At 56.5% G+C, this 56104-nt stretch carries 61 protein-coding genes and 2 pseudogenes (1 of these 63 running past the window's edge); 29 read left to right on the plus strand and 34 right to left on the minus strand.

The features are described from left to right. From EL26_RS00280 to EL26_RS00295, 4 genes are all read left to right on the plus strand, one after another. On the plus strand, positions 1 to 819 hold the 3' portion of the coding sequence (locus tag EL26_RS00280) for a sensor histidine kinase (protein ID WP_038083198.1). It extends 3 nt beyond the left edge of the window; 819 of the gene's 822 nt are visible here — the last part of the coding sequence; the start codon falls outside the window, past its left edge; it ends in the stop codon at positions 817 to 819. Beyond that, positions 816 to 1469 carry a response regulator gene (locus tag EL26_RS00285; RefSeq protein ID WP_038083200.1) on the plus strand — a complete coding sequence of 218 codons (654 nt, stop codon included), beginning with the start codon at positions 816 to 818 and terminating at the stop codon, positions 1467 to 1469. Before EL26_RS00280 ends, EL26_RS00285 begins: the two co-directional genes overlap by 4 nt. A gap of 174 nt (positions 1470 to 1643) precedes the next feature. Further along, a complete protein-coding gene (locus tag EL26_RS00290) occupies positions 1644 to 3239 on the plus strand; it encodes a copper resistance CopC/CopD family protein (protein WP_052035804.1) in 1596 nt (531 codons plus the stop codon). Next, positions 3236 to 3877, plus strand: a complete 642-nt coding sequence (locus tag EL26_RS00295) for a YcnI family protein (protein ID WP_038083202.1) — start codon at positions 3236 to 3238, stop codon at positions 3875 to 3877. Before EL26_RS00290 ends, EL26_RS00295 begins: the two co-directional genes overlap by 4 nt. 68 nt (positions 3878 to 3945) lie before the next feature. Here the strand turns inward: EL26_RS00295 and EL26_RS00300 are convergent, their stop codons facing one another. Together EL26_RS00300 and hisC are read right to left on the minus strand one after the other, a co-directional pair. Beyond that, positions 3946 to 5034 carry a bifunctional 3-deoxy-7-phosphoheptulonate synthase/chorismate mutase gene (locus EL26_RS00300; protein WP_038083204.1) on the minus strand — a complete coding sequence of 363 codons (1089 nt, stop codon included), beginning with the start codon at positions 5032 to 5034 and terminating at the stop codon, positions 3946 to 3948. Positions 5035 to 5101: 67 nt separating this feature from the next. Next, the gene (gene hisC, locus EL26_RS00305) at positions 5102 to 6223 is read right to left on the minus strand and encodes a histidinol-phosphate transaminase (RefSeq protein WP_038083207.1); all 1122 of its coding nucleotides are present in this window, start codon (positions 6221 to 6223) and stop codon (positions 5102 to 5104) included. A 183-nt stretch (positions 6224 to 6406) separates the two neighbouring features. On the opposite strand from hisC, the gene ilvA reads away from it, so the two are divergent. Further along, on the plus strand, positions 6407 to 7612 hold the full coding sequence (gene ilvA, locus EL26_RS00310) for a threonine ammonia-lyase (RefSeq protein WP_052035857.1): 1206 nt from the start codon (positions 6407 to 6409) through the stop codon (positions 7610 to 7612). A 12-nt stretch (positions 7613 to 7624) separates the two neighbouring features. After that, positions 7625 to 9808, plus strand: a complete 2184-nt coding sequence (locus tag EL26_RS00315; RefSeq protein ID WP_081856870.1) for a cell division protein FtsA — start codon at positions 7625 to 7627, stop codon at positions 9806 to 9808. A gap of 44 nt (positions 9809 to 9852) precedes the next feature. Here the strand turns inward: EL26_RS00315 and EL26_RS25185 are convergent, their stop codons facing one another. The 5 genes from EL26_RS25185 to EL26_RS00340 form a co-directional block, all read right to left on the minus strand. Next, positions 9853 to 10008, minus strand: coding sequence for a hypothetical protein (locus EL26_RS25185; protein WP_161780627.1), 156 nt, complete (start codon positions 10006 to 10008; stop codon positions 9853 to 9855). Positions 10009 to 10161: 153 nt separating this feature from the next. Beyond that, positions 10162 to 10593, minus strand: a complete 432-nt coding sequence (locus EL26_RS00325; RefSeq protein ID WP_038083212.1) for a Fur family transcriptional regulator — start codon at positions 10591 to 10593, stop codon at positions 10162 to 10164. Between the two features lie 124 nt (positions 10594 to 10717). Continuing rightward, complete coding sequence (locus EL26_RS00330; RefSeq protein WP_081856871.1) at positions 10718 to 11176, minus strand: Fur family transcriptional regulator; 459 nt, start codon at positions 11174 to 11176, stop codon at positions 10718 to 10720. Between the two features lie 70 nt (positions 11177 to 11246). Continuing rightward, on the minus strand, positions 11247 to 12710 hold the full coding sequence (locus EL26_RS00335; protein WP_038083213.1) for a Na+/H+ antiporter NhaC family protein: 1464 nt from the start codon (positions 12708 to 12710) through the stop codon (positions 11247 to 11249). Next, positions 12707 to 13285 (minus strand): DUF502 domain-containing protein, encoded by a 579-nt coding sequence (locus tag EL26_RS00340; protein ID WP_038083215.1) that lies wholly within the window; start codon positions 13283 to 13285, stop codon positions 12707 to 12709. The genes EL26_RS00335 and EL26_RS00340 overlap by 4 nt, the downstream gene beginning before the upstream one ends. An 85-nt stretch (positions 13286 to 13370) precedes the next feature. Here EL26_RS00340 and EL26_RS26365 point away from each other — a divergent pair, with 85 nt between their 5' ends. Then, a complete protein-coding gene (locus EL26_RS26365; protein ID WP_038083218.1) occupies positions 13371 to 14042 on the plus strand; it encodes a lytic transglycosylase domain-containing protein in 672 nt (223 codons plus the stop codon). A 198-nt stretch (positions 14043 to 14240) separates the two neighbouring features. Then, positions 14241 to 14387 carry a hypothetical protein gene (locus EL26_RS25775; protein ID WP_162835152.1) on the plus strand — a complete coding sequence of 49 codons (147 nt, stop codon included), beginning with the start codon at positions 14241 to 14243 and terminating at the stop codon, positions 14385 to 14387. An 82-nt stretch (positions 14388 to 14469) separates the two neighbouring features. Here EL26_RS25775 and cax read toward each other — a convergent pair whose 3' ends face one another. After that, positions 14470 to 15513, minus strand: a complete 1044-nt coding sequence (gene cax, locus EL26_RS00350; protein WP_038083220.1) for a calcium/proton exchanger — start codon at positions 15511 to 15513, stop codon at positions 14470 to 14472. 171 nt (positions 15514 to 15684) lie between these two features. Between cax and EL26_RS00355 the strand changes: the two genes are divergently transcribed. Beyond that, entirely contained in the window at positions 15685 to 16326 is a 642-nt protein-coding gene (locus EL26_RS00355) for a helix-turn-helix transcriptional regulator (RefSeq protein ID WP_038083223.1), read from the plus strand. 106 nt (positions 16327 to 16432) lie between these two features. On the opposite strand, the gene EL26_RS00360 is transcribed toward EL26_RS00355, so the two are convergent. Continuing rightward, positions 16433 to 16705: a GIY-YIG nuclease family protein gene (locus EL26_RS00360; RefSeq protein WP_038083224.1), complete on the minus strand. Its 273-nt coding sequence runs from the start codon at positions 16703 to 16705 to the stop codon at positions 16433 to 16435. Positions 16706 to 16772: 67 nt separating this feature from the next. Here EL26_RS00360 and EL26_RS00365 point away from each other — a divergent pair, with 67 nt between their 5' ends. The 6 genes from EL26_RS00365 to EL26_RS00385 all read left to right on the plus strand — a co-directional run bounded on the left by EL26_RS00365 (position 16773) and on the right by EL26_RS00385 (position 23991). Next, on the plus strand, positions 16773 to 18533 hold the full coding sequence (locus EL26_RS00365) for an ABC transporter ATP-binding protein (protein WP_038083227.1): 1761 nt from the start codon (positions 16773 to 16775) through the stop codon (positions 18531 to 18533). Between the two features lie 13 nt (positions 18534 to 18546). Beyond that, entirely contained in the window at positions 18547 to 20580 is a 2034-nt protein-coding gene (locus tag EL26_RS00370; RefSeq protein WP_038083229.1) for an ABC transporter ATP-binding protein, read from the plus strand. A 219-nt stretch (positions 20581 to 20799) separates the two neighbouring features. Further along, positions 20800 to 21531 (plus strand): hypothetical protein, encoded by a 732-nt coding sequence (locus tag EL26_RS00375; protein ID WP_038083231.1) that lies wholly within the window; start codon positions 20800 to 20802, stop codon positions 21529 to 21531. A 172-nt stretch (positions 21532 to 21703) separates the two neighbouring features. Further along, positions 21704 to 21874 (plus strand): hypothetical protein, encoded by a 171-nt coding sequence (locus tag EL26_RS25190; protein WP_161780628.1) that lies wholly within the window; start codon positions 21704 to 21706, stop codon positions 21872 to 21874. A 6-nt stretch (positions 21875 to 21880) separates the two neighbouring features. Next, on the plus strand, positions 21881 to 23212 hold the full coding sequence (locus EL26_RS00380; protein ID WP_038083234.1) for an alpha/beta hydrolase: 1332 nt from the start codon (positions 21881 to 21883) through the stop codon (positions 23210 to 23212). Positions 23213 to 23259: 47 nt separating this feature from the next. Next, positions 23260 to 23991 (plus strand): hypothetical protein, encoded by a 732-nt coding sequence (locus EL26_RS00385; protein WP_038083236.1) that lies wholly within the window; start codon positions 23260 to 23262, stop codon positions 23989 to 23991. A 176-nt stretch (positions 23992 to 24167) separates the two neighbouring features. Here EL26_RS00385 and EL26_RS00390 read toward each other — a convergent pair whose 3' ends face one another. Beyond that, positions 24168 to 24794: a DUF2238 domain-containing protein gene (locus tag EL26_RS00390; RefSeq protein WP_038083238.1), complete on the minus strand. Its 627-nt coding sequence runs from the start codon at positions 24792 to 24794 to the stop codon at positions 24168 to 24170. A gap of 56 nt (positions 24795 to 24850) precedes the next feature. Between EL26_RS00390 and EL26_RS24285 the strand changes: the two are divergent. From EL26_RS24285 to EL26_RS00400, 3 genes and pseudogenes are all read left to right on the plus strand, one after another. Further along, positions 24851 to 24982, plus strand: a pseudogene (locus tag EL26_RS24285) (ferritin-like domain-containing protein); the annotation flags it as partial. Between the two features lie 97 nt (positions 24983 to 25079). After that, positions 25080 to 26027, plus strand: coding sequence for a phosphatase PAP2 family protein (locus EL26_RS23210; RefSeq protein WP_052035805.1), 948 nt, complete (start codon positions 25080 to 25082; stop codon positions 26025 to 26027). An 82-nt stretch (positions 26028 to 26109) separates the two neighbouring features. Further along, positions 26110 to 27132, plus strand: coding sequence for an NADH:flavin oxidoreductase/NADH oxidase (locus tag EL26_RS00400; protein WP_038083240.1), 1023 nt, complete (start codon positions 26110 to 26112; stop codon positions 27130 to 27132). Positions 27133 to 27292: 160 nt separating this feature from the next. Here the strand turns inward: EL26_RS00400 and EL26_RS00405 are convergent, their stop codons facing one another. From EL26_RS00405 to EL26_RS00425, 5 genes and pseudogenes are all read right to left on the minus strand, one after another. Then, positions 27293 to 27820: a hypothetical protein gene (locus tag EL26_RS00405; protein ID WP_193789818.1), complete on the minus strand. Its 528-nt coding sequence runs from the start codon at positions 27818 to 27820 to the stop codon at positions 27293 to 27295. A gap of 20 nt (positions 27821 to 27840) precedes the next feature. Continuing rightward, entirely contained in the window at positions 27841 to 29091 is a 1251-nt protein-coding gene (locus EL26_RS00410; RefSeq protein ID WP_038083244.1) for an AAA family ATPase, read from the minus strand. Positions 29092 to 29298: 207 nt separating this feature from the next. Next, positions 29299 to 29805: pseudogene (locus EL26_RS00415) on the minus strand (solute symporter family protein); the annotation flags it as partial. A gap of 110 nt (positions 29806 to 29915) precedes the next feature. Further along, a complete protein-coding gene (locus EL26_RS00420) occupies positions 29916 to 30263 on the minus strand; it encodes a 2Fe-2S iron-sulfur cluster-binding protein (RefSeq protein WP_038083246.1) in 348 nt (115 codons plus the stop codon). Continuing rightward, positions 30260 to 30694 (minus strand): DUF309 domain-containing protein, encoded by a 435-nt coding sequence (locus tag EL26_RS00425; RefSeq protein ID WP_038083248.1) that lies wholly within the window; start codon positions 30692 to 30694, stop codon positions 30260 to 30262. Before EL26_RS00425 ends, EL26_RS00420 begins: the two co-directional genes overlap by 4 nt. A gap of 183 nt (positions 30695 to 30877) precedes the next feature. Here EL26_RS00425 and amyS point away from each other — a divergent pair, with 183 nt between their 5' ends. Then, a complete protein-coding gene (gene amyS, locus EL26_RS00430) occupies positions 30878 to 32410 on the plus strand; it encodes an alpha-amylase (protein WP_038083677.1) in 1533 nt (510 codons plus the stop codon). Positions 32411 to 32646: 236 nt separating this feature from the next. Here amyS and EL26_RS00435 read toward each other — a convergent pair whose 3' ends face one another. From EL26_RS00435 to EL26_RS25195, 3 genes are all read right to left on the minus strand, one after another. Continuing rightward, complete coding sequence (locus EL26_RS00435) at positions 32647 to 33135, minus strand: methylated-DNA--[protein]-cysteine S-methyltransferase (RefSeq protein ID WP_038083250.1); 489 nt, start codon at positions 33133 to 33135, stop codon at positions 32647 to 32649. Position 33136: 1 nt separating this feature from the next. Next, the gene (locus EL26_RS00440) at positions 33137 to 33682 is read right to left on the minus strand and encodes a bifunctional transcriptional activator/DNA repair enzyme AdaA (RefSeq protein WP_038083253.1); all 546 of its coding nucleotides are present in this window, start codon (positions 33680 to 33682) and stop codon (positions 33137 to 33139) included. Between the two features lie 183 nt (positions 33683 to 33865). Next, positions 33866 to 34042: a hypothetical protein gene (locus EL26_RS25195; protein WP_161780629.1), complete on the minus strand. Its 177-nt coding sequence runs from the start codon at positions 34040 to 34042 to the stop codon at positions 33866 to 33868. Between the two features lie 181 nt (positions 34043 to 34223). On the opposite strand from EL26_RS25195, the gene EL26_RS25200 reads away from it, so the two are divergent. The 3 genes from EL26_RS25200 to EL26_RS26370 all read left to right on the plus strand — a co-directional run bounded on the left by EL26_RS25200 (position 34224) and on the right by EL26_RS26370 (position 35428). Continuing rightward, the gene (locus tag EL26_RS25200) at positions 34224 to 34490 is read left to right on the plus strand and encodes a hypothetical protein (RefSeq protein ID WP_038083256.1); all 267 of its coding nucleotides are present in this window, start codon (positions 34224 to 34226) and stop codon (positions 34488 to 34490) included. 2 nt (positions 34491 to 34492) lie between these two features. Continuing rightward, positions 34493 to 35188, plus strand: coding sequence for an SGNH/GDSL hydrolase family protein (locus EL26_RS25205; protein ID WP_038083258.1), 696 nt, complete (start codon positions 34493 to 34495; stop codon positions 35186 to 35188). 141 nt (positions 35189 to 35329) lie between these two features. Then, positions 35330 to 35428 carry a twin-arginine translocase TatA/TatE family subunit gene (locus EL26_RS26370; protein ID WP_161780638.1) on the plus strand — a complete coding sequence of 33 codons (99 nt, stop codon included), beginning with the start codon at positions 35330 to 35332 and terminating at the stop codon, positions 35426 to 35428. Positions 35429 to 35544: 116 nt separating this feature from the next. Here EL26_RS26370 and EL26_RS25855 read toward each other — a convergent pair whose 3' ends face one another. Continuing rightward, positions 35545 to 36177: a hypothetical protein gene (locus EL26_RS25855; protein ID WP_038083260.1), complete on the minus strand. Its 633-nt coding sequence runs from the start codon at positions 36175 to 36177 to the stop codon at positions 35545 to 35547. A 74-nt stretch (positions 36178 to 36251) separates the two neighbouring features. Then, complete coding sequence (locus EL26_RS26375) at positions 36252 to 36386, minus strand: hypothetical protein (RefSeq protein WP_274518860.1); 135 nt, start codon at positions 36384 to 36386, stop codon at positions 36252 to 36254. Between the two features lie 136 nt (positions 36387 to 36522). Here EL26_RS26375 and EL26_RS00460 point away from each other — a divergent pair, with 136 nt between their 5' ends. Further along, positions 36523 to 36708, plus strand: coding sequence for a 2-hydroxymuconate tautomerase (locus EL26_RS00460; RefSeq protein WP_038083262.1), 186 nt, complete (start codon positions 36523 to 36525; stop codon positions 36706 to 36708). 61 nt (positions 36709 to 36769) lie between these two features. Here EL26_RS00460 and corA (EL26_RS00465) read toward each other — a convergent pair whose 3' ends face one another. The 5 genes from corA (EL26_RS00465) to EL26_RS00485 form a co-directional block, all read right to left on the minus strand. Then, the gene (gene corA / locus EL26_RS00465; protein ID WP_038083264.1) at positions 36770 to 37741 is read right to left on the minus strand and encodes a magnesium/cobalt transporter CorA; all 972 of its coding nucleotides are present in this window, start codon (positions 37739 to 37741) and stop codon (positions 36770 to 36772) included. Between the two features lie 92 nt (positions 37742 to 37833). Continuing rightward, positions 37834 to 38952 (minus strand): Ger(x)C family spore germination protein, encoded by a 1119-nt coding sequence (locus tag EL26_RS00470; RefSeq protein WP_038083267.1) that lies wholly within the window; start codon positions 38950 to 38952, stop codon positions 37834 to 37836. Beyond that, on the minus strand, positions 38949 to 40055 hold the full coding sequence (locus EL26_RS00475; RefSeq protein ID WP_038083270.1) for a GerAB/ArcD/ProY family transporter: 1107 nt from the start codon (positions 40053 to 40055) through the stop codon (positions 38949 to 38951). The genes EL26_RS00470 and EL26_RS00475 overlap by 4 nt, the downstream gene beginning before the upstream one ends. Positions 40056 to 40067: 12 nt before the next feature. Continuing rightward, entirely contained in the window at positions 40068 to 41621 is a 1554-nt protein-coding gene (locus EL26_RS00480; protein WP_052035807.1) for a spore germination protein, read from the minus strand. A 117-nt stretch (positions 41622 to 41738) separates the two neighbouring features. Beyond that, positions 41739 to 43082, minus strand: coding sequence for a hemolysin family protein (locus EL26_RS00485; RefSeq protein ID WP_038083273.1), 1344 nt, complete (start codon positions 43080 to 43082; stop codon positions 41739 to 41741). Positions 43083 to 43335: 253 nt separating this feature from the next. Here EL26_RS00485 and EL26_RS00490 point away from each other — a divergent pair, with 253 nt between their 5' ends. Next, complete coding sequence (locus EL26_RS00490) at positions 43336 to 43821, plus strand: inorganic diphosphatase (RefSeq protein ID WP_173424602.1); 486 nt, start codon at positions 43336 to 43338, stop codon at positions 43819 to 43821. Between the two features lie 68 nt (positions 43822 to 43889). Here the strand turns inward: EL26_RS00490 and EL26_RS25730 are convergent, their stop codons facing one another. Further along, positions 43890 to 44144 carry a hypothetical protein gene (locus tag EL26_RS25730; RefSeq protein ID WP_038083684.1) on the minus strand — a complete coding sequence of 85 codons (255 nt, stop codon included), beginning with the start codon at positions 44142 to 44144 and terminating at the stop codon, positions 43890 to 43892. Between the two features lie 103 nt (positions 44145 to 44247). Here EL26_RS25730 and EL26_RS00500 point away from each other — a divergent pair, with 103 nt between their 5' ends. Both EL26_RS00500 and EL26_RS00505 read left to right on the plus strand, forming a co-directional pair. Next, complete coding sequence (locus tag EL26_RS00500) at positions 44248 to 45036, plus strand: ABC transporter substrate-binding protein (protein WP_038083276.1); 789 nt, start codon at positions 44248 to 44250, stop codon at positions 45034 to 45036. A 14-nt stretch (positions 45037 to 45050) separates the two neighbouring features. Continuing rightward, positions 45051 to 45533 (plus strand): NUDIX domain-containing protein, encoded by a 483-nt coding sequence (locus tag EL26_RS00505; protein ID WP_052035809.1) that lies wholly within the window; start codon positions 45051 to 45053, stop codon positions 45531 to 45533. A 116-nt stretch (positions 45534 to 45649) separates the two neighbouring features. On the opposite strand, the gene EL26_RS00510 is transcribed toward EL26_RS00505, so the two are convergent. Both EL26_RS00510 and EL26_RS00515 read right to left on the minus strand, forming a co-directional pair. Continuing rightward, positions 45650 to 47164, minus strand: coding sequence for a long-chain-fatty-acid--CoA ligase (locus EL26_RS00510; RefSeq protein ID WP_038083279.1), 1515 nt, complete (start codon positions 47162 to 47164; stop codon positions 45650 to 45652). An 88-nt stretch (positions 47165 to 47252) separates the two neighbouring features. After that, positions 47253 to 48035 (minus strand): enoyl-CoA hydratase/isomerase family protein, encoded by a 783-nt coding sequence (locus tag EL26_RS00515; protein ID WP_038083281.1) that lies wholly within the window; start codon positions 48033 to 48035, stop codon positions 47253 to 47255. 431 nt (positions 48036 to 48466) lie between these two features. Here EL26_RS00515 and EL26_RS00520 point away from each other — a divergent pair, with 431 nt between their 5' ends. Together EL26_RS00520 and corA (EL26_RS00525) are read left to right on the plus strand one after the other, a co-directional pair. Further along, entirely contained in the window at positions 48467 to 50050 is a 1584-nt protein-coding gene (locus EL26_RS00520) for a nitrite/sulfite reductase (RefSeq protein ID WP_238546024.1), read from the plus strand. A 109-nt stretch (positions 50051 to 50159) separates the two neighbouring features. Continuing rightward, positions 50160 to 51116 (plus strand): magnesium/cobalt transporter CorA, encoded by a 957-nt coding sequence (gene corA, locus EL26_RS00525; protein WP_038083695.1) that lies wholly within the window; start codon positions 50160 to 50162, stop codon positions 51114 to 51116. A gap of 120 nt (positions 51117 to 51236) precedes the next feature. Here corA (EL26_RS00525) and EL26_RS00530 read toward each other — a convergent pair whose 3' ends face one another. The 6 genes from EL26_RS00530 to EL26_RS00555 all read right to left on the minus strand — a co-directional run bounded on the left by EL26_RS00530 (position 51237) and on the right by EL26_RS00555 (position 55451). After that, positions 51237 to 51611: a hypothetical protein gene (locus tag EL26_RS00530; RefSeq protein WP_038083286.1), complete on the minus strand. Its 375-nt coding sequence runs from the start codon at positions 51609 to 51611 to the stop codon at positions 51237 to 51239. A 78-nt stretch (positions 51612 to 51689) separates the two neighbouring features. Continuing rightward, positions 51690 to 52112 carry a Fe-S cluster assembly scaffold protein NifU gene (gene nifU / locus EL26_RS00535; protein WP_038083290.1) on the minus strand — a complete coding sequence of 141 codons (423 nt, stop codon included), beginning with the start codon at positions 52110 to 52112 and terminating at the stop codon, positions 51690 to 51692. A gap of 42 nt (positions 52113 to 52154) precedes the next feature. Then, positions 52155 to 53339 (minus strand): cysteine desulfurase NifS, encoded by a 1185-nt coding sequence (gene nifS, locus EL26_RS00540; protein WP_038083292.1) that lies wholly within the window; start codon positions 53337 to 53339, stop codon positions 52155 to 52157. A 50-nt stretch (positions 53340 to 53389) separates the two neighbouring features. After that, complete coding sequence (locus tag EL26_RS00545) at positions 53390 to 53836, minus strand: RrF2 family transcriptional regulator (RefSeq protein WP_038083295.1); 447 nt, start codon at positions 53834 to 53836, stop codon at positions 53390 to 53392. Positions 53837 to 54078: 242 nt separating this feature from the next. Further along, entirely contained in the window at positions 54079 to 54369 is a 291-nt protein-coding gene (locus EL26_RS00550; RefSeq protein WP_152559128.1) for a hypothetical protein, read from the minus strand. A gap of 353 nt (positions 54370 to 54722) precedes the next feature. Continuing rightward, entirely contained in the window at positions 54723 to 55451 is a 729-nt protein-coding gene (locus tag EL26_RS00555; protein ID WP_238546029.1) for a DUF2225 domain-containing protein, read from the minus strand. 210 nt (positions 55452 to 55661) lie between these two features. On the opposite strand from EL26_RS00555, the gene EL26_RS00560 reads away from it, so the two are divergent. Continuing rightward, complete coding sequence (locus tag EL26_RS00560) at positions 55662 to 55976, plus strand: YolD-like family protein (protein WP_052035812.1); 315 nt, start codon at positions 55662 to 55664, stop codon at positions 55974 to 55976. Positions 55977 to 56104: the final 128 nt, after the last annotated feature.

Genomic DNA, 56104 nt, shown 5'->3' on the forward strand with positions numbered 1-56104 from the left:
ACCTACTCGCGACTGCAATGGTTCTCTGTGCTGTTTCCCACGCTGTTGGTCGGCGGCATGGAATACATACGCCATGCCTACTTGCTGCCGTACTTGTCGATGGCAGAAGGCAATTTGCTGATTACCTGCTTGGTATTGGTGCTTTCGTTTTTCTATGCGACATGGGTGTTTCGCACGATGCGGCGAATCAACGCGCGGCTCGCGGAGGAGGAAGCACGGCGCGCTGTCTATGAAGAGCGTGAGCGGATGGCCCGTGAACTGCATGACGGGATCGCGCAAACGCTTTTTTTCTTGAACGTGAAACTGCGGCAAGGCCGGGTCGAGGAAGCCAGAAGCGCCGTCGCCGCCATCGACAACCACGTGCGGCAGGCGATCTTCAACTTGCGCGACCTGCCGGAAGAGGGCGACACCCTGACATGCCGGTTGGAAAAGTGGCTCGGTCAATGGAGCACGTTGACCGGTATCGACGTGCAGCATGACTTTCAGGCGCCGCCGGAGGGTTTTTTTGAAGCGGCGGCGGAGGTGCAGATCTTTGGCATCGTGCAAGAGGCGTTTCACAACATCCGCAAGCACGCGGGGGCAACGCAGGCGTTCTGTTCGTTTCGCTGGCAGCCCGACGGCGAGTGGCGGCTGCGCATCGCCGACAACGGCTCCGGGATCGACGAAGAGAGCGTGCGCCGACTCGACCCGCAGAAGTACGGCTTGCGGATGATGACCGAGCGCGCGAAAAAACTGCACGCGGACTTCACGATTCGAAACGCCGTCGACGGCGGAACAGAACTGATTCTTCAGGCAGGCAAGAAAGGAGTGCGGACATGAATCGATACAGAGTGTTAATCGCCGACGACCATCCGCTCGCCCGAGAAGCGATCCGCTCGCTCTTGGAGGGCGACGAGGCGTTTGAGATCGTGGCGGAAGCGGAGAACGGACGGGAAGCGATTCAATTGTGCGACGAAGTACGGCCCGACCTCGTGCTGATGGACATCAACATGCCACAGCTCAACGGGTTGGAGGCGACCCGGCAGATCAAGAAGTCGCACCCGGAGGTCAAACTGGTGATCCTCAGCGTCTCCGATCATGTCGCCGACCTGTTCACGGCGATTCAGTTCGGCGCACAGGGGTATCTGCTGAAAAACTTGGAGCCGGATGACTGGCTCACATACCTGCATGCGCTGCTCGACGAAGACGCCGATATTCCCCGCGAGATGGCGGGGCGGATACTCACCCGCTTCCACAACGGCAGCGACGTCTCCGGCGATATCTCACCCGACGTGTTGACCCCGCGCGAACGGGAGCTCCTCGCGCACGTCGCCGTCGGCGCGACCAACAAGCAGATCGCCGAGAAGCTGGTCATCGCCGAAAACACCGTCAAAAACCACATCAAGAACGTTCTCGTCAAACTCTGTTTACAAAACCGCGTCCAGCTTGCCGCCTATGCGGTGCGGCACGGAATGCAAGCGGAATCGTGAGTTCCTTCTAACTAGGAAACCGGACATCTACCCCATCGCGGGCAGATGTCTTTTTTTGTACATAAATTTGTCCATACTGGTGAAAAGATAGCCCGCCTGAGCCATACAACGAATCGAGCCGTACAGGTATGATGATATCGTTTGATCGACCTCGGACCTCAAAGGAAGTGACCTATGAAAAAACTGCATGTTGCGGCCCTAGCCTTTTTGTTGCTCGTCTTGTCCGCTTGTTGGACAAGCCCGGTGTTCGCCCATGCGAACCTCCTCAAAACCTATCCGTTCAACGGAGGCTACATCGCGACAACTCCCGAGCGCCTCACCCTGGAGTTCAGTGAACCGTTGGAGCCGGATTTGATCGGGATGAAGCTCTATGACTGGAACGGGCGGCAACTCGACCTCGGGAAACCGAGCGTCACGCCGGGCAAGCCGCAAGAGATGCAAGCGACCGTTCCCTCCTCTCTACAAGAAGGGACGTACACCGTGGCGTGGAGCGTGATTTCGGAGGACGGGCATCCGGTCAACGGGTCGTACTCGTTCTCCGTGGGCCAGTCGTCGGAAAGCATCGTCGCGCCCTCGAAAGCATCGGAGCTGTTCCAACACGGAACCGAGATCGCCCTGATCGTGCTGCGTTATGCGGCGGAAGGAATTCTGCTGCTGGCGGCGGGGCTGTACGGTCTCGCGTTTGCCGCCCGCCGCTTCCATCTGCCTACCGTCGACTCTCTGCTGGAGAAAAAAACACGCGTCACCCTCTGGGCTCTGCTCTTGGCGCTCACTGTCGCGGAATGGTTCGTCTACTCGGCCGGACTGCCCGGCGGCGGGATGAACGGGGCGCTGTTCTCCGGGCATTGGAACGTGATGCTGGAGAGCCCGTTTGCCATGATGTTGTTGATTCAGGCGGTGCTGTTACTTCTGCTCGCGGTGCCCGGCATGCAGGAAATCTGGGTTCCGCTGCTGGCGTCGTTGCTTGTCGCCAACTTCGCGTTCGGAGGACATGCCCGGGGCATCGAACCGGAATGGTTGGCGATCGCGCTTCGGATCTTGCATCTGCTCGTCATCGCGCTGTGGCTGGGCGGGTTGAGCTACCTCGCATTGACGTTGCGCCATGAACAACGAACGGAAGAGCAACTCGACCGGACGCGGTTTCGTCCGTTTTTTGTCCGCACGATGGCGGTGGCGGCGACGCTTACGGCGTTGACCGGCATCGCGATGACCGAAGTGCAGACCGACTGGCTGTCCGTCCTGCTGTTTCAAGGCGGGATGTGGGGCAACCTGCTGTGGCTGAAAGTGTCGTTTCTCGTCCTGATGCTCGTGCTGGCGACGTTTCAAACCCTGCGCTGGCGGGACAAAACCAAACTGAACTACGACCTGTTGCGCACGGAATGGCTGGTCGGCATCTTAATCGTTCAAGTGGCGATCTTCATGAGCCAGATGCCCTACCCGGCACCCGTGCACTCGTACAGCCACACGTTGCAAGCCCAGCAGTCGCAAGCGGACGTGCGAATTCCGAAGTTGGTGCTCGGCGAACAGACGATGACCGTCACCTTGCCGCAAGCGCCGCAGGAGCTGAAAGCGACGCTTACGATGCTGGATATGGAGATGGGCGAGCTCGATTTGAAACCGGTGAAGAAAGACGAGACGCACTATGACATCCCGATTCCGTTTACGATGAGCGGTCATTGGAAATTCACGTTGACCGCTGTGTATGGAGACGACAAACAAATCACCTGGAGCGACCAAGTGTTTATTCCACAAGGAGGACAATCTTCATGAAAAAACTCCCCGCAGCACTCTTGATCACCGCAGCACTGACATGGACGACCGCCGCTTCTGCGCACGTCAACGTGTATCCGAAGCAAACGACGACGGGCGCGTACGAGAAGTACACCGTCCGCGTTCCGGTGGAGAAGGACGTGAACACAACCAAAGTCCGCGTGGAGTTCCCGGCGGGCGTGAAAGTCTCGACGGTTGAAGCGAAAGCGGGCTGGGACTACGCGTACGAAACCAACCCGGACGGCACAAACAAAGCGATCACGTGGACGGCGACCGCCGGCGGGATCAAACCGGGCGAGTTTGCCGAGTTCAACTTGATCGGCGCCAACCCGAAGGAAGCCGGCAGCGGCAAACTGACGTGGAAAGCGTACCAAACCTACGCGGACAACTCCGTCGTGGAGTGGACCGGCGAGGAAGGCTCCAAAACCCCGGCGTCCGTGACGACGATCGCGGCGGCCGGCGCAGCTTCTGCCGACCATCATGACGATCAAAAAACTCCGGCGACCGCCCCGGCTGCCGACAACAACCAAACCGGGACGAGCACGTCGAGCACGGGCACGAGCAACACCGTCCCGTATATCCTCTCCGGCGCCGCGCTCTTGCTCTCCCTGATCTCCCTGTTCCGCAAACGCGGCTAATGAAAAAAGCCCTCTCCGCTTCGTCTCCGAAGTTGAGAGGGCTTTTCGCGCTGCAAAGTGACGGCTTATTACGCTTTCACAGCGTCCTTCAGATACCCGCTCTCACGCAGTTGGTTGAGTAGGGTGCTGAATTGGTTCAAGTCGAGTTGCTGCTTCGCGTCGGAAAGCGCAACCGCCGGTTCGTTGTGCGTTTCGATGATCAAGCCGTCCGCGCCGACAGCCAAAGCGGCTTTGGCGATCGGGAACATGATGTCCTTGCGGCCCGTGGAGTGCGAAATGTCCACGACGACCGGCAGATGGGACTCTTGCTTGAGGATCGGCACCGCCGAGATGTCCAGCGTGTTGCGGGTCGCTTTCTCGTACGTGCGGATGCCGCGTTCGCAGAGGATGATCTGCGAGTTGCCGCGCGACGCGATGTACTCCGCCGCGTAGAGCAGCTCTTCAATGGTAGCGGAGAGACCGCGCTTGAGCAGAATCGGTTTCTTGACGGAACCCGCTTCCTTCAACAGTTCGAAGTTTTGCATGTTGCGTGCGCCGATCTGGATCACGTCGAGGTATTCGCAAGACATTTCCACGTCTTCCGGGCGTACGATCTCCGAAACGCAGGTCATGCCGTACTTCTTCGCCGTCTCGCTCAGGATCTTCAGACCCTCGACGCCGAGACCTTGGAAGTCGTACGGAGACGTGCGGGGCTTGTAAGCACCGCCGCGCAGCAGGAGAACGCCTTCTTGGCTCAAGTGCGACGCGACCGCGTTCATCTGATCGACCGTCTCGACCGAGCAGGGGCCGCCGATGATCGCCGGCGCGTTGCCGCCGCCGATCTTGAGGTTGCCCACTTGCACGACCGTGTCGGCCGCTTGGTTTTTGCGGGAGATGAGGAGCGATTTCTTCTCCTCTTCTTGCAGACCCAAGGAAGCTTGGAAGATCTGTTTGAACAGATGGCGAATCGTATCGTTCGGGAACGGCCCTTCGTTTGCGGCGACGAGCTTATCCAGCATTTCCTTCTCGCGGATCGGGTCGAAACGTTCCGTCCCTTTGCCCGACTTCAGTTGACCGATCTCTTGCACCAGTTCGGCCCGGCGGTTCAGTACCTCCAAGATGTCCTGGTTCACCGCATCCAATTGGCGGCGCAGCTCTTCAAATCTCTCTTTGCTCATGCTCATCTCTCCTCTCCTCAATAAAAACAGAAATCAACAAACAAAAAGCAATAGTTATCCTTCGATCTTACACCTTTTGCCGAAGTTGCGAAACCACCAATTCCAAAGCGGTGAGGAATCGCTGGTTCTCTTCCTTCGTGCCGATCGTCACGCGCAGATACCCCGGCGCGCCGAGCGCCGTGCCGCTGCGGGTGATGACCCCTTGCTCCAACAGGAGTTGGAACAGCTCTTTGTCGTTCAACTTGGTGTCAAACAGCAAAAAGTTCGCCTGCGTCGGGATGTACGAGAAGCCGAGAGCGGTCAATCCCGCCGTCACCTGCTCATACCCGGCTTGGTTCATCGCGCGGTTTTTTTCCACGTGCTCCGCGTCTCCAAGCGCCGCGACCGCCGCCACTTGCGCCAACGTGTTGACGTTGAACGGTTCGCGCACGCGGTTGATCTCGTGGACCACGTCCTCGCGGCACAACACGTAGCCGATGCGCAGCGCGGCCAACGCGTACATTTTGGAAAATGTCCGCATGACAAGCACATTGTACCCCTCGCGCAGGAAATCAATTCCGTTCGCGGCATCTTCTGCACAGACGTATTCGGCGTACGCTTCGTCGAGGATGACGAGAACGTGCGACGGTACTTTGTCGAGGAAGTTTCGCAACTCCGCTTTGCGCAAGTACGTGCCGGTCGGATTGTTCGGCGTGCAGAGGTAGAGCAGTTTCGTCCGCTCCGTCACAGCCGTTAGCATGGCGTCAAGGTCATATTCAAAACCGTCTGCAAGCGGTACCTGCACCAAAGTCCCGTCCATCACTTGAGTGCCGAACCAGTACTGCGAGAAGGAAGGAACCGGCACCACCACTTCGTCACCGGGGTTCAAGAACGTCTCGGAGACCATCTTGATGCACTCGTCCGACCCGTTGCCGACCAAAATCTGTCCCGTCGGGATGTGATACGTTGCCGCCAGAGCCGCTTTCAGATCCACTGCGCCGCCGTCCGGATAGCGGTGCAAACTCCAAAGCGCCGCCGCGATGGCCTCTTGCGCTTTCGGAGACGGACCTGCCGGGTTTTCGTTGGAAGCCAACTTGATCACGTCTTCCAAACCGTACTCGCGCTTTACATCGGAGATCGGTTTCCCGGGCGCATACGGAGTGATCGCCTGCAAGTTCTTGCGGACGTTGTTTAAAATTTCTTGGGACATAACGGACAACTCCTCCCGAACACCTGTTAGTCATGGTAGAATACAGATATATGCCTATCACTATCCTACTTTACAGCGGTAAAGAAAGGCAAGACCTTTTCTGCTGAAAACTTTTTGCGATTAAAAGGAATGGTAACACAATTTAAAATGATTGACAACAGGAGTAAAGGAAGTGTGACCTCTTTGCTGACCATACAAGACTTTCTGGAAGCCCGACACAATCTTCAACAAGTCATCCACTGCACGCCGCTCGATTATTCGAAGACGTTCAGCGCCCTGTCCCAAAACGAGATCTATCTGAAGCTTGAAAACCTGCAAAAAACAGGCTCGTTCAAAATTCGGGGAGCGTTCCACAAAATCGCGTCGCTCTCCGACGATGAGAAGAAGCGCGGCGTCATCGCGGCGTCGGCGGGCAACCACGCCCAAGGCGTAGCGATGGGTGCGGCGCACGCGGGCATCCCGTGCATCATCGTCATGCCGGAAGCGGCTCCGCTTACCAAAGTCGAAGCGACGACCGGCTACGGCGCGCAAGTGATCCTCTACGGCAAAAACTATGACGAGTCATACGCCAAAGCGCTGGAGATTCAAAAGGAACGCGGGATGACGTTCGTGCACGCGTTCAACGACCGGGAAGTCATGGCGGGTCAAGGCACGATCGCGCTGGAAATCCTCGAACAGCTGCCCGACTGCGACGTGATCGTCACGCCGATCGGCGGCGGCGGGCTCGCGGCCGGCGTCGCGATGGCGGCGAAATTGATGAAGCCGGAAATTCAGATCGTCGGCGTGGAAGCAAGCGGCGCCGCCTGCATGAAAGTGTCGATGGAGCAGAAGAAGATCATCACGCTCGACCAAGCGGTCACGATTGCCGACGGCATCTGCGTGCGGACGCCTGGCGACCTGACGTTCCAAGTGGCGTCCGATTACGTCGACCATCTCGTCACCGTCGAGGAAGAAGAGATCGCCCGCGCCATGCTGATGGCGCTTGAGCGCAACAAGATGGTGGTCGAAGGCGCGGGGGCAACCGGCCTCGCTGCCGTTCTCTACGACAAACTGCCCGTCAAGAACAAGAAAGTCTGCGTCCTGCTCTCCGGCGGGAACGTCGACGTCAACTTCCTCTCGCGCATCATCGAGCGCGGTCTGGTCGAATCCGGCCGCTACCTGCGCATCAACACCACCGTTCCGGATAAACCCGGCGTGTTGCAGGAGATCTTGAAGATCTTCGGCGACGAGCGGGCCAACATCATCGGCATCCAACACCATCGCATGGGCTCCCGCGTCATGCTCGGCGAAGCGGAAATCGAAGTGGACGTGGAGACGCGCGATCACGCGCATCAAGAGCGAATTCTGGAGCGCCTGCAAGCAGCGGGCTTCACTGTTGTCACCAGATAGGAGTTGGTTCTGTTGAGTCAGCCGCAAGACTTGATTTTCGCCCTCGACATCGGCACGCGCTCCGTCGTGGGGCTGGTGGCGGATCACCTGCAGGACGGAAAATTGCAAGTGGTCGCGACCGAAGTGCAAGAACACACCACGCGCGCGATGCTCGACGGGCAGATTCACGACGTCGTGGAAGTCGCCGAGATCATCCGCCGCGTCAAGGAACGCTTGGAAGAGAAAGTCGGCCCGCTGCGAAAAGTCGCCGTCGCCGCCGCGGGTCGTGCGCTGAAAACCGTCCGCACCCGCGTCGACCGGGAACTTGTCAACAACCAGCGCTTGACCAAGGAAGACGTGATGGCGCTGGAGCTGACCGCCGTCCAACAAGCGGAAAAACAACTCCAAGACGTCACGCCGGACGCCGCGCGCTACCATTGTGTCGGCTACACCGTGATTCATTACTTGCTCGACGACTCGCAAATCGGTTCGCTGGTCGACCAATGGGGTTTGCAAGCGTCTGTGGAGATCATCGCGACGTTCTTGCCGCGCGTCGTCATCGACTCGCTGCAGATCGCGCTGGAGCGCGCCGGTTTGGAGATGGCCGCTCTGACGCTGGAGCCGATCGCCGCCATCAACGCGCTGATTCCGCCGACGATGCGCAAATTGAATTTGGCGCTCGTCGACATCGGGGCGGGCACGTCCGACATCGCCCTGACGGCGGAGGGCACCGTCACCGCGTACGGGATGGTGCCCGTGGCGGGCGACGAGATCACCGAAGCTCTCTCGCAGAAATACCTGCTCGACTTCCCCGTCGCCGAAGAAGTCAAACGCAAACTGCTCACCCAAGAGATCGTCTCGTACACCGACGTGCTGGGGATCCCGTACGATCTCCCGGCGCGTGAACTCACCGAAGCGATTTTCGAGGAAGTCTCGCATCTTGCGCAGATGATCGCCCGCGAGATCAAAAACCTCAACCAACGCGGTCCGCAAGCGGTCATGCTGATCGGCGGCGGTTCGCAGACTCCGATGTTGCCGGCCCTGCTGGCCGCCGAACTGGGCTTGCCCAAGGAGCGGGTGGTTATCCGCGGCACCGACGCGATCCAGCAACTCGCGGCGCAACACGAAACGCTCCAAGGCCCGCAAGCGGTCACGCCGGTCGGCATCGCGCTGGCGGCGATCTTAACGCCGGTCTCGTCGGTTGCCGTGCGCGTCAACGGATTGCAGCACCGCCTGTTTGAGTTCCGCCAGATCACCGTCGGAGATTGCTTGCTGGCGGCCGACGTCGACATCCGCAAGCTGCACGGCCGTCCGGGTCTTGCGCTGAGCGTGGAAGTCAACGGCAAGATGAAAGTCTTGCGCGGCACGCACGGCACGCCGGCCGAACTGCTGCTCAACGGCCGTCCCGCCAAACTCGACGACATCGTCCAGCACGGCGACGAGTTGGAAGTCATCGGCGGCACGTCCGGCATCGACGCCGTCGGCACGGTGTCCGACGTGATCGACCCGACTCCCCCTCTCGTGGTCTATCGGGGATCGAAGCGTTTCTCCCTTCCTCCGTTGCTCACCCTGAACGGGCAACCGGCGGCTTTGGACACGCCGCTGGTCGATCGAGCGCGAATTTCGACCGCTTCCCCTAAAGTTATGCGCGATGTGCTCAATCTGCTCGACCTGCCGGAAGAATTAGGTCAAGCGCTGACCAACCCGCCGCAACTCACCGTGACGGTCGACGGGCATACGGTGCAACTGCCTTACGACAAATACCGCTTGGTGCTCAACGACGAACCGGCGACCCTCGACACGCCGATTGCGGAGAACGACGTGATCGACTATGACGAACTGCAGCCGCCGGTCTACCAAGTGCGCTTCTTCTACGACGAATCGCTGCACCCGATCCAGTCGGTCAACGTGATCTGCAACGGCGTCCCGTACACGATTGAAGGCCCGCGCCCGCCGATCTACCGCAACGGCGAGAAGTGCAGCCTCGACGACCTCGTGCTCGACGGCGACCACCTGCATTTCACCGCCGCGCCGAACAGCGGCCATGCGATGGACAGCGCTTGGCAACCGGTGTTAAGCGATCTGTTCCGCTACATCGCCATCGAGAAGCAGCGCCCGCCGCACTGCATCGAACTCGAACTCACGGTCAACGGTCTGCCGGCCGTCTTCACCACACCGCTATCCCCCGGCGCCGTTGTGACGATGGAGTGGAAATAGCGAAAACAACGAACAAAAACCCGACGCCCACGGCGGTCGGGTTTTTACTTTTCCTTCCCTTGTTGCGTGCGGATGTTCCACGCATCGACTTTGCTGTTCAGAAACAGCTCAAACCCGGCTCCGGCCAGGCCGACCGCCATCACCGTGAAGATGATGATCTTGTCCCGCACACGCATCCTACGCTTGGGCTTTTTCTCCAAGAGCGCTTCCGGCCTCCTTCACACGCAAGATCAGGTACGAACTCACTACAATCAGCGTTCCCCCGATCCACGTGGTCAAACCCGGAACTTCTCCCAAGAGCAGGAGCGCAAACCCAACAAAAAACGCCCTTGGCAATCCCAGGGGCGTCTTCTTCATGAGACTTGATTTCGGCAACCGGCGCACAAGCCGTAGTATTCAAGGCGAAGCGAAGACACTTCGTACCCGAGCGCTTCCGTCTCGTCTGTGCTCATCGGAAGCGTCGGCAGCGCGATGTCCACCACTTCCCCGCACGATTCACAGACGACATGGGCGTGCTCTGTGTCGTTGCCGTCGTAGCGGCTGGACATGTCGCCATACGACAATTCCTTGATCGCGCCCAATTCCTTCAACCGATGCAACGTATTGTAAACAGTCGCCATGCTGATGCCGGAAAACTCTTGGCAAACCTGTTTGTAAATCTCCTCGGCGGTCGGATGCTCATGCGTTTCCTTGAGGAACTTCAAGATCATCTGCCGCTGCGGAGTTAAACGGACACCGCGCTCCTTGAGGTCCGCGAGGGTCTGGGTAAACGAACTTCGTTGCATGAGTCTCACCTCCTGTAAACAATTGTACTGATTCTGAATCTCGCCTGTCAAATCCTTTGCCAAACAGAAAAAAGGCCCCGACGCCGCGTACGGCGTGGAGCCCTTGCTCTCTTGGTGTGGAAACTTAAGAAGCGTCAGATTTGAAAGACTGTGCCGACTGGCAAGCCGGGCACGCACCGTAGTATTCCAAACGGTACGAGTGGATCTTGAAGTTGTGCTGCGCGATATCCGGCGTAGCCAACATCTCTTGCGGCGGACACATGATGTCGATGACATGGTTGCAGGACTGGCAGACGAGATGCGCATGTTCGGTGTCGTTGCCGTCATAGCGGCTGGACATATCTCCATACGACATTTCGCGGATAACACCGAGTTCCTTCAGCATGTTCAGGGTGTTGTACACGGTGGCCAGCGAGATCCCCGGAAACTGCTCTCCGATTTTTTGGTACACTTGCTCGGCGGTCGGATGCTCGTCCGTTTCTTTCAGGAACTGCAAGATCACTTGACGTTGCGGAGTCAGACGAATTCCACGAGATTTCAGATCTGCTAACGATTGGCTGTACGAACGTTTCTGTTGCATCATTGTAAGTCCCCTCCCCATTGGAACAAAAACAGACTAACAAAATCTCACGCCTCATTTGTCTTAAATTTTACTAACTGGAAGGGTCGTTGTCAATTGAGTATTGTAATAATTTGTCGCGTTTATCTGAATTTCTTTTATTTTCATGTCGAAATGAGAGGAAAATCGTTAAAACCGGCAAGCACCAAAGGTAGAACGCATAAGGCGCGAGCGTGGTTGTGGCGATGCCGATGGCGGTGGATGTTAAGATTCCGTGAAGATTCCAAGGGATCAGCGGCGACATGACGACTCCGGAATCGGCGAGGCTTCGCACGAGAAGCCGGGGAGGGACGCCGAGCCGGTCATACGTCGGGCGCAACGTTCGTCCCGGCACGATGATCGAGAGCGCTTGGTTGCACGCGACAGCCGACATGACGACCGACACGAGCACCGTCGTTACGATGAGACTCCGCGTGCTTTGGATTTTTTTCAAAAGGCCGTCGAGGAGGGTGCTCATCATGCCGCTCTGTTCCAACACGCCGTTCAAAGCCCCGGCGCAGAGGATCAACAGCACTTGATGAAACATCGGCCAGATGCCGCCGCCGTGCAAGATGCCTTGCAAATCGTAGCCCAGCCACACGGCGCGCAGCACGTCGGTCAGCGATTCTCCTTGAACGAACGCGGCGAGCACCGCCCCGAACAGGATGCCGATGCACAAATTGCGCAAGATCGGCACGCGCAACGCCGCCAGCACGAGGACGAGCAGCGGCGGAAGCATCACGTACCACGGCATGGCAAAGTGCTCTTGGATCGTGCGCAACATCGGCGAGTTCAGCGCGTCGGCCGTCTGCGCGGTGCCGGATGCCTGCCCGTAGCCCAGCCACCCGTAGAGGACGAGGCAGAGCAAGAGCACCGGCAGACCGGTTTGCCACATCGGTTTGTAGTTGTCGTCCGCCCGGGTGCCCGTCATGTTGGCGACGAGATGGAACGACCCGGAGACGGGCGACGTGCGGTCGCCGACCATCGCGCCGGAAATCAGCGCGCCTCCGACGAGCGCCGGGTCCAACCCGTAGACCGCCCCCATGCCCGCAATCGCCGTTCCCATCGTGGAGAGCGTCCCGACAGACGTGCCCAGCACCATCGACGTTCCGGCAGCCAAAACGAACGCCAGAACGACGAGCCAGGACGGCTGCACGAGCTGCAAGCCGTAGTGGATCAGCGCCGGGACGGTGCCGGAGAGAAACCACGCCGAGATCACGCCTGCGATCAACAGCAGAATGCCGATGACGAAAAATGTGTTTTTCGCCCCGGCGTAACTGCCCTGGGCCACCAACGCCGTCCCCCTTCCATACGCGAGCGCGATGACGACCGCGACCGCCCAGCCGAACAGAAGACCCAAGAACAGCGGCCAATTCAACCAAAAAATCACGCACAACAACCCGCCGATCGACGCGGCAAACGGCACGGCTGCCCACCAGATCGGAATGTCCCGACCGCGCGCAGAGAGCCCCGAGGCGTCTCCCTGCGGGGCGGATGGGGAATTTTTGTCCGAACTCATGAGCCGGAGACACCTCCGGAGAGGATGAAGCGCATCGCTTCTTCCGGGGTGATGTCGAGCAGTTCCACGTGCTCCTTGGGAATCAAAAACGTCACGCCCGCCACTTGAAACGTCTGCGGCACATAGATGGCGATATGATCTTTCAACGGGTCGCCCAACGCGTCCAAGTTCTCGACGGTGATGAACCCGAGCACTTTCATCGGGTTGTTCGGCATGGTGACCAGCGCGACTTTGGAGAACGACTTCTTCTCTCCGAAAATCGAGCCGATCGTTTCTTTAATGATCGAGTACAGCGACTTCACGAACGGGATCTTCTGCAAGAGCCGCTCCATCCACTCGATCACGCGCGCTGAGAACCAGTACGTCGCCAACCATCCGATGAGCGTAATCAACACAATCGTCACCAAAATCCCCAAGCCCGGCACATACACGCCGTCTCCGAGCTCTTTGCGCAACGATTTCCCAAGCAGGCCGTCCAAGAACTGAAACACCTGCACCACGACATAGATGACCAGCCCGATCGGCACGATCGTCAAGATGCCGTTGACCCAATACTTTGCTAGCTTTTTGACCACGTACGGATCTCCTCCTTTTCTCCAGTTTACCGTTCTACGAATTTCGAGTAAACTAGACAGAGACTCTGAATTCAAGAGGTGGACCATGGACGTTAAAATGCTCGCCGCTATGATGCGCGCACAGATGTACACCAATACGCTGATCGGGTCGTCCGATGACAGCTCTTCCGACGACGGCAGCGATTTCTCCGCGTTGCTCGGCGCTGTCATGGCGCAGACGACGCAAACGGCGCAATCCGCCCTTCTCGCAGGTCAGAACGGCCAGAACATCAACTCGGCAAGCAAGACTGCAAACTTCCTGTTGAACGATCCGGTCGCGCAAAAGCGTTTGGCTTCGTTGCTCGGTCCGTCCCGCTCCTCTTCCTATACCTACACGATGGGTTCGTCCGCTTATGACGATCTCATCACTTCCACCGCCGGTCGCTACGGCGTGGACCCGGCCTTGGTCAAAGCGGTGATTCATCAGGAATCGGGCTTTAACCCCTACGCCACTTCCAAAGTCGGCGCAGGCGGCCTCATGCAGTTGATGCCGTCCACCGCCCAGGGGCTTGGCGTCACCAACGTCTTCGATGCCGCACAGAACGTCGACGGCGGCGTGCGCTACTTGAAGTCCCTGCTCGACCGCTACGACGGCAACACGGAGATGGCGCTCGCGGCGTACAACGCCGGTCCCGGCAACGTCGACCGCTACGGCGGCGTGCCTCCGTTTGGCGAGACGCAGCGCTATGTGCGCAACATCATGTCGTCGCTTGCCTAGTGTTTTTGACTCGCTTTTTGGATTGGAAATCGAGAGACCCGTTTCGGCTTCGGCCGCGGCGGGTCTTTTTGTGCTGGAATCGAGATGTTTGGATTTGGGCTTGGGATGTAGACTCCTGTCCCTTACGTTTTGCCCGCCCGACGCATGTACTAGAAGTGTGAAGAGGAAATCACAAAACACTCTGAAGGAGGAATTTTCATGAATCAACCTGTTGGCGGGTACGGGTACGGCGTGTTCGGTGGTTACACTCGGTGGGCGGTCGTGTTCTTGATCATCTTCGTGCTGTTCTTCTTGCTCGTGCCGGGCTACGGCGGCGGCGTCGTGGCAACCGGCGGCTGTTGCTAAACGACCGCGGCGGTCAACGAAAAAGCCCGTCTCCGATTGGGAGGCGGGCTTTTCGTCAGGCAATCCGGACAAGCCGAGGCACTTACAGGAAGTAAAATCCGATGCCGATGATCACGTAGGCACCGAGTGCCATCGCGCCTTCCAACCAGTTCGATTCGCCGTCTTGGGCGAGGAAGTTGATCAGGAGCACGGAGAGCACCATCGCGGCCAATTCCGGCCACGAGAAGACAAGCGACATCGACCGTGTGAAGAACAACGAAGCGAACACCAGCACCGGCGTGACGAACATCGCGATCTGCAACGAAGAGCCGACGGCGATTTCCAGCGCTACGTCCATTTTGTTTCGCAGAGCCATGAGGACCGCCGAGGAGTGTTCCGCCGCGTTGCCGATGATCGCGACGATGATGACGCCGATGAACACTTCCGACCAGCCGAGTTCGTGCGAAACTGTTTCGATCGTATGGACGAGCAGTTCCGACTCGAACGCGACGGCGCCTGTGGCGAGGAGGAGGATCAGCAGCGCTTTTTTCATGCTCCACTCCGCTTCTTCTTCCTCCAGTTCTTCGGTGTAGTTAAACAGGTTGCGGTGCGTATACAGCGAGAAGAACAGGCCGAGCAGGTACAAAAGCAATACAACAATCGAGACGCCGACAGACATCGAGATGGAAATCTGCGGATTGGTCGCGGTGAAAATCGCCGGGATGACGAGCGCAATGACCACGCCGAGCAACATCATCGCCGAGTTGGTGCCGGCGATGCTGCGGTTGAATTTCTGCTGCGGGAACTTCACCCCTCCGACGAGGAAGGAAAGACCTGCGACCAGCAACAAATTGCCGATGATCGAGCCGGTGATCGAAGCTTGGACGACACCGATCAAGCCTTTTTGCAAAGCGAACAGCGAGATGATCAATTCGACGGCGTTGCCGAACGTGGCGTTCATCAGGCCGCCGATCTTCGGTCCGCTGTGAATCGCGATCGATTCGGTGGCGCGCCCCATAACGCCGGCGAGCGGAATGATCGCGGCGCAGGCGATGGCAAACATCGCCACATCGCTCCAATGGAGGTACTTGCCGATCACACTCAGCGGGAAGGTGATGATCAACAAGATCATAAGCAGTCGTTGCATATGAAAAAATCCCCTTTCTTCTCATCCACTTTTGAATGTACCAAGCGGGGTCGCTAAAAGCAAGTCTGGCAGGTTCCGCCTATTTTCTAAGCATACATATATAGAAATTTACTTCTCACCGCTTTGTGTATATACTGATAGTAAGATTGAAATGAAAAAGGGGGGATCAGGATGGCCAACCAAGAAAGCAGCACGCGCCGCTTGATCATCACCCTCCTGCGCACGGAGGGGCCTATGAGCGCGGGCGAGCTCGCCGAACGGATCGGGATCACCGAGATGGCGATCCGACGGCACATCGCCACGTTGGAACGCGATGACCTGATCTATCCGACGACTGTGCGCCAACCGATGGGACGCCCGGCGAAAGTGTACGGGTTGACCGAGGAAGCGGATGAGCTGTTTCCCAAAAACTATCATACTCTGACGCTCGACCTGCTCGAAGACATCGCGAAAGTCGACGGGTCGGAGAAGATCAAGCAGCTGTTCGACCACCGCGAAGAACGGCTCGTGCAAACGTACAGCGATCTCTTGGCCGGCAAAACTCTGGAAGAGAAAGTCGCAATCCTTGCCGACATGCAAAACCGCAAGGGCTATCTCTCCAAGTGGGAGCAGAAGGAAGACGGCACCTATGAGATCGTCGAATACAACTGCCCGATCGCTCAAGTTTCCAAGCTCTACCCGCAGACCTGCTCCTGTGAAACCAACGTGTTTCGCCGGGTGCTCGGCACCGACGTCAACCGTTCGGAATGCTTGGCGGAGGGCGGCTCGTGCTGCGTGTTCAAGATCTCTGACAATCAGCGTCAAGAAGCGTAACCCTACGGTCTCAACACCTCAAATGCGCCCTTTGCGGGGCGCATTTCATCGTGTGTAGAGACTGTCTTCTGGATATGGGCGAGTGCCCATCTGGAGAAGTCATTTTTTAGGAGCCTGCGTCCGCATCGGGCAGCAGGCAGAGAGTTTCAAGCAAGAGCAGTTTTTGCCGGCGGGACATCTTCTTGATTTCCCGCTCGCGCCGCAGAGCGTCTCCCTTGTCCAATTGCAGCTCGACATAGCGCAGGTGCAACGGCCCGCGCCCGCGCGTGTATTTGGCGCCGCGTCCCGTGCGGTGCTCGCGGATGCGTTTATTCAGGTCGTTGGCAATTCCCGTGTAGAGCGACCCGTCCTTGCATTCTAGTAGGTACACATACACCATACAAATACCTCGTGTGTGGTCTGTTTTTTCTTAATACTTGCGAAATTACGGCAAAAGGAAGATGCACATGAAGAATTTTCTCACGCTCAAGGAATTCCTCGCGGCCCACAAAAAGCAGTACTTCCTCGGCATCTTCTGGGTGTTTTTCGTCGACTTGATCGGCATGATCACCCCGAAGATCCTGGGACACTTCACCGACGACCTCAAAGCCGGGATTCTCGACCGCGCCGGCATCTGGAAGTATGTCGGCATCATCGTCGCCGTCGCCGCATTGACGGCCGTTTCACGCTACTTCTGGCGGATCTACATCATGGGCACCGCCCGCACGTCGGAAGTCTACATGCGCGACAAGCTGTACTCGCACTTGCAGACGCTCTCCCCCAACTTCTTCAATCATAACAAAACCGGCGACTTGATGGCGCATGCGACCAACGATTTAAACGCGATCCGCATGGCGCTCGGCCCCGGCTTCCTCTCGTTCATCGACCCGATGTTCGTGCTGACGTTCACCCTGTTCATGATGATCTACACCGTCGGCTGGCAGCTCACCGTCTTCGCCCTCGCCCCGATGCCGTTCCTGATCGTCGTCTCGCGGATGTTCGGCAAAGTGATTCACAAACGCTTCACCGAAGTCCAACAATCGTTCGGTACGCTCTCCGACCGCGTCCAAGAATCGTTCGCCGGAGCCCGCGTCGTCAAAACGTTCGTGCAGGAAGACGCGGAAATCGCCAAGTTCACGGCGCAAAACACCGTCAACTTCAAAACCAACCTCAAATTGGCGCGCGTCAACGGGATTTACAACCCGCTGGTGCAACTGGTCTCCACGATCTCGTTCTTGATCGCCCTCTCCTACGGCGGCATCCTCGTCGTCCGCGGCTCGATCACACTTGGCGAATTCATTTCGTTCAACACCTACTTGGCGCTGATGACGTGGCCGATGATGGCCATTGGTCAAGTCATCAACATTTGGCAACGCGCTTCTGCTTCGATGGAGCGGATCAACACGATCATGACGACGAAGCCGGAAATTTACGACGAGCCGGACATGATCGCCGACAAATCCGACCTCGAAGGCTCGATTGAACTGCGCAACTTGACGTTCACCTACCCCGGCTCCCACCGTCCGGTGCTGCGCAACTTGAACGTCCACGTCCCCGCCGGGAAAAAAGTCGCGATCATCGGCCGCACCGGCTCCGGCAAAACCACGCTGCTCAACTTGCTGTTGCGCATGTACAATCCGGAGCGCGGGCAGATGTTCGTCGACGGTGTGGACATCAACCGAATTCCGTTGGCGACGCTGCGGGAAAACATCGGCTATGTGCCGCAAGAGAACTTCCTGTTCTCGAAGTCGATTCGCGACAACATCGCGTTCTCAGGCAACGGGTCGTACCCCCAAGCGCAAGTGGAAGCGGCGGCGGCGCTGTCGCAAGTGCATAGCAACATCATCGACTTCCCGGAAGGCTACGAAACGATGCTCGGCGAGCGCGGCGTCACCCTCTCCGGCGGGCAGAAACAGCGCGTCTCGATCGCCCGCGCCGTGATCAAAAACCCGAAGATTCTCATCCTCGACGACAGCTTGTCCGCCGTTGACACGCACACCGAAGAAGAGATCCTGCGCGGGCTCAAAGAGATCATGCAAGGCCGCACGTCGCTGATCATCGCGCACCGCATCTCCACCATCAAAGACGCCGACGAAATCCTCGTCCTCGACGACGGCGAGATCATCGAGCGCGGCACGCACGACGAGCTGCTCGACAACCGCGGCCTCTATTTCGAACTTTACCAAAAGCAACTGCTCGAAGAGCAGATCGCACAATCGAACGACTGAAAGGGGTGGGAGCATGGCGAACATCCATGAAGAAGAAAAATTAGAAAAAAGTTACGACAGCAAGCTCATGTCCCGCCTCCTCGCCTACGTCAAACCGTATTGGCACTGGATGGCCCTCTCCATCGTCTTGCTTCTGATCATCACGGTCGCCGACCTGGCGCGCCCGTACTTGATCAAGATCGCCATCGACGATCACATGAACGTGTTTGACACCACGTACGTCGCGGTGCAGCAGAACGAACTGCCGGACGCGCACCACTACCAATACGGCAAGCAAGAGCTCGTGCGCGAGTCGGACTTCAGCGGCGACGCGAAAGCACGCGATCACTACAAGATCGCGCACAGCGGGGATTCGTACACGATGACGATCACCGACAGCGCCGGAGCCTCGAAATCGGAAGCGCTCACCGCCGATGTCGTGAACAGTTTCAAAGACACCGAGACGAACGCCCTGCTGAAGATCGGGGGCATCTACCTCGCTTTGATTCTCGGCAGTTTCGTGTTGAACTACGTGCAGACGCTGATCCTGCAGTGGACGGGTCAGCGGATCATCTTCAACATCCGGCAGCAGTTGTTCTCGCACTTGCAGAAGCTCTCGATTTCGTTTTTTGATTCCAACCCGGTCGGCCGTCTCGTCACGCGCGTGATGAACGACACCGAGGCGCTTAACGAAATGTACTCGAACATGATGGTCACGCTGTTCAAGGACGTGTTCATCATCTTGGGGATCGTCGTCGTCATGTTCCAAGCGAACGTGGAGATGGCGTGGATTTCCTTGGTCTGCCTGCCGTTCGTCGTGATCGCGACGCAGATTTACCGCCGCTTTGCCCGTGCGGCGTTCCGCGATACCCGCGTGAAGCTCGCCAAGATCAACGCGACGCTGGCGGAAAACATCGCCGGGATGCGCGTCATCCAGATCTTCCGCCGGGAAAAGCAAATGTACAAGGAATTTGAAGAGACCAACCAAGAGTATTTCCGCGCTTCGTGGCGCGAACTGATGGCGTTTGCGCTGTTCCGTCCGGCGATGGAAACCCTCTCTTCGCTGGCGCTGGCGATCATCGTCTGGTACGGCGGCGGCAAAGTGCTGGATCATGCCATTCAGTTCGGCGTGCTGTACATGTTCATCTCCTACATCCAGCAGTTCTTCCAACCGATCAACGACTTGACCGACAAATACAACATCCTCCAAGGCGCGATGGCGTCCTCGGAACGCCTCTTCCAGCTGCTCGACACGCCGGACGACATCAAAAACCCGGCGAATCCGGTGGCGCTCCCGCAGGTCAAAGGCCGCGTGGAATTCCGCAACGTCTGGTTTGCGTACAAGGGCGAAGATTGGGTGCTCCGCGACGTGTCGTTCACCATCGAGCCGGGGCAGACCGTGGCGTTTGTCGGCGCGACGGGGGCGGGCAAGAGTTCGATCTTGAACCTGATCTCCCGCTTCTACGACATTCAGCGCGGCGAGATCCTCATCGACGGCGTGAACATCAAGCACTGTACCAAAGAAGACCTGCGCCGTGCCATCGGCGTGGTATTGCAGGACGTGTTCTTGTTTACCGGGACGATTCGCGACAACATCCGCTTGGCTGAGCCGTCGATTTCCGACGAGACGATCGAAGCGGCGATTCACTACGTCAACGCCGACACGTTCATCAACCGATTGCCCGGGAAATTGGAGGAACCGGTTCTGGAGCGCGGCACCACGCTTTCCGCGGGGCAGCGCCAACTGATCGCGTTTGCGCGGGCGCTGGCGTTCGATCCGGCGATTCTGGTGCTCGACGAAGCGACGTCGAACATCGACACGGAGACAGAGAGTTTGATCCAAGACGCGTTGGTGAAGCTCACGCGCAACCGCACCACCATCGTCGTCGCGCACCGTCTCTCCACCATCCAGCACGCCAACCAAATCATCGTCATGCACAAAGGCCGCGTCCGCGAGATAGGCACGCACCAAGCACTCCTCGCGCAAGGCGGGATGTATTACAACTTGTATCAATTGCAGTATAAGGAAACGTTCGAGCACGAAGCGGCTGCGGCGTCTCAATCGTAATAACGAACATGAAAAAACCTCTCCGGTGACGGGGAGGTTTTTGATTTACATGGTTGGTAAATAGATACAATCCAACTATAATAGAGTTTGTTTACTTCTACACCGATGCTCCACTCACTACGCAATTTATCTCAAGCCGGACGGCGGCCAGATTTCCATCGATCACGTGGACGTGACGTGCAGGAATTGCGACACTTTCAGATACGGAGTTGAAGACCAGTGAAAAAATCGGAGCTTGCTTATTGGATCGGCGCGAACGCAGGCATCTCCATCATCAGCGTGCTGATCAGTACCTTTTTGATTCTGTCGATTGCACCGACCCTCTATACGGAACTGTTCATTTTAGGTTTTTTCCTCATCCCGATGGCAGCCGCATTCGCAAGTACGGTGGTGACAGGCGTTTTTTCAGGAATGGGAGTCGTGCGGCAGTATTGGCACGGCACTCCTGCTATCATTTTGTCGATCTTCCTCTCCCTCGGAACCATAGGTTTGGTGCAGGATCACCTTCGCTTTCCTGACAAACAAGAAGCCGCGAAAGATCGAGATCCAGAACATGGTTTTCATGTAGATGCCGAAGATCTCGGCGCCGAATACATGGGCAAACTTCCAGACGGTTTTGGAATGGAACATATCGAAGACATCCAAGTCACGACCGATCATACCAGAAAGTATTGGTTTCGCTTTGAAAAAGTCTATCTGCTAAAAAGCAACGAAGTCTCCCTCGCCTACTACGACTGGATGTGGGATCGATTCTCCGCTGTGAAAACGGACGATCAGTTGATCGACGATCTCACCGCATTCGAACACCTCAGCAAAAAACCAAAAGGCACCATCGAGTGGCAGTTGGCCAAGGATTCGTTTGTATTCAATACGAAAGACAAAGTTCACTACCTCGTCCACCTCAAACCGGACGGCAATCAGATTTCCATCGACCACGTCGACGTGCAGTAACGTTGCCAAACACCTTGACTCCACGCGGGCAGGGTCTTTTTTTTACTGTCCGAACATTTGTCTCACCACGAATTGAGTGAAGGGGAGGCAGTTTACATTTTCTAGTTGGTAAAAGGTTTAATTTCACTTATAATGAGGTTTGATTTAGACGTCGGCAATTGAGGTGACAATTTTGGATAAACTTGTAGGTCAGGGGTTTGATATTCGAAATATTGCCATTCAGTTATCCCAGCGTGCGGAAGACCTCCGTCAGTTGGTCAACCACTTGCGGGCGAGAGCTCCGCAAGTGGCAGAAGGAGCGGACGGTTGGCAAGGCATGGCAAGCCAAGCGTATCTGGCGTAAGTCATCGTGCTCATCGAGAAACTGCAAATCGGTGTAACGGCGTTTCAACAAACGGCAACCGCAACGTACACGTTAGCCGACCAAGTAGACAGCTTGAACGGGTTGCGCCATCGTGTTCAGCAATTGCAAGGGCAGTTAGCCACGTTGATTCAGAATCAGAGACATCATGAAAATGACTACGGCCGACAAGCGAGCAATCATACGAATACCTATGATTCGTCGATTCATTCTCTGGCGACGGAGATCAATTATTTGAATCAGCAGATTCAAGATGAGTCCGCCAAAAATGATCGTGATGCAGTATCTGCATTTCATAAAATTGCGAATTTGGCTCCTACGGTCGGCTCATTACTGCATGAAATGAAATACGCAACTGTACTTACCGGTCCATTTTTGGATCATGGTTTTGTCCCGGTACTCGTCAAACCCAACCCGGGAACTCGAATCGGCAAAGACAAAGTCGAATACTTAAACGACGTCATTCGCCTCAATCAAATCGTCCATGATTACTATGAGACGCACCGGGATGCGGTTGGACCCAACGGAGAAAGTGCCGGCGACAGGATGTTGCAAGCGATCTATACACAACAACAAGCCCGCCGTGAAGGGGGTTATGTCGGGGTTCCGATCGTCTTCATGCACGGTTTGAACGGCTCTGAAGACACCTATAAGAACATGGTGGAGCATTACGGCGGCTTCTCGAAAATTTATACGTATCATAAAAACGGCAGCGTTACTTGTGAAGACGGACCCAACCGAGATGCTGAACAACCGCTCGTCCAGTATGTTTTTGAAGACGGAGCGATGACTTTTGGGGAACAAACACATGGCTACATCAAGATGACCGGACAGATGAAAGCTGATCTCAAAAACGACACATTCAACGTCGTAGCCCACAGCATGGGAGGCATTGTCACAACCAATTACATCGAGGTAACCGGCAGTATGGATTTCAAACGTTTCGTCACGATGGGCTCCCCGATCTTGGGTTCCGACATCGACGCAAAGGCAAATACCACATTGCGAATCCTCTCCCCCGGCAGCAAAACTGCACGACTGGTAGAGAACGCAATCCAAACATTCGCTCCTGCCGTCAATGATTTGGAGAAAGACTCTCACGCCATCCAAGAGATTTACAACAAACGTGAGAATTTCAACCCTGACATTCAAATCCTTTCCTTTGCAGGTGGGAAATACAGCCAAGCAGGACTGGGAGACACAGTAGTTATGCCCTACAGCGCGTTTGGTCTGTCTGAAGTCGCTCCAAACAACGACATGGTCTCTTTCTACCTGGAGGACGACGATCATTCCGGGCTGCATGAAGATCTGAGCGCTTGAGAGAAGAGCATGGACTTCATCAAATATGGACCTGGAGTTGAGCACCCGTGAAAAAAACAAATACTGCGTATTTTATTTGGCTCAACGTCGGTCTGACCGTAGCCAGTGTCTTCGTCAGTTTGGAACTCATCATGAATATGGCTCCTACGCTTTATACGGAGTTGTTTATTTTGGGGATTTTCATCATCCCAGTCGTTTTCGGTATTGTTGCGTCTCTTGCAGTATTCGCATCACGGTTGTTGTTTGTCTCGCAGAAACTCTGGCACTCCTTGCCCACAGTCGCCATCACTTTTTTTCTTGGCTTCGTTTCCCTGTTCATTGTCCCAGATCAGATTCGCTTTCAGCACAATCAAAATGTTTTCGGAGCTCATGATTCTATCTTAGGATATCATGTAGATGCACCGGGGATTGACGGGGATTTTTATGATAAGATTCCTGAGGGGTTCAGCATTGATGACATCCAAGACATCCAAGTCACGTCCGAACGCGGCAAAAAATACTGGGTGCGCTTCAACAAAAGCCGTTTTCTCCTCGGTGACAAACAGTATCTTTCCTACTACGACTGGATGAAAAACAAATTTTCGTCCATGAAAACCGTGGACGACCTGGCCAACGACCTCACCGCTTTTGAACACCTCGCCAAAAAACCAAACGGAACCGTCGAGTGGTACTTGGAGAAAGACTACATCGTCTTCAACACCCGCGACAACGTCCACTACAAAGTGTTTCTCAAACCAGACGGCGATCAAGTGGCCATCGACCACGTCGACGTGCAGTAACTCTCAGCAAAAAACCTCGACCCATCGCGGGCCGAGGTTTTTTTATCGTGCGGGACCTTCTGCAATTCGTTTGATATGCGACTCGGTGTCATTATACGCGATCATCGCTTCTCCCAGATAAGCGCCTAACGTTTCAAAGGCGTCGTGATAATCGTTCAGGACCGTCCCCCATTATTTTACTTTGTTTGAACAGGCAACCGCAACATCTGCCGGTCTTGCCATTTGCGAAACACGAGCATGGCGAGAACCGCTCCGAGCAACGCCATCAGCATGTCCCATTGCGAGTCCCACTCGTCGCCTTGCGTGGCGAGAAACTCTTCGGCGCGGGTGCCGGTGAGTTTGGCGACGGCGAATTCGAGAAGCTCGTAGACCGCCGCCGTCGATAGCACCAAATTCAGCGTGAGAAATACCAGCCAGCCCTCGTGCGCATCCCCGACCGGCGACTTGCGAACCAGCAATTCGCGGGCGATCAACGCCGCCACCAACCCTTTGACGAAATGCCCGAAGCGGTCGTAGTAATTGCGTTGCCAACCGAATTGGTCGCGGAGCCAGCCAAACAGCGGATTGAACTCGTACGTGTAATGCCCGCCGACCGCCACGATCACCGACGCCGCGCAAATCCACACATAGGTCAGCGTCGTAAACGGAAATTTGCGGTACGTCGCGATCAACACGATCCACAACACCACGATCGGAGCGAGCTCCAAACACCATGTCATCACATCGCGCGGCTTGATCGCCGACCAGACAAACACCGCCGCGAACACAATCACCAACCCGATCTCGACCCGTCGTACCCGCATGCCGTTCACTCCTTTCGATCGCCTCATAGCTTTCCCAAAAACTAGGCATCAAAACACTCGTCTCCGAACTCAAAGCGGGTGAAGAAGCAGCAGGTGAAGCGAACGACGACACCACCGCAGACATGTTGCTCGCCATTCACACCGGTCTGCAAAAGCACATCTGGATGCTTTCTGCCTTCCTCCGCTAGTCTGTAAAAAAATCGACACGAAACCTCCCCGTCCGCGCGAGAACGGGGATTTTTTTATGCTATAATGAAGGTTCTGTAAAGAAAGGAGGCGATCAAGATGACGATGCGGCGTTGGATGTGGCCGTTGTTGGTGCTCGCCACCGGAGTTGTGCTCTACGGCATCACCGCCGTGCAGAACTGGGGGGCGGGGTGCATCCTCTTCATCCTGGTCGCCCTGCTCGGCGTTTCACAAGATCGAAAAAACATCCCCTGGGCGCGCTACCTCCCGTTCGGATTCTTGGCGTTGCTGTTTCCGTTTGTCATGTACAACTACGCCGGCGGCTTTTGGGAGCACGTGGCGGGTTGGCAGACGAAGAGCGTGCATCATCTGTTTAAATGGAACGACCTGTTCAACTCGATTCCGTTCAACGACGGTTCGTTTCTCTGGGTGTGGCAGCCGGAGTGGCTGACCCGCTTCATCGGCTGGGTCTACTGGTACGGGTTCACGCTGTCGTTCTGGACCTGCATGATCCGCAGTTTTTTCACCAAAGACGTGAAAAAAATGCTCCACTACGCATTTGCCGGGTTCGTCCTGCAAGTGCCGTTGATCCTCCTGTTCTACAACACGGTGTTTCTCCAAGAAGTCTGGTGGGTCAAGGGCTTGCCCGACATGCTGAACCCGTGGTACCGCGCCTACACGCACAACGAATACCTCGTCTGGGTGCAAAACTGCTTCCCGAGCATGCACACGTCGATGGCGTTTGCGATGCTGTTGATGGCGATGCGCGAGAAGTCGAAACTGTTCCGCTGGACGATGGGGACGTACTGCACGCTGATCATCCTCTCGACGCTGTATCTGAAAATTCACTGGGTGCTCGACGTCTTGGCGGGCATGCTGTTTGCGTACGGCGTTGTGAAGTTGGCGGACGCGATCATGAAACTGCTGAGCTGGCTGTGGCGTGCGCGCTTGCAGAAGCGCAAGCAGACGCAGGATCTTGCATTCGGAGCACAACCCCGACTGGCGGTAACGGACGATCATACCAAAAAAGGCACTTCCCCGCAATGAGGAACGTGCCTTTTTTTTCGTTTGGAGCATGATATGGTAGGGAGTAGAACGTTTTACATATGAACATGGGAGGTTTGTTTCTGTGACTCAACTGTCTGATCCGTTTGTCCTCAAAGGACTGGAACTGAAAAACCGCATCGTCATGCCTCCGATGTGCCAATACTCCGTCACGGCCAAGGACGGCATTCCCAACGAGTGGCATTACGTGCACTATGTGTCCCGCGCTGTCGGCGGGACGGGTTTGGTGATCATCGAGATGACCGACGTTGAGCCGGACGGGCGCATCACCGACCACGACTTGGGGCTGTGGTCGGATGAGCACGTCCCGGCGTTTGCGCGGATCATCCGCGAAGTGCAAAGCTACGGCGCGAAAGTCGCCATCCAGATCGCGCACGCCGGGCGCAAAGCGGAAGACGCGCCGCAGCCGGTCGGGCCGACCGACGTTGCGTTCAGCGACCGCTATCAAAAACCGCGTGCGCTCACCACGGAAGAAGTGCGCGGGATGGTGCAGAAGTTCCAAGACGCGGCGCGCCGTGCCGTGGAAGCGGGTGTGGACACGATTGAGTTGCACGGGGCGCACGGGTATCTGATCCATCAGTTCCTGTCCCCGGCGATCAACACCCGCAGCGATGAATACGGGCAAGACCGCGCGAAGTTCGGCGTGGAAGTGATCCAAGCGGTGAAATCGGTGATGCCGGAGTCGATGCCGCTGATCATCCGCGTGTCGGCGACGGAGTACATGGAGGGCGGGTACGATCTCGACTATGCGATTGAGTTCTGCCGCCGCTTCCAAGAAGCGGGCGTCGACATCTTCCACATCTCCAGCGGCGGCGAAGGACCCGTTGCGCCGAACCGCCGTCCGGGCAACCACGCCGGGTACCAAGTGCCGCTCGCGCACGGAATCAAGCAAGCGCTTGGCGTGCCGGTGATCGCCGTCGGCAACCTCGACGACCACGCCGTCGCCCAAGCGACGCTTGGCAACGGTCACGCCGACCTCGTCGCCGTCGGCCGCGGCATGCTCCGCGACCCGTACTGGGCGACGCACGCGCTGCGGGAGTTGGAAAAGCAAAACATCGCGCCGAAGCAGTACAAGCGGGCGTATTAAAAAAAAACGAACTGACTCTCAGGCTCGCGAGCATGAACCACCAAAAACACCCGCTCACGACTGCTGCGACCACACCAAAAAGAGAGCCGGGCCTTCGCCCCGCTCTCTTTTTTTAATAAAAGGGCCTCTCGAACGAGAAACCGCACCAATCCACGAGTTCCTATCTCTTCCTCCTCCGATCCTTCCTGCGTCGCGGTTCCTCTTCTCCAATGTCTGCAAAGTGGATAGGCCCTGAAGGTTCAGAAGATTTTAGATCGGCGTCTGCCGTGAATAGTTCTACTGTGTATCCGCCTTCCCAATAATAGTTGGCTACCGTCCGAATGGTGGTATCTCCCAAAGATCGACTCATACTGGCGGCGACCGGAAGTTCCTCCGCCAACTTGAGCAAACCTTCTCTCCCCCACAAAACCACTTGCTCATCAAAAGCAATCCAAGGAGTGAGTTGCTGGGCCGCACTTCTCAAAATCTCCGCTAATTTTTCTGCCGTTTCAAAACGTCTAACTCCAGCCTGCGCGATATGATTTCCAGTCTCAATGACAGTCGCCATAGGGAGCACGAACTTCGTGTTCAGCTCTTGCTCCTCTTCAATTTTTTTCGCCACCCGTGCATGATCCCAGGGGTCATCTGTCGTTCCGCAACGATCTTTGCCGTGTACTTGCAACCAGCAACACAACATGCTGGTATCCATAATCAACAGTTTCCCCCGGCTCATGGACGATCCTTTCCTTCCTTTAGGCTTTTTTCAATTTCACCCATGCTCATCAATTTCCCGATCGTCCCCATTGCGAGGAGCTTTGGAAGATCTTCGAGGTCTTCAAGCAGGGTCAAGACACTCCAACCCGTGCTCGTATCTCGATGTGCCACCATCACAAACGGGATCATCTTAGGTCCAAGCGCATCCAACAAGGCCGGGTTGTGCGTCGTAACCAATACGTCAATCCGCCGTTGCTTGCCGATTTCCCGCAACATTTGGAGCAAGAGCCCTGCGCGTGATGGATGCAGTCCGTTATCGACCTTTTCGATCACGATCAAACTTCCTTCCGGTCGTGTTAGCAAAGCGGTCAAGATCCCTAAGAAACGGAGAGTACCGTCAGACATGCCGTCCGCATCCACAAGCAGAGGTTTTTGACCTACCGCCAAGACTTCCTCGCATAAGAGTTGGGCTTCCTTATTCAGCGGAGGGATCACGTTCGAAAAAACTCGTTTGATGGATTGTTCCGGTAGATGGGAGAGGTATTTAGAGAGTGTTTGCTCTACCGTTTGCTTGGTTTTTTCGGGCAATGACGCTAGAACTCCCGCTACGTTTGAAGCGTCTGGATTCAAGTTCCGTGTAATCTTTGAGTTCTTATGATTCCGCATGTGGCTTGGGATTGGGTCTAATACAAATAGATTCTTAAACAGTTCTCCGAGGGTGTTAAAGCGACCGCCTTTTTGTGTTTTTTGTACAGAAGTAAAGGCTTGACTGAGGATACAGCGATTGTTATCAAAAAGGACAATTGATTCGCTCGCCTCAAAGACGACACCGATTTTTCCCTCTACAGGTACTGGAATCGCCTCATAGACGACAACACGCTTCGATTGTTCCGATTCTTCCTGATCAGAAACCTCTACCAATTTTTCATAAACTAAAGCAGCTTGCCCTTGTTCTGTCGAAATCGTAATCGAATACTCCAAATCACGTTCCTCATCCATTTCTACCAAAACTTCTAGCAAAAAAGTATTTCCTGGCTGACGAGCAGCCCATTGCATTCCACCGCGAATGCCTGAAAGCACGGACTCATTGCCCTCCAAGGCTTCTTGCAAATTCCCCGCCAAGATCATACGATGCAGGAACAAAAGCCCGTCCACAACATTGGATTTCCCGCTTGCGTTTGTCCCTACAAGCACCGTGAGCGGGTCTAGATACAGAATCGAATCCTCAAAACTTTTCCAATCACGAAAACGTATTTCCTTTATCATCTGGCAACCGCTCCTGCGTCTACGTCTTTGCCCATCTTTTCCCTACTGAGATTCAAAAATCCTGCGAAAACAAGAAAAATAGGTCTTCAAGTTTCATTATTGACTTCAGTGTTGCTTCACAGTCGAACTCTTGCAGTATCCAAAAAGAGAGCCGGGCCTCCGCCCCGCTCTCTTTTTTCCGCTCTGTGTGTGTTTTCCCTTCGTGCTTTAGTGCTCCACCGCTCCGTGTGCCCCTACCCCCGTATTGGCACGAACCACAATCTCTTCGAAGTTGTCTTTGTGTTTTTTCGTGTACAACTTCGCTCCGACGAACGCTCCGAGGAAACCGAGCGGCACGGAGATCACAGCCGGGTTCTTCAGCGGGAAGATCGCCGTCGCCGCGTCCATCACGTTTGGCGAGAGCAAGATCAGCCCGACCGACCCGATCAGCCCGGTCAGCATCCCCGCGACCGCGCCGCCCGTGTTGAACTTCTTCCAGAACAACGTGAACAGAATCACCGGCAAGTTCGAGCTCGCCGCCACGCAGAACGCAAGCGACACCAGGAAGGACACGTTCATTTTTTGCGCGCCAAGAGCCAACAAGATCGAAAAAACCGCTATGCCCACCGAGGCCCAACGCGCCGCCTTCATCTGCTCTTTCTCCGTCGCTTTGCCCTGACGCAGCACATGCGAGTAGAAGTCATGCGCAAACGCCGACGCCGCCGAAATCACCAGATACAACCAACCCAATTCCCAACAGTTTTGAATTTAAAAATCATAACCCTCTGACTACTACAAACTACAAGAAAAAGCGACGGCCTAGAACCGTCGCTTTTCCACATTGCCTATTGATTCTCTTCTTTCTCGCGCCGCGCCGCCTCCAACTGCAAGCGAATCGTGCGGCGCAGCGGGTCTTCCGGGATCGTCACGACGGCATCGCCCGTGACGTTGCACTGGCAACCCAGCCGAAATCCGTCCGCCACCATCCGGTCGCTCAACATGTGCTTCTCCATGCGGCTGAGCGGCGGGAGCGGCGTCTCTGATTGCACTTGCACTTTGCAGGTCGTGCAAGCGCCCCGCCCGCCGCATTTGCTTGGCAACATCACTTTGGCCGACCGCGCCGCCGCCAAGAGGCTCACCCCGGTGCGCACGTCGACCGTCTTGCCGTGCGGCTCAAACCGAATCTTGTTCACGCGTCGTCCCCCTCTCCTTCCTCGTCAAGCGGAACCACCGGCTCTTCCGGAAGCACCGTCCCGTCCTCCAGCCGCATGTCGATCGGGTGCACCCCGAGCGCCAACGCTTCCTCGCGCTCCATCTCGATCACGTTCGGGATGCGCAGGAGCGCGTCGTCGATGTAGTCCAGCACCCGTTGCACATCGAGCGCCCGAAACTGCGGCGCGTACGGCGTCAACAGCTCCCGCGCCCGCGTGAACAGTGCCCGGCAACCGGCGATGTTGCCCGAATGCAAGTGGTACAACGCCACCGCCACTTGAATCAAACCTTTATAAAAATCGATGCGCTCGCCGTGCCAATACCCCTCCAGCACTTCATGCGCCTCAAAATACTGCCGCCTGTTCATGTACAGCAAAAAATCCAACACTTCCTCCGGATGCTGCTGCGCCATCTCCACCACCTCTTTCCTTTCTAGTATACACCAATTGAATCGTGCAACCGCTTGTTTGCATGGATCGAAAAAGAGTATTGATATCTGAAGGGTTGTTTGTTATATTGTGACTAGAAAATTGTGCAAGCGTTTTCATCTTTTAACGCACACAGAGACAGAAAAAAGGGAGGAACAACCATGAGCATGAAAAAAGGTCTCAAGAAAGCGTTCGGCATGTCTTTTGCGGCAGTTTTTATGGCATCGATCGTGCCGGCGGGCGCCGCGATGGCAGCCGACAACGGCACGATGATGCAATACTTTGAGTGGTATCTGCCGAACGACGGCACCCTCTGGACCAAGATGGGCAACGACGCGGCCCACCTGAAAAACATCGGAATCACCGGTGTTTGGTTCCCGCCCGCCTACAAAGGCCAATCGCAATCGGACGTCGGCTACGGGGTGTACGACATGTACGACCTCGGCGAATTCAACCAAAAAGGCACCGTGCGCACCAAGTACGGCACCAAAGCCCAGCTGCAATCGGCGATTTCCGCTCTGCACACCAACGGCATTCAAGCGTACGGCGACGTCGTGCTGAACCACCGCATGGGCGCGGACGCCACCGAAGCCGCGAACGCGGCGGAAGTCAACCCGTCGAACCGCAACCAGATCACGTCCGGCACCTACCAAATCCAAGCGTGGACCGACTTTGAATTCCCGGGCCGCGGCAACACCTATTCCTCGTTCAAGTGGCACTGGTACCACTTCAACGGCGTGGACTACGACCAATCCCGCTCCTTGAACCGCATCTACTTGTTCCAATCGACCGGCAAAGCGTGGGACTGGGAAGTCGATTCCGAAAACGGCAACTACGACTACCTGATGGGCGCTGACATCGACTACGATCACCCGGACGTGCAAGCGGAAGTAAAAAACTGGGGCAAGTGGTATGTCAACACTCTCGGTTTGGACGGCGTGCGCATCGACGCGGTGAAACACATCAAGTTTGACTACATGGCGTCTTGGCTGGCGAACACCCGCTCCGCAACGGGCAAATCGAACTTGTTTGCCGTCGGCGAGTACTGGAACAGCAACCTCGCCGCGCTGGAGAACTACGAGAACAAAACCAACTGGAGCATGTCCCTGTTCGACGTTCCGCTGCACAACAACTTCCAAGCGGCGGCAAACGGCGGCGGCTACTACGACATGCGCAACCTCTTGAACGGCACGATGATGAAAAACCATCCGATCCAAGCGGTCACCTTCGTCGACAACCACGACACGGAGCCGGGGCAATCGCTGCAATCTTGGGTGTCCGACTGGTTCAAACCGCTGGCGTACGCGACGATCCTCACCCGCCAAGAAGGGTATCCGTGCGTGTTCTACGGGGACTACTACGGCATCCCGGCGCAAGGCGTCTCGGCGAAATCCTCGTGGTTGGACAAGCAGTTGGCGGCGCGCAAATCGTACGCGTACGGCACGCAGCATGACTACTTCGACAACGCGGACGTGATCGGCTGGACCCGCGAAGGCGACTCTGAACATGCGGGCTCCGGTTTGGCAACCGTGATGTCGGACGGCCCGGGCGGCTCGAAGTACATGTACGTCGGCACTTCGCACGCCGGCCAAGTGTGGAAGGATCTCACCGGCAATCGCACCGACACCGTCACGATCAACTCCAGCGGCTACGGCACCTTCCCGTGCAACGGCGGTTCCGTTTCCATCTGGGGCAAGTAAGACTTCCCGTGAAAAAAAGACCTGTCCCGTGGGGGGCGGGTCTTTTTCATATAAAACACGTCCTTCGGGAACAAGTCTTTTTTCTAAAAAAACTATTCATCAGGAGCAAGTCGTTTTTCAAAAACCCACTCCTCGGGAGCAAGTCATTTTTCAAAAGCCCACTCCTCGGGAGCAAGTCGTTTTTCAAAAGCCCACACCTCGGAACCGGTCTTTTTTTTCCTGCACACCTGAAGTTTTTACTCCAAGCCCTCCATATCAAGGAGCTCTCTTTTCATCGCAAGCCCTCCGCGATACCCTGTAAGGCTGCCGGAGCTGCCGATCACTCGATGGCACGGCACCAAGATCGGCACGGGATTCGCACCGTTTGCCGCGCCGACAGCCCGTACTGCCCGCGGGCGGCCGACACGCTCGGCGATCTCTCGATAGCTGCGCGTCTCTCCGGCGGGAATCTGCGCAACCGCTTGCCACACGAGTCGCTGGAACTCCGTCCCCCGCAAATCAAGCGCACTCGCAAACACGCGCCGCTCCCCGCGATAATACTCCTCCAACTCCCGCACCGCATCCGCCAACGCCGCTCCGTCTTCCCGCAACTCCGCACCCGGCATCGCCTTGCTCACCCACGCCCGCAACGTCTCCCACGATTCATTGGGCAGCGTGATGCAACAAATCCCCCGCTCCGTCGCGGCTATATACAACTCCCGAAATCTCGTCCACTTCACGATCATCTCACGGCCTCCCTCCCCGATACTGCGTCGGCGTCTGCCCCGTCCGCGAATGAAACACCGTCGAGAAGTGCGACAAGTTCACGAACCCGACCTGCCCCGCCACATCGGTCACGCTCCACTCCGTTTCCCGCAGCAGCCGTTTCGCTTCCCGCATCCGCACGTCCAACAAAAACTCCCCCGGCGTCTGCCCGGTTTCACGCTTAAACATCCGATGCAGATGATGCGGACTCATCTTCAACTCGTCCGCCAACACATCCAAACTGAGCCCCTCGCCAAAGCGTTTTTCAATCAACGCCTGCACTTGCGCGGCCGCATCTCCGCCCGCGCCGCGCCACACCGCTTCTTCCGGCCGGCAGCGCTTGCAGGCGCGAAACCCTTGCGCCATCGCGTCTTCTGCCGTCGCAAACACCGACACGTTCTCCCGCTTCGGCGTCCGCGACTTGCACGACGGCCGGCAAAAAATGCCCGTCGTCCGCACCCCGTAAAAAAACACTCCGTCACTCCCGCTGTCACAACTCTCAATCGCCCGCCATTGCCGCTCTTCCATCCGGACCGCCCTCCTTCTCCTTGCATCAAGTGTACCTCACCCGCCTGCCGTCCGGCACCCTCTGCGAATGAAGAGTCAAAATCACAAAAAAGCCCCCGCATCTCTGCGGAGGCTTCCGTCATATGTCTCAAAAAAATCAACTATTGGTATGTCACATTGAATCCGTTTACAACTCCGCGAAACTTAAGCCGCGCCGATGAAGTTCAACGCCACGAACCAATCGTACTCTTCCTCCAGCCCGTGGGACTCCAATTCGCGGTAATACGAGAGGAATTCTTCGCTGGTCATGCCGAAGCGTTGCTCGCACTCTCGGATGTAGTCCTTCAATTGGGCATGTTTGCGGTCGATGTAGTCTTGCATGGTAGGCAGTTCCCCTCTCCAAAAGATTCGTGCTCTCAACTGACCTCAGTATATCATATATGCTCACACCCGTCGATATATGACATACTATTTGTCTTAAAATACCTCTTTGTCACCACGCAAGACATCAGCCCATACACTGCACCAAGACAGAGTTGGCAAGGAAATGGAGGTCATGGACATGTTGCATCCGCTTGTGCAGGAAAATTACTACTTGCGGCAGCGAGTTCAGGAGTTGGAGCGCGAAGTCCAACACATCCGGCTGATGTTGGCGGCGAAGACGTTGATGATCGGCAAACTGGAGATCCGAGTGGACAGCATCAATTTAGACCAGTTCTCCGGCACCTTCCAAATCGGCGTATCGCATTCGGCGGATCTCAACGAGGGCGAAAACAGCGGTTGCGTCAAACTCCCGCACCTGCCGGAACGCCCGGTCATGGAGATCTAACCGTGCCGGACAAAACAGACCCCCAAACCAAAACCCTGATCGCCCTCGGGGACTCGATCACAGCCGGGGTCGGCGGCAAATGGAACCGGGGCTATCCCGCGCATCTCGCCAAGCTCCTCGAAGCCAAATACCCCGGCCTCGACCTGATCAACTGGGGCATCCCGGGGCTTACGATCCCGCGCTTGACCAAAGCGCTGCAGCGGGGTGATCATCTCTACGACAAGCTCGCCGCCGCCGACTGGATCGTGATGACGATCGGCGGCAACGACATCATCAACGCTTTCCCCAAGCACTTCGCCGAAACCGCGAAACTGAATCTGGAGACGCAAGCCCTCGCCCGCGAACTCGACCTCTTGCTGGCAACGTTGCTCTCGCTGACCGCCTGCCCGATCTACCTCGGCGATCTCTACAACCCGTTCCCCCAGTCGCAGGCGGCCGAGCTGATCATCTCCACCCTGAACCGCGAGCACCTCGAACCGCTGTCCCGCCGTTACCAAAACCTGCACCTCGTGCGGCTCTCGACCGTATTGCGCGGCCAAGAGTCCCGCACGATCCAATACTTCAAAACCGGCACGATCCGCGACATGAAGCGCTTCTTCCGCCGTCCGATCCACCCGAACGACGAAGGGCACCAACTGATCGCCGACGCGTTCTACCGCGCGATGATCCCGCGCCTTCACCCGCCCAAAAAGCCCTGATCTCCACGTTTGTCCGTGTGCATCCACTCCTGTCCGGCATACGCTAAGAGCAGAACGACAAACAGAGAGCACAACCCAAAAAACAACATGAAGGAGTGTTGCAACATGAGTGGAACAGCAGCAGCGGTTGGCGGGTACGGTATGGGGATGTTCGGCGGGTTTACGCGTTGGGCGATTGTCTTCTTGATTATCTTCGTCCTGTTCTTCCTTTTCGTCCCGGAAGTCGGCTACGGCTGCTAGGAACGACTGAACGAAACGGCGGCGCTCTTCGGAGGTCGCCGTTTTTTTGTGTGCCTGCGCCCGTCTGCCTGCATCAAAAAAGCGGGCATCTCTGCCCGCCTGCTGCGATCCGCCTGTTACTGGTTGCCAAACATGTTCATCATCATCTTCGCGATGCCTTCCATCGAGAAATCGTTGCCCTTTTTCTCCTGCGCGGGCGCTTGCCCGTTCATTCCCGGCATTCCAGGCATTCCCGGCGTGCCTCGCATCCCAGGCATACCAGGCATACCAGGCATACCAGGCATACCAGGCATTCCCGGCATTCCGTGCCCCCCCGGCATCGCGGGCCGCGGCATGCCCATGTTCGGCATGCCCTGCTGCGTCTGGGGCCTCGGCATCCCCATGTGCGGCATCATGCCCATGCCGGGCTGCGGCGTGTGCGCGGCTTGCGGCTGCGACGAGCTCGACCCGTCCTTGGAAAAGTACTTCGTGACCGCATTGCCGATCATCCCTTTGATCATGCTCATGATCATCGGATTCCCCAAAATCCCCGTCAAAAAACCGCCGTCGAGCAACCCCGCCGGCACCGCCGCCGTGCGGATCGCTTCCGAGAAGTGCACCGCCAGCCGCAGATAGTCCTCTTCCGACATGTTCAGCTTCTTCGCCTCGGAGCGGATCATCCGCCGCAAGTCGCCGTCGATGACGATCGCTTGGCGGTTTTTTCTGCGCGGTGCCGCCCCTCTCGGCTTTCTGCGAATTGCGTCTCCCATGTCCTCACCCCCTTTTTGCAACAAGAGACCGAGAGGCAATCCTCTCGGTCTCTCGCTTCCGTCCATGCGTTTTCTTAGTACCCGTATCCGATCCCCGGAACAAGCAGGAAGAACAGAACGAAGATGATCAGGAACACGATCGCCCAACGAGTGTACCCACCGAACAAACCGTACCCGCCGTACCCTGCTGCTGCAACGTTACCAGACATTGTACATTCCTCCTTGGCTTTGATGCTACATCCTATGGCGCATCGCCCGCTTGCGCTTGGACGTTCGCCCCGTGCCTTGCAAAATGGTTGTCTGCCCACCATAATAAAGAGAGCAGTCACGAAAGGAGGCATCTCCATGCCGTTCGTACATATCGAGATGGTCGAAGGACGTACCGTAGAGCAAAAGCGTGAACTCGCCAAGCGCGTCACCGAAGCGGTTTCGGAAATCGCCGGCGTTCCGGCGGAGCGCGTGCACGTGATCTTCCAAGACATGAAGAAGGAAGACTACGCCAGCGGCGGTACCCTCGTCCTCGACAAATAAGAATCGCTCCCCAGCAAAAAAGCCTCTGGACGCAGCACGTTGCGTGTCCAGAGGCTTTTTCTCACATCCATTTGCGTTTGAGGAACGTCCTCATCATCCCGTAGGAGATCGCGACAAGTCCCAAGGTGATCACGATGGTGGACCACCACGAATCGTGGAACGGCAACGGCACGTTCATCCCGAAGAAACCGGTGATAAACGTCAGCGGCAGCATGACGGTGGAGATGACGGTCAGCACGCGCATCGTGTCGTTCGTGCGCGCCGTGACGAGCGAATAGTACGTCTCCAGCGCGCCGGAAATCAAATCGCGCTGCGACTCAACCGTATCGGCGATGCGCTCCAAGTGGTCGACCAAGTCGATGTAGTACGGGATGTTGTCTTCGCTGATCTCAAACGAATACCGTCCGTTGACGTTGGCGAAGATCCGCTTCTGCGGCTGGATGACGCGGCGGACCAACACGATGTTGCGCTTGAGCGCCAAGAACTCCTCGGTGATCTCTTGCGCCGGCTCGACGTACATCTCGTCTTCCAGCTCGTCGATCCGCGACGAGAGGCGTTCCATGATCGGAAAGTACTCGTCGGTGATCCCGTCGACCATCGCGTACAACAGATACTCCGGGCCTCTGTTCATGAACTGCGAGGTGCGCAGGCTGGCCGCTGCGACGCGGCCGATCGATTGGAGCGGTTTCTTGTGAATGGTGACGATGTAGTTCTTCCCGAGGAAGATGTTCAACTCCTCGGTCGTAATCTCGATCTCCCGCTCCTCATCATATCGCAGCGCATGAAAAACGAAGAAGTAATAATCGTCATATTTGTCAACTTTCGAACGCGGGGAGTCATGGAGACAGTCCTCGATGGCAAGCGGATGGAAGTCAAACGTGTTGCCGATATACTTCAGCTCTTCAGCCGTACAGTTGTACAAGTCAATCCACAGGAGGTTCTTGGGGTCTTGCAACATGGAATGCCGGCTCTGCAGATCAACGTCATGGTACATCTTGTTCTCAATGAAGTTATAAAAATACGTTTTGATCATCGCGCGGCCCTCTCACTCTCTGTCGAATCGTCTATAGGCATTATAGGTCGCGAAAGCAGGAGCGTCAATGTGTGATTGTGCAAATTTCGCGTTTAATGAATCATTCCGGTCTGCAGGATGTGCATATCCACCTTGACATCGAGCTTGGCTTGCTTGTACAGGGACTCGCCGAGCTCGTTGCTCAACTTCGACACATACCCTTTGGAACGGTACATCTCGATGAGCCCGAGCGGGTCGGACAAGAACTCGTTTTGCAGTTTAAGCGCCACGGCTCTCATCGAGTCTTCCATATTCTTCCCAATTACAGTTTCCAGTTTCTTCACTTTCTGTGGTTCTTCCAAATCGGCGTCGCCGGAGTATTCGGTGACCGCTCCGTCGATGTCGTAATGCAACAGGATCTTGGGCTTGCCTTGCACTTTGGAAATTTGCACATCGCGCTTGACTTTCATGTACATGACCACGGCATGGGCGGGTTGCCCGTTGCGGGTCTTCTCCGGCAGCGTCACGTCCACTTCGCCCAACGCGTTTCCGCCGTAGAGATACGCCAAGTACCGCGTCTCGTCCGGGTCGAGCCGCCCCACCATCACATCGTCGCGAAACACCGCCACGCCGTCGACGATGATGTCTTCCTTGCCCATGCGCAAGTACGGCAAGACCGGGTCGCTCCCGTGGTCGTACACATCGTGGAGGAAGTGGTGCAAATTCGTGTGCGGGATCGTGTTTTGCTCCATCTCTTTGCGCAACATGCGGTACAAGTAGATGTCCACGCTCGGTTTGTCCGGATAGCGTTTCGTAAAAAAATCCACCGACTTCCCCTCGGTGACCGCCAAGTAATTCTGCGAGCCGATCTCCACATCGCGAAACAGCGTGTCGCTGTACGGCAAGATGCCTCCTCGCGCCATCTTCTCCCCGTAGAGCACCACGCGAATCTGCCCAGAGACGAGTTTGCGCTCGCTCATCCGGGAGAGGGCGAAGCGCAGTTCTTTCGACGAGCCGCCCTTGCCGGTGAGCACGTCGATTTTTTCCTTGCCGGTCTCGGTGAAGTTCGGGATGACGACGGTGCCGATGATGTTCTCGCGGTCCGACCTGTCGTAGCCGACCGCCGAGATGACGCCGAGTTGCTCCAATTGACGGTGCTGGCGGCTCCCGCAGCCCGTGGTGGTGCAGGCGACGGCGAGCGCGAGCGCCAACGCCCAGGTTCGTTTTTTCATGAGGGCTGCTCTCCTTTCTTGCGCAGGAGGAGGCTGAGCAACCAGAGCAACAGGGGGTAGGCGATCATCAGCGCCAAGCCGAACTTGGAGAGAAAGTTCAAGTGTTCGTTGATCTCGATGCGTCCTTTGACCTGCGTCGTGAAGTAGATGTAGAGCGCGAGGATGACGAGGTAGAGGTAAGGTTTTTTGAGGAACAAGGTCTTCTGCAAGCCCTCCATCCCCGCCCAGAGGTAGTTGCTGCAGGTGTTAACGATGCGCACGACCCAGATGGCGATCACGATCGTTTCAAAGCGCTCGATGAACGGCAACTGCACATGTTTGAACATCGTCAGCATCGGCCAAATCGTCTTGAGGAGCTGCGGCAGCGAGAAGAACATGATCGTGATGACGGCGTTGAGCAAGTATACGAACGTCATCCCCCACGACGCGATGGAAGCGGCGGGCAGCACGTCTTGTTTGTGCGCCACATAGGGGTACATCACCATCAAAAGCTCAAAGCCCAAGATCGAGAGTGCGGAAAGCAGGCTTCCATGGAAGAGGTTCGGCAAGCCGGACTGCCCGATGGGAAACAAGTGCGAAAACGTGCTCTCCTTCATCGGAAAGTACACCAGCAATGCGATCCACACGGTCAAAAAAAACGTCGTGATCGCAAATCGCCCCAGCAACCGCAGCCCGGCATAGGAAGCATACACGGTCGGCACCAACAGAATGCCCGTCAAGATCAACGACTGCGTCATCGGATACATCCACGTGCACACCAATTCGATAAACGTGATCATCGTCATGAAGCTGGCATAGAGACAGTACGCGGCAAACACGAGGTTGAACAGCTTGCCCAACCACTTGCCGAACAGCCGGGCGTGAATGTCATAGATGCCAAGCGTCTTGAAGCGCCGCAGCAACAACCACATGAACACGATCGACAGTTGCGGGTACAGCCCGGAGAGCAACACCGCCAACGGTGCGTCATGCCCGGTCTTGTCGGCGATGAAGCGAACCATCCCCAAGATCCCGACTCCGATCGGCACCGTGTGCAAGAGGAACAGCAACTCGATGCTGTTGATCGATTGATTCCGTTCACTTCCCGCATCGCTTTGACGCACAGTTGATCTCCCTCACTTTCGTTTTAAACTGGGCAAGTTGTTCATGCGGTTGCGCTTGGATTTGGTCAAGAACGGCCGAAACGACAGCAACTGCGTCGGCACGCGGATCAGCGTGTCTTTGAGATCGGAGAGCCGCAGCGGCGCAAACGGTGTCATGTACGGTGTATTCAGCGAAGACAGATGCAGCATGTGAATCAAGATCGTCACCAAGCCGACCATCAACCCCATAAAGCCCCACAGCCCGGAGAGGAAGATGATTGGAAAGCGCACGACGCGCACGGCGTTGCCCATGATGTAGCTGGGCGTCACAAACGAAGCGAGCGCCGAGAGCGAGACGACGATGATCATCACGTTTGACGTAAAGCCCGCCGACACCGCCGCTTGCCCGATGACGATACCGCCGACGATGCCCATCGTTTGGCCGACTTTGGTCGGCAGCCGAGCACCCGCTTCGCGGAGGACTTCCAGCGTCAATTCCAGGAACAGCGCTTCATACAGCGGCGGAAACGGCACTTTCGCCCGGGAGAGCGCGATCGTTTTCAACATGTTGGCGGGGATGATCTCATAATGGTATTGAAGCGTCGCCACGTAGATCCCGGAGAGCGTGATCGAGACGATGACCCCGATGACGCGCAGCATCCGCACGAGGCTGGAGGAAATCCAGCGGTTGTAATAGTCCTCCGGCGAGTGAAAAAACTCAATAAACGAACTCGGCCCCGTAAACGCGTAGGGAGAACCGTCGACCAACACCGCCACTTTGCCGTCAACCAAGCAAGCAACGATGTTGTCCGGGCGCTCCGTCAAGTTGAACTGCGGGAACGGAGACAGCGGTTGGTCTTCCAACAGCTGCACCAATTCCCCGGCGCCGATCAGCGAGTCCATTTCGACGTCTCGGATGCGCTGGATGATTTTTTTCATAAACTCTTCGTTCACGATCCCCTTGATGCCGAGCACCAAGATTTTGGTCTGCGTCAAATCGCCGACGCGCAGCGGCACCATCTCCAAGTCCGGCGTCCGCAAGCGCTTGCGTATCAGCGCGAGGCTCGTCTCCAGCGATTCGTTCAACGCTTCCTGCGGCCCGACCACGATCGATTGGTTCTCCGCTTTCTCCACCGGGCGGCCTTGTTCTTGGTCGGCTTTGTAACAGAGAAATCCCGGATGGCCCGGCACCGCCGCCAGCGTCCATCCGTCCATGAGAAAGCGGACCGCGTCCGGCAACCTCTCGGCGTGCTTGCGTTGCCCGATCACCACGAAGTCGTTGATCGACTCCCACGGTTTGTTCTGCATGGCGAGCACTTTCATCGGGCGGATGACGTCGCGGTGCAACAGCGGGACGTTGGTCAGCGTCTTGAGAAACAACACCTGCGGTGCGTTTCGTTCGTCGGAGAGCGAGATCGTCGTCAAATCGAGCGCGTTTTGCATCGCCTCGCGCACGCGGTTGGCGTTTTCTTGGGGATCGTCTGTCAGCGGCGTGTCGGAAACCTCCAGGTCTCCCCCGCGCTTGTTGTTCTGACCTTGGCCTTTGTTGAGCGATTCCAGGAACTTCAGCAGCCATTTCGTTTGCATGTCAGCTCACCCATTCATTTCGCGCCTTGCCAATTTTCTCATAGTGTTTCCAGAGACACGAAAAAAACCCGCAACGCCACGAGGGCCTGCGGGTCTCTTTTGTACAGGGAGCAAGCGTTACGCCTGCATCTGGGTTTCTTCTTCGTCGACCGATTTCAAGCGTTTGACCGTCAAGCGGGTGACGCGCAGAGAATCCATCTCCGAGATGATGAACTGGAAATTGTCGACGTTGACTTTCGCCCCGACATGCGGGGTGGTGAACTGGGCGTAGACCCAGCCGCCGATCGTGTCGACATCTTCCGAAACGATGCGCAGCGAGAAGTACTCGTTGACCTCGTCGATCAGCATGCGCGCGTCGATGGAAAGGTCATCGCCTTGGATTTCGAAGAACGGACGCTCTTCGTCGAACTCGTCCTGAATTTCACCGACGAGTTCCTCCAAGATGTCCTCGGTCGTGACGATCCCCGCGGTGCCGCCGTACTCGTCGATGACGATGGCAAGCTCGGAGCGGTTCTTCTGCAAGATGCGCAGCACGTCCTTGATCGGCATCGATTCCGGCACGGTGACCGGCTTGCGGGCGATCGCTTCCAGCGACGCGTCGGTGGAACCCTTCAGCGCGACGGCGTAGAGGTCCTTGATGTGCACGACCCCGACGATGTTGTCTTTGTCCTCCTTGGCGAGCGGGAAGCGGGTATGCTTCTCCGTCTCCGCTTTGCGCATGTTCTCTTCAAACGCACGGTCGACATAGAGGACGGTCATATCGGTCCGCGGCACCATGATCTCGCGCGCCACGCGGTTGGAAAAATCAAAGATGTTGTCAAAGAGAATGCGTTCCGTCTCGTCGAGCACACCGCTTTCGTGCGACTGCGTGACGATCATGCGGATCTCTTCTTCATTGTGCGCCAATTCCGCTTCGGTTGCCGGTCGGATGCCAATGATGCGCAAAAAGCCGTTGGCGGTGGAGTTGAGCAACCAGATGAACGGATACATGATCTTGTAGAAGTACGTCAGCGGCGCAGAAGTCCAGAGCACGGCGCCCTCGGTGCGGTGGATCGCCAACGACTTCGGCGCCAACTCCCCGAGCACGATGTGCATAAACGTAATGACCGCAAACGAGATGACCGCCGAGATGGTGTGAACGGTGGCAGACGACCAATTCAAGTGCAAGTCGTGCGCCCAATTCGTCACCAATGCGGCCACTGTGCTTTCCCCGACCCAACCAAGGCCAAGCGAGGCAAGCGTAATACCAAGCTGTGTCGCCGAGAGGTATGCGTCCAATTTCTCGATGACACCTTGGGCAAATTTCGCCCGCTTGTTCCCTTCTAAAACCAACTGTTCAATCCGAGTGGAACGCACCTTGACCATCGCAAATTCCGCCGCGACGAAAAAGCCGTTCATAAACACCAGGAAAAAAATCAGGGCAATATCCAAAAAGGAAACAGAACTGAACGGGTCCTCCAAATTTAGGCTCCTGACAGGAAAACGCGTCTCTCACGCGTCTCTCCCGCAGGAATCCACCTCCCAAGAGTAGTTTAGTTGAGGATTAGTATAGCATACAGGCGTGTGCCCTTCCAGTTAGCATATACCCAGATTATGCTCCATATATCCCGAAAAATGACGGACAGTTCCAAACAGTGCTCCGTCTCGTTGTCATTGTCGGGCTTCCTTGCTATAATTGGTACTGCTTACTCATTCGTTAGGAGGTTGACACATCATGGCAGAATTGATCGTTGACGTTCTGGTTGAAATCCCGACCGGTTCTCAAAACAAGTACGAGTTTGACAAGGAGAAGGGCCGTTACATTCTGGACCGCGTCCTCTACTCCCCGATGCACTACCCGACCGAATACGGGTACCTCGAAAACACCCTCGCGGAAGACGGCGACCCGGTTGACGTGCTCGTTCTGGCAACCTTCCCGACCTTCCCGGGCTGCACCATCGAATCTCGCGTCATCGGCGTCCTGATGATGACCGACGACAAAGGCAAAGACGAGAAACTGCTCGCGGTTCCGACCAACGACCCGCGTTTCAAGGAAGTACATAGCCTTGACGATGTAGCTCCGCACACCTTGAAAGAAATCCAACATTTCTTCCAAGTGTACAAGGACCTGGAGAACAAGAAAGTTCAAATCGACGGCTGGGAAGGCGTTGAAACCGCAGCTCGCCTCGTCGAAGAAGCGAAAGTTCGTTACCAAGGCTAATCACAGAGAAAATCCTGAGTCCAGCGACTCAGGATTTTTTTGAACCAACGTTTGAAGTTGCACAGCCGTTAGCCGAACATCTTAAAGCCGCGGCGTTGCAAGGTGCGGATCGTCATCGTGGCGATGATGCCGCCGCCGAGTACCGGAAGCGACGTGATCAGTTTATTGGAAACACCTTCGAGGCTGAGCAAGAGGTAACCGCCGATGACGACCGCAACAACGGTCGACGTCCACGGGAATTTTTTGGTCAGCATGTTGATGATGAAGCCAAAACCGAACGATGCGATCAAGAGCAACAGGAATAATACCGTATACATGGCCACGAACAATGCAGGTCACCTCATTTGACGATAGATGCGAACCTAATTGTACCATTCAGCCCGTTTTCGGGCAACTTGTCCCAAGGGAGAGAAGGGGGAATGAACTGTGACACAGCGGCTTGTCTCGATCTGCCCGAGCAACACCGAATTGCTGCATCTGCTGGGGCTGATGGACCGCGTGGTCGGCGTGGATGATTATTCGGATTGGCCGCCGGAGCTCGTGGCGGGATTGCCGAAGCTCGGGCCGGACTTGAACATCGACATGGAGAAGCTCCAAGCCCTGCAGCCGGACCTCGTGATCGCCTCGCTGTCCGTGCCCGGCATGGAGAAAAACATCGAGCGCCTCGAGCAGCTTGGGCTGAACTACCTCGTGCTCGACCCGAAGTCGTTTGAAGACATCTACCGCGATGTCGAGACGCTGGGTCAGGCGTGCGGCGTGCAAGAGCGTGCTGCGGAGATCGTGGCGGAGTTGCGCGGTCGCGTGGAGCGCGTCGTGAACGCCGTACCCAAAGGTTCCGAAGCATTGAACTTGTATTGGGAGTGGTGGCCGCGCCCGTTGATTTCGCCCGGCTCGTTAAATTGGCTGACGGAACTCTCCCGACTGGTCGGTGCCGAGAATCTGTTCGCCGACAAACCGGGGGATTCGTATACAGCGGAACATGACGAGGTGATCTCGCGCGCGCCGGACTACGTGTTCGCCGTCTGGTGCGGCGTACACGCCGATAAAGTGAAGCCCTCGATGATCACCGAGCGCCCCGGCTGGGACGCGGTGCCGGCGGTTCGAGAGGGCCGTGTATACGTGTTGGAGGAAGGTCTGTACTGCCGTCCTTCCCAGCGCTTGTTTGACGGCTTGGAAGAGCTGGCGCGCTTGCTCTACCCTGAACTACAACTCTAAGGAGGCACAACTTCATGGCAACGGAACGTGGCGACGTTTGGCTCGCGGTCGCCGGCATGGTGATCAAGGACGGCAAAGTGCTCGCCGTCAAAAAATCCTACAGCGCAACCAAGGGTCTCTGGACTCTGCCCGGCGGTTTTGTGAACGCGGACGAGACGGTCGACATGGCGGCGGCGCGCGAAGTCTTGGAAGAAACGGGCGTGGTGGCGGTCGCGGAATCGATCGTGGCGGTTCGATCGGGCCTTCTGCGCAAGGGCAAGTCGGACACGCTGCTCGTGTTCAAACTCCGCCCCACGGGAGGCGAAGAGTCGCGCTGCGAGCGCGAACTGGAAGAGATGGCGTGGAAGACGCCGCAAGAACTGCTCGACGACGAAACCACCACCGAATTCCTCGCCGCCCTCATGCGCGAGGCGGTGCACAACCCTGGGCTCCTGCACCAAAGAGACTTCCAGTTCACCCGCGACTACGGGTACTCGACGTTCCAGGTTTTCATCTAAAACCCCATGCTTTCCACAAAAGAGACGCCTCCACACAGGAGAGCGTCTCTTTGACCAAGCGCCTACGAAAAACAGACGCCCCCGTTACTGAGGGCGTCTGTTTTTCCTATAAGGCATTACACCGTTTTCACGTCGAGGTTTTTCAGTTCTCGGCGCAGGATTTTGCCGGTGGTGTTTTTCGGGAGTTCGTCGACGAGGATGACATCGTGCGGCACTTTGTACTTCGCGAGGTGCTCTTTGCAGAACGCAATCAACTCGTCCGCCGTCGTCGCGTCCTTCTCCTTGAGCGCGACGATGGCGCGCACCTGCTCCCCGTATTCCGGGTCCGGCACGCCGACAACCGCCGCTTCCGCCACGTTCGGGTGCTTGAACAGCAACTCTTCCACTTCACGCGGATATACGTTGAAGCCCCCGTTGATGATCATGTCCTTCTTGCGGTCGACGATCGTATAATACCCGTCCTCATCGACCGTCGCCAAGTCGCCCGTGTACAGCCAGCCGTCCCGAATCGTCACCGCCGTCTCCTCCGGTCGGTTCAGATACCCGAGCATCACGTTCGGCCCGCGGCAGATCAACTCGCCGACTTCGCCCACGCCGCGCTCCACACCGTCTTCGCCCATCAGACGCACGTCCACCTCAATGATCGGCAGACCGATCGTGCCCGGCTTGCGCTCTCCGTCAATCGGGTTGAAACAAACGACCGGCGACGCTTCCGAAAGCCCGTAGCCTTCATTGACCTGCACGCCAAACTTCCGCTCAAAAGCCTCCATCACCGCAACCGGCATCGCCGAACCGCCGGAAATCGCGATGCGCAACGACTTCAGATCTTCCGGCTTCACCTCCGGATGCTGCACGAGGAAGTTGAACATCGTCGGCACGCCCGCAAACATCGTCGCCTGCAAGTCCGCCACGCTCTTCGCCATCTCCGTCGGCGAGAACTTCGGGAACACGATCAACGTCGACCCGCGCGAGATCGGCGCGTTCAACGCCACCGTCATGCAGAACACATGGAACATCGGCAACACCGTCACCACGCGGTCCGACTGCGAAATGCCAAGGAACGTGCCGGATTGATAAGCGTTCGAGACCAGATTGCGATGCGACAACATCGCGCCCTTCGGCTGGCCCGTCGTGCCGGACGTATAGAGCACGACCGCCAAGTCGCTTTCCGCCACGTCCACCGCCGGCAAGTCGACCGGATTCCCCGTCACTTGCGAAAATTCCACAGCTCCTTCATGCGCTCCCCCGACGAGGATCACCTGTTGCAGCGTCGGAAGCGTCGCGCGCATCATCTGGAACATCGGCCCCATCGGAGCCACCGCCACCACGCCCTCGACACCCGCGTCGGACAGGATGAACTGCAATTCCCCCGGCGTGTACAGCGGGTTGATCGGCACCGACACCGCGCCGATGCGGGCGATCGCATAATACGCGATCACAAACTGCGGGCAGTTGCCCAGCAGAATCGCCACTTTCGACCCCTTGCGAAGCCCGAGGTTGTGCAGACCTGCGGCAAATGCGTCGACCGCCGCGTCCAATTGCGCATACGTCATCTCGATCCCTTGAAACTGAATCGCCGTCACCGCCGGAAACTTCTCCGCCGATTGACGCAAAGTCAAACTGAGATTCACAGGAATCCCCCCTTGGTGTGTTCGCGCGACGGGCGCTCCAACCGAACAGTCGGTCGGAGCACGTCGAAGAGAAACACCGGCAGGATGATTACCGGTGTTTAAACTTGGGTTCGCGCTTTTCAAAAAATGCGTTGCATCCCTCGTGAATGTCTTCCGTCTGGAAGACCTCGTCCAGCAGTTCCGCTTCGTAGAGGACGCCGTTGGTCAAATCCATCTCCAAGCCTTTGTCGACCGCTTTCTTAATTCGAGAAAGCGCTGTCAAAGTACGCCTCGCCAATTGCTTCGCCATCGCGAGCGACGCATCCATCACGTCGGCGTCCGGCACGACTTTGTTGACCAACCCGATGCGCCACGCTTCTTGCGCGTCGATCGGATCGCCGAGATACATCAATTCCTTCGCCCGGCCTTCCCCGACCAAACGCGGCAGACGCTGCGTGCCGCCCGCTCCCGGAAACAGTCCGAGTTTGACTTCCGGAAGACCCAATTTGACGCTCTCTCCCGCAATGCGGATGTCACAAGCCATCGCCAACTCCAAACCGCCGCCGAGGGTGATGCCGTTTAGAGCTGCGATCGTCGGTTTCGGCAGGAAGTCGAGCTTGTTATACGTGTGGAAGTGCTCAAGCGCCATCTTCTTCGCTTCGCCGCGCGCCATCTTGGACGGAAATTCCTTGATGTCCGCACCGGCCATAAACGCGCGTCCGGCCCCGGTCACGATCAACACGACGACGTCCTCGTCATGTTCCACTTCATGCACACACTCGCGAATCTCCATCCCCACCGCTTCGCTCAACACGTTGACCGGCGGGTTGTCGATGGTCAAGATCGCGATTCCGTCTTCCTTGGTCCAATTCACATACTTGCGAGTGCTCATCGAATCGTGAGACCTCCTTCACTATTTCGACAAAAAGCGGAAGTCTCCTTCCGCTTTTTGTACTGACTGGTCATTTTTTTGAATTCTTTCTGTTCGCCAATCGGGAAATATAGATGACCAAAAACCCCAAAAGCGCTACCCCTGTGACGCACATCGACGAGACGGTCGCCCAAGCCATTCCAAAATACTTCCATAGATAATACGATAAGTCCCCAAGACCCACAACAATTGCCAGCAACAACCAGTTTGGAAGATTTTTCTCGTCCATGCGTGTTTCTGTACCCCGTATCGTGATAGATGTGTGTTTTCTTTATTTTCGGTCATGCCTCCCTTGTTTGACAAGTAGAAAAAACGGTTTACGAGCAAGAAAAAAACAACTATAATACCTATATACTTACTTGGTTTTAGTGAGCAAAAGGGGGAGAGCGAACTTGGCTACGACTTTGAACAAAGAAGAGCAGCTCAAGATAGACAAAGACGGACTCGACGTCCTCGCCGACATTCACCGGTACGCGCAAGAAGGGTTTGCCGCGATCGACCCGGGCGACTTCATCCGTTTCAAATGGTACGGCATCTACCAACAGAAGCCGAAAACCGACCCGTACTTCATGATGCGCGTCAAAATTCCGGGCGGCATGCTCAACTATGAGCAAGCTGTCACGGTCGCTCAACTTGCAAACGACTTTGGCCGCGGTCTTGCCGACGTGACGACCCGCCAAGCGATTCAATACCATTGGCTGCAAATCGAACACATGCCGGAAATATTTGACCGCCTCGCGAAAGTCGGCATGTCTCCGATCCAAGCGTGCGGCGACGTCGTCCGCAACGTGATCTCCTCTCCGGTTGCGGGTCTGGACGCACAGGAATTGTTCGACGTGCGCGACCTCGTCCTGCAGGTGGAGCAACTGTTCCTCAGCAACAAGGAATTCTCCAACCTGCCGCGCAAATTCAAGATCTCCATCGCGGCCGACCCGCGCGACCTCGGTCACCCGGAAATCAACGACCTCGCTCTCGTTCCGGCGCTGCTCGGCGACGAAGCGGGCTACCATGTTCTCGTCGGCGGCGGCCTCTCCGCGAAGCCGTTCCTCGCGAAGAACCTCGGCATCTTCCTGCGCCAAGAAGAAGCGCTCGACGTGATCAAAGCGGTCGTCACGATCTTCCGCGACCACGGGTACCGCGAGAAGCGCTCCCATGCCCGCGTGAAATTCCTCATGGCCGACTGGGGCCCGGAGAAATTCCTTGAGCATGTCGAAGCGGTCACCGGCAAGACCTACACCCGCGGCGGCGTGCGTCAAACCACCGAGTGGAACGGTGCGTACCTCTACGGCGTGCACCCGCAAAAGCAAGCGGGCCTGAACTTTGTCGGCCTGTCGCTGCCGGTCGGCCGCATCTCCGGCGACATCTTGCTGGAGCTGGCACGCCTCGCCAAGAAGTACGGCAACGGCGACCTGCGCACCACCAACACGCAAAACATCATCATCCCGAACGTGGCGGACGAGAATGTCGAAGCGCTGCTGGCAGAACCGCTTCTGCAAACCTTCACGGCGAAACCGAACACGTTTATCGGCCATGCGGTCTCTTGCACCGGCAACGAGTTCTGCAACTTGGCGCTGGTTGAAACCAAGGAGCGCATGAAGTCGATCGCGAACTACTTGGACGAAACCTTCCCGAATTTCGACACCCCGATCCGTCTGCACGTCAACGGCTGCCCGAACTCTTGCGGCCAACAGCAAATCGCGGACATCGGCCTCGCAGGAGCTCTCGTGCGCATCGACGGCAAGATGCAAGACGCGTTTGACATCTCCATCGGCGGCGGCCTCGGCGCAGATGCGAAATTCAACCGCAAAGTCGTGCTGAAAGTGAAGGGCGACGAGGTGCAATTCGCCATCGAAGCGATCGTACGCTACTACGAACAAAACCGCGAAGCCGGCGAATCGTTCCGCTCCTTCGCCAACCGTGTCGAGGACGACGCGGTGAAAGCGGCGGTCGCTGCGGCACAACAAGCGCGCGCGTAATCCTTTTTTTGCAAACGATATTTTCACACGAACCCCTCGCTTCCGTTGCGGAGCGGGGGTTTTTTTTCTAAAATGGAGAGATACGTTTGACAGAAAAAGGTGATCTGTGTTGATCCGAACCTGTGCCCTGACCCAAGACCACCGGTTGGTGTTTGATATTCCGCTTGCGAACCTGAAAGTCGACAACCAGTTGCTCTGGTATTGGGTGGATTTCTCCGCGCCCACGATGGCGGAAGCGCACGCGCTCCAAGACGTGTTCCAGTTCCATCCGCTGGCGATCGAGGACTGCTTTCACCATCTGCAACGGCCCAAAGTGGACCAGTACGAGGAGTATTACTTCTTCGTCATGCACCAGTTGGACCAGTTGACCCTGCATCCCAACGAAGTCGATCTGTTCGTCGGCAAAAACTTCGTGGTCTCGTTTCATTTGAAAGAGTGCCGCGAGATCGAAAACGCCTGGGCCAAGTTGACGGCGGGGACGCTGAAGATGTGGGAGCGCGGCCCGTACTACATCGCCTATATGATCATGGACCAGTTGGTCGACCACTACTTCCCCGCTCTCTACCAGATCGAGGAGCACTTGGACGTGATCGAAGAGAACACGCGCAACCAGAAAGTCCGGCAGTTGATGGACCAGGTGTTTTCCATCCGCGCCGACCTGTTGCAGCTGCGGCGGACGGTGGTGCCGATGCGCGACTTGCTCTACCGCATCTTGCACGGCGAGCCGATCGAGCCCTTCAAGAAGCAGCGGGCGTACTTGACGGACGTGTACGACCACCTGCTGCGCCTCGCCGAGCTGATCGACAGCAACCGCGAGATGACGGCCGACTTGCGCGACTCTTACATCTCGCTGACGACGAGCCGCCAGAACGCCGTGATGGTCGTCATGACGGTCGTGACGACGATCTTCATGCCGCTGACGTTGATCGTGGGCATCTACGGCATGAACTTCGACAACATGCCGGAATTGCACACGAAGTACGGGTATTTCGTCGTGCTTTCGGGGATGGCGCTTCTTGCCTTGGCGATGACCTACTGGTTCAAACGCAAGGGCTGGTTTGAATGACCTGAAAAACCCATCAAAAAAGCCTCTGGGCCGCGTGTGGCAGCCAGAGGCTTTTTGATTGGGCAAAGCTTGCGTTGCAAAAAAGCGAGATCATACCTTTTTGCGGGCAGTGCCTTTTTACTAGAGCATGCGCTTTTGCTGGAAGAGGAAATCGGTCAGCGTGTCTTTGAGCTGGGCGAGCTTCTCGTTTTCCTTCTTCAGCGCTTTGTAGAGGTGCTTGTTCTTGCCGACGCCGAGCTTCTCCAAGTCGGTGCCGGTTTCCGACCAGCGCTGTGCTTGTTTCTTCAGCTTGGACATCTCGCGCTGGTTCTCGATGACCGAGTGTTGCAGCGCGGTGTGCACTTGCTGAATTTGGTCGGTGGTCAGCTTCAGCGTCCACGTGTCGTCCTCCTCGCTGACACGGGTGATCTGCAAGTCGACGATGTACTCGCGCTTGCCTTCCGGGAGCAGGGGGTTGACCCATACTTCCTCGTCTTTTTTGGTTTCGTCCGACATCTGCGTCACTCCTTGTACAAAACTCCTGAAAAAACCCCCTCCGGCGTGGAGGGAGTTTTGTGGCGGGGCTTATTGATCTTACTCTTCGTCCCAGTCTTCGAAGTCTTCTTCGTTCAGGCCGAGGTTTTTGCCGGATTTCTTTTGGTAGTCGAGCAGAGCCGCTTTGAGCGCTTCTTCTGCGAGGACGGAGCAGTGCATCTTAACCGGCGGGAGGCCGTCGAGCGCGTCTGCGATCGCTTTGTTGGTCAGGGTCAGCGCTTCGTCGATCGACTTGCCTTTGATCATTTCGGTGGACATGGAGGACGTTGCGATCGCCGCGCCGCAGCCGAAGGTCTTGAAGGTCACGTCTTCGATGACGTTGGTTTCGTCGTTGATTTTCAGGTACATCTTCATGATGTCGCCGCACTTCATGTTGCCGACTTCGCCGACGCCGGAAGCGTCTTCGATTTCACCCACGTTGCGCGGGTTGGTGAAGTGATCCAATACTTTATCGGTGTACATAGGGAGAATCCTCCTTAGAGTAGATGAATTTATAGAGTCTTCTTACGCGATCGGGAGGCCTTTTTGGAAACGCTCCCAGACAGGAGACATCGCGCGAAGTCTTTCTGCGATCGGTTGCAGTTCGGTGATGATGTAGTCAATGTCTTCCTCGGTGGTCGAGTGACCCAGCGACAAGCGCAGGGAACCGTGTGCGGTGGTGTGGGTCAAGCCCATCGCCATCAGCACGTGAGACGGATCGAGCGAACCGGAGGTGCAAGCGGAACCGGAGGATGCCGCCATGCCTTTCATGTCGCAGGTGAGCAGCAGCGCTTCGCCTTCGATGTACTCGATGGAAACGTTGACGTTGTGCGGCAGACGGCCTTCGCGCGGGCCGTTCAGACGGGTTTCCGGAATGTTTGCCAGGATACCGTCGATCAGCTTGTCGCGCAGTTTCGTCAGGCGTGCGGACTCTTGTTCCATCTCTGCAACCGCCAGCTCAATCGCCACGCCGAGGCCGACGATGTTCGCCACGTTCTCGGTGCCCGGGCGCAGTTTGCGCTCTTGACCGCCGCCGTAGTACAACGGCTGGGTGCGGACGCCGCGGCGCATGTAGAGCACGCCGATGCCCTTCGGGCCGTAGATTTTGTGGCCGGAGAGCGCGAGGAAATCGCAGTTGATCTTGGTGACGTCGACCGGAATCTTGCCGACCGTTTGCACCGCGTCCACGTGGAAGAGAATTTTCTTCTCGCGGCAGATCGCGCCGATTTCTTCGACCGGCATGATCGTGCCGACTTCGTTGTTCGCGTGCATGACGGAGACGAGCACGGTGTTGTCGCGCAGGGCGTTTTTGAAGTCTTCCACCGAAACGCGGCCGACTTCGTCAACCGGCAGATAGGTGACTTCAAAGCCTTCCTTCTCCAGTTGCTTGAACGCGTCGAGCACCGCGTGGTGTTCGACGACGGTGGTGATCACGTGGTTGCCTTTTTTCTTGTTCGCGCGGGCGCCGCCGAGGATGGCGATGTTGTCCGCTTCGGTACCGGAGCCGACGAAGACGATTTCGCGCGGGTCGGCGTTGATTGCTTTTGCGACTTTCTCACGGGACTCTTCCAGCAGTTTGCGGCTCGGACGGCCGAATTGGTGGATGGAAGACGGGTTCCCGAAGTTTTCACGGAGGACTTTCACCATCGCTTCGATGACTTCCTCACGAACCGGGGTAGTTGCTGCGTGGTCAAGATAGATGCTGCGCACTTCTGGTCATCTCCTTCTGGACAGGGGTTACAGTCTCATGTTGTCTTGGTTTATGATTTGCTCTCAGTGTAGAGCTTAGAGCTTTTGTTGACGATGTCGTGCAGCGTGATGTCGTCAAGGTAGTCTACGATCGTATCACGAAGTTTCTCCCAGACGATTTTCGTGGCGCAATGCTCCGTCTTGGAGCAACAGAGGGCGGGATTCTCCTCCTCCGCGTGCAAACACTCCACCGGGGCAATCTCGCCTTCGAGGACTTTGACGACCTCGCCGACTTGAATGTCTGCCGCCGGACGACTGAGTTTGTAGCCGCCGCGCGCACCGCGTACACTGGTCACCAGTCCTGCACGGCGCAGTTCCACGAAGATTTGCTCTAAGTATGGTTCGGGAATGTCTTCCGCAGCCGCGATGGCTTTGATCGGAATCGGCCCCGTCTCAGCCTTCTGCGCCAAGTACGTCAGAGCCATCATTCCATAATGCCCGCGCGAGGATAACTTCATGTGTACGCACCTCCTTCTGGGACACCGCACATCTCCTCGACTTCCCGGATTTAATCTTGACTACGGGAGTCAGGATTATGTGCAAAAGAGAATCAGGAATCGCAAATTGGAATCCTGATTGTTTTGGTCAACATTATTATAGGCATGAAGAAGTTCCTCTGTCAAGCGCATCCAACTCTGCGGAAATCATTTTGTCAAGGGGTTGACGGGGTTGTTTTCTGATTATTCTTCACTATTCGCTCTTATTTTTCTTGGTTCGGCGGCTCGACCGGCGTGGTGTGTTTTTTCTTGGCGGGCCGGTTGTCGATGATCACGGGAGCCGCCACTGCCGCGGGCGCGTCGACGCGGTTTTCATAGCGCTGCAATTTCTCGACGGCCGGTTGGGCGAGCCATTCGATTTCCCGCTGCACGATGCGGGCGAGGTCGAAGCGGCCGGACCCTTCGCAAAACTTGCCGACTTCCCACAAGTCGTTGTATCGCTCCATCTCTTCACGGCTGAACAAGCCGCGCACTTGCACACTGATCGGTCTCATCTGCTCAGGTTCCCCCTCAAAAAAGCTCCAATTGATCGCCCGGCAGCTCGGCGCGCTCCACGGGCAGATCCAACAATTCCATCATATCAAACTCATTGCGAACGGCGAAATTGGAATGGTTGTTGTTCCATGTTTGCGCGCCCAGCCCTCCACATACGCGGGGTTGGGAATGGCGTAACTTCCACCATGGGAAAAAACCTCGCATAATACCCGAGCCGCTCTGCCGGTTTCACGCCCTTGGGGTAGAAATCCTCATGGTCGCCCCATGCGCACGTTCCACAGACGATGTTGCTCACGTCGCTTCACCTCTTCCCCAACATCCTGCCGTCTCTTGCGGAGCTCTGTCAAGCGGATCAGCCGTTTGCCGCTTGCGGATGGGTTTGGCTGCCGGACTCTTCGCCGTTTTCGTCGATCTCTCTGAGCCCTTTGTTGGCGCGGTCTTCGCGCAAGAGCGCCCATTGCGTGCGGGCGAGTTTGATGTACTTCTCGGCGGTGGTGCGGTCGGAAGTCACTTGGTTGAAGTAGAGCACCGCCAATTTGTCGTCGCCGAGGCGGCGCGCCAATTCGCCGATCAAGTACGGCATCTTGCCCTCGTCGTTCAGGCGGGAATCGTGTTCGTAGCAATCAATATAGAAATCCAACGCGTTTTGCATGAAGCGCCGCTCGTTTTCCCGATCTTGCAATTCGCGGTACAGCCACGCCAGGTGCAGGCACAACCCGCCGATCGTCCGCGACGGCTCGCCGACGTATTGGGCGCACACGATCGCCAGTTTAAACGCCGTGACCGCTTGTTTGACGTCGCGCAGGCCGCACAGGTCGCGCGAATTCCAGCGGGACGCCACTTCGTCGAGATACGTTTGTCGGCGCAGCGGCGTAATTTTCGGCTGTGTTTTCTCCAAAAACGAAAATCCGCATAGTGTGCACACGTTGACAAGATAATGCACCGGGTTAGGACCTGCGTACCTTGCAAAAAAATCACCCTGCGTTTCTTTTACTTTGACCGCACGGGTCAGGACTTTCTTCGTATTATAAGTCGCTTCACAAAGAGGGCAACGTACTTTCCGATCATATAATCCTTCCATCGTCGTCAAGATGTCCTACCCCATTTCACCGTTTTCTAGGTCTATATCCTTATAGTCGCATGATATGCAGAAAACGACAATATACTGTTTTCGTTGACAAAAGAAAACCGGGAAATTTTCCGGTTGCCTCCGTCTTGGATTTGGGGTAAGATAAGAACAAGCGTTCCTAGGAACAAGCGTTCTCACGAAATTATGCAAGGGAGCGATTAGATGAATCGTGGAAACAAACTTTGGGAAGGCCATCGCATGATCTTGCCGGAGCACCGTGCCCGCATGATGGAACAGGAATTGGAGCCGTATGTTGTTCCGCAGTTGCACGAAGATGCAAGCGTTGAGATCGAGTACCGCGTTCAACAAGCGATGGCGCGTCGTCAACCCCTCAAGATCATCGTTGGCGAAGCGGACGGGGAGCACACGGTCGAGGGTCGGATTCTCTCGTACCGCTCCGAAACCCGCAGCCTGCAAATCCACAACGAGTGGGGCCGCTTCCAGATTCCCATCCAGAACATCGTGCGCGTTCTGTAAGCTGCTCCTGATCTCCGGCTTTTTGACAATTCGTTCGGAACGTCCCGTTCCCAACTCACATACGTGAAGCTCCACCGGGACGTGTGCCCGGTGGAGCTTTTTCTATATCATGGAGGACTTCACATCGT

Origin of the sequence: Tumebacillus flagellatus, assembly GCF_000714935.1 — a bacterium.
GTDB lineage: Bacteria > Bacillota > Bacilli > Tumebacillales > Tumebacillaceae > Tumebacillus > Tumebacillus flagellatus.

Bases quoted from the DNA above. Each gene is read 5' to 3' on its own strand.
- EL26_RS00285 (WP_038083200.1), top strand. From the start codon at position 816: ATGAATCGATACAGAGTGTTAATCGCCGACGACCATCCGCTCGCCCGA.
- EL26_RS00290 (WP_052035804.1), top strand. From the start codon at position 1,644: ATGAAAAAACTGCATGTTGCGGCCCTAGCCTTTTTGTTGCTCGTCTTG.
- EL26_RS00295 (WP_038083202.1), top strand. From the start codon at position 3,236: ATGAAAAAACTCCCCGCAGCACTCTTGATCACCGCAGCACTGACATGG.
- EL26_RS00300 (WP_038083204.1), bottom strand. From the start codon at position 5,034: ATGAGCAAAGAGAGATTTGAAGAGCTGCGCCGCCAATTGGATGCGGTG.
- hisC (WP_038083207.1), bottom strand. From the start codon at position 6,223: ATGTCCCAAGAAATTTTAAACAACGTCCGCAAGAACTTGCAGGCGATC.
- EL26_RS00325 (WP_038083212.1), bottom strand. From the start codon at position 10,593: ATGCAACGAAGTTCGTTTACCCAGACCCTCGCGGACCTCAAGGAGCGC.
- EL26_RS00330 (WP_081856871.1), bottom strand. From the start codon at position 11,176: ATGATGCAACAGAAACGTTCGTACAGCCAATCGTTAGCAGATCTGAAA.
- EL26_RS00335 (WP_038083213.1), bottom strand. From the start codon at position 12,710: ATGAGTTCGGACAAAAATTCCCCATCCGCCCCGCAGGGAGACGCCTCG.
- EL26_RS26365 (WP_038083218.1), top strand. From the start codon at position 13,371: ATGGACGTTAAAATGCTCGCCGCTATGATGCGCGCACAGATGTACACC.
- EL26_RS25775 (WP_162835152.1), top strand. From the start codon at position 14,241: ATGAATCAACCTGTTGGCGGGTACGGGTACGGCGTGTTCGGTGGTTAC.
- cax (WP_038083220.1), bottom strand. From the start codon at position 15,513: ATGCAACGACTGCTTATGATCTTGTTGATCATCACCTTCCCGCTGAGT.
- EL26_RS00355 (WP_038083223.1), top strand. From the start codon at position 15,685: ATGGCCAACCAAGAAAGCAGCACGCGCCGCTTGATCATCACCCTCCTG.
- EL26_RS00360 (WP_038083224.1), bottom strand. From the start codon at position 16,705: ATGGTGTATGTGTACCTACTAGAATGCAAGGACGGGTCGCTCTACACG.
- EL26_RS00365 (WP_038083227.1), top strand. From the start codon at position 16,773: ATGAAGAATTTTCTCACGCTCAAGGAATTCCTCGCGGCCCACAAAAAG.
- EL26_RS00370 (WP_038083229.1), top strand. From the start codon at position 18,547: ATGGCGAACATCCATGAAGAAGAAAAATTAGAAAAAAGTTACGACAGC.
- EL26_RS00390 (WP_038083238.1), bottom strand. From the start codon at position 24,794: ATGCGGGTACGACGGGTCGAGATCGGGTTGGTGATTGTGTTCGCGGCG.
- EL26_RS23210 (WP_052035805.1), top strand. From the start codon at position 25,080: ATGACGATGCGGCGTTGGATGTGGCCGTTGTTGGTGCTCGCCACCGGA.
- EL26_RS00405 (WP_193789818.1), bottom strand. From the start codon at position 27,820: ATGGATACCAGCATGTTGTGTTGCTGGTTGCAAGTACACGGCAAAGAT.
- EL26_RS00410 (WP_038083244.1), bottom strand. From the start codon at position 29,091: ATGATAAAGGAAATACGTTTTCGTGATTGGAAAAGTTTTGAGGATTCG.
- EL26_RS00425 (WP_038083248.1), bottom strand. From the start codon at position 30,694: ATGGCGCAGCAGCATCCGGAGGAAGTGTTGGATTTTTTGCTGTACATG.
- amyS (WP_038083677.1), top strand. From the start codon at position 30,878: ATGAAAAAAGGTCTCAAGAAAGCGTTCGGCATGTCTTTTGCGGCAGTT.
- EL26_RS00435 (WP_038083250.1), bottom strand. From the start codon at position 33,135: ATGATCGTGAAGTGGACGAGATTTCGGGAGTTGTATATAGCCGCGACG.
- EL26_RS00440 (WP_038083253.1), bottom strand. From the start codon at position 33,682: ATGGAAGAGCGGCAATGGCGGGCGATTGAGAGTTGTGACAGCGGGAGT.
- EL26_RS25195 (WP_161780629.1), bottom strand. From the start codon at position 34,042: ATGCAAGACTACATCGACCGCAAACATGCCCAATTGAAGGACTACATC.
- EL26_RS25200 (WP_038083256.1), top strand. From the start codon at position 34,224: ATGTTGCATCCGCTTGTGCAGGAAAATTACTACTTGCGGCAGCGAGTT.
- EL26_RS26370 (WP_161780638.1), top strand. From the start codon at position 35,330: ATGGGGATGTTCGGCGGGTTTACGCGTTGGGCGATTGTCTTCTTGATT.
- EL26_RS25855 (WP_038083260.1), bottom strand. From the start codon at position 36,177: ATGGGAGACGCAATTCGCAGAAAGCCGAGAGGGGCGGCACCGCGCAGA.
- EL26_RS26375 (WP_274518860.1), bottom strand. From the start codon at position 36,386: ATGTCTGGTAACGTTGCAGCAGCAGGGTACGGCGGGTACGGTTTGTTC.
- EL26_RS00460 (WP_038083262.1), top strand. From the start codon at position 36,523: ATGCCGTTCGTACATATCGAGATGGTCGAAGGACGTACCGTAGAGCAA.
- corA (WP_038083264.1), bottom strand. From the start codon at position 37,741: ATGATCAAAACGTATTTTTATAACTTCATTGAGAACAAGATGTACCAT.
- EL26_RS00470 (WP_038083267.1), bottom strand. From the start codon at position 38,952: ATGAAAAAACGAACCTGGGCGTTGGCGCTCGCGCTCGCCGTCGCCTGC.
- EL26_RS00480 (WP_052035807.1), bottom strand. From the start codon at position 41,621: ATGCAAACGAAATGGCTGCTGAAGTTCCTGGAATCGCTCAACAAAGGC.
- EL26_RS00490 (WP_173424602.1), top strand. From the start codon at position 43,336: ATGGCAGAATTGATCGTTGACGTTCTGGTTGAAATCCCGACCGGTTCT.
- EL26_RS00505 (WP_052035809.1), top strand. From the start codon at position 45,051: ATGGCAACGGAACGTGGCGACGTTTGGCTCGCGGTCGCCGGCATGGTG.
- EL26_RS00515 (WP_038083281.1), bottom strand. From the start codon at position 48,035: ATGAGCACTCGCAAGTATGTGAATTGGACCAAGGAAGACGGAATCGCG.
- EL26_RS00530 (WP_038083286.1), bottom strand. From the start codon at position 51,611: ATGTCGGACGAAACCAAAAAAGACGAGGAAGTATGGGTCAACCCCCTG.
- nifU (WP_038083290.1), bottom strand. From the start codon at position 52,112: ATGTACACCGATAAAGTATTGGATCACTTCACCAACCCGCGCAACGTG.
- EL26_RS00545 (WP_038083295.1), bottom strand. From the start codon at position 53,836: ATGAAGTTATCCTCGCGCGGGCATTATGGAATGATGGCTCTGACGTAC.
- EL26_RS00550 (WP_152559128.1), bottom strand. From the start codon at position 54,369: ATGAGACCGATCAGTGTGCAAGTGCGCGGCTTGTTCAGCCGTGAAGAG.
- EL26_RS00555 (WP_238546029.1), bottom strand. From the start codon at position 55,451: ATGGAAGGATTATATGATCGGAAAGTACGTTGCCCTCTTTGTGAAGCG.
- EL26_RS00560 (WP_052035812.1), top strand. From the start codon at position 55,662: ATGAATCGTGGAAACAAACTTTGGGAAGGCCATCGCATGATCTTGCCG.